The following is a 41959-nucleotide window of genomic DNA, read 5'->3' on the forward strand; positions in this document are numbered from 1 at the left end:
GTAGAAATTATTCTACTAGTTTTCTTCAAATTCAATTGTGATTTTATGGGCTTCAATTTCTTCTAAAGCAATACCAACTGGATTGTCACAAATCGCTCTTAAGGTTGAATCGTCTTTTTCTTTTATTATTTTCGCGCGAATTGCGGCTGTATAAGCTAACTTGTATTTAGAATCAATACTTGTTAACAACTTATCAATTGATGGATAACGTAATCCTTCTTTGTTTTTACTCATTATTATGGACCTCCAATAGTTCATTATATTTATGAATAGATCGTTCTGTTTTTGCATGCTCAGCACGAATGATGGCTAAAACTCTATCGGCTGCATTGGTAACTTCGTCATTAACTACAATGTAGTCATATTTATGGGCAAGTGGAAATTCTCTTTCTGCTTTGTCCATTCTTTTTTGAATCACTTCGTTAGATTCTGTCCCACGTCTTAGTAATCGTTTGTAAAGGGCTTCTTTATTTGGTGGGGCAATGAAAATAAACACCGCATCACTCATTTTTTCTCGAACTTGTAAGGCCCCTTGAACTTCAATTTCTAGTACAACTTCTTTTCCTTTTTTAAGTTGTTCTTCGATTTTGTCTTTAGGTGTTCCATAGTAATGCCCAACAAACTGTGCCCATTCTAAAAACGCATCATTTTTTATGCGCGTCTCGAATTCTTCTTTACTGACAAAGTAATAGTCTTCACCCTCGATTTCACCATTGCGTGGTGGTCGAGTGGTCATTGAAATGGAGTAGACAAGGTCATGACTTTCCAGTTCAAAAAGCGCCTTTCTTACTGTACCTTTTCCGACCCCAGAGGGACCGCTTAAAACAATAAGTAAGCCACGTTCATTAAGCTTCATACTTATGTCCCTCCCCGTTAATCTATTATTAAATATAATAACACTTTTAGCTTGTTTATGTAAGGAAAAAGTATATTTTTTTCATTTTTTCATAAATTCTATGTGTTATAATGAATTTGGTGATAATTATGAGCTTTGATGGAATCATGTTGCGACATGTCGTAACCGACTTAAATAACCACCTATTGAATACACGTATTACTAAGATTTATCAACTATCTTCTTACGATTTACTTTTTCAAGCACGTGGGCATAAGAACCACACTTTTTTAATGAGCACTTCTCCAAAATATACCCGTATCCATCGTACTGAAAATAAGTACGAAAAACCTGATCATCCACCTATGTTTTGCATGTTTTTACGTAAACATCTAGAAGGTAATATCATTACTAATATTGCCCAACATGGTAATGATCGTGTGGTGACTTTTACATTAAAAGGCACTAACGAGATGGGGGATATGAGTGAAAAACATTTAATCTTTGAAGCATTAGGTAAAGATGCAAATATTATTGTAACTGATAATGCATTTAAAATATTAGAAACTTTAAAACACAGTGGCCCATTCGATGAGACTGAACGAACAATATACCCTTCTGCTTTATATGAATATCCTAAAGATGAACGGGTAAATCCCTATGATTTAGAAGCGCTTGAATCGTTATTTAGTCGTTATAAATTCGAAGCTCAAAAAGATTATTTAGACCGTATTTCTGGCATTTCTCCACTTTTTATAAAAGAGTTGTTATTTAGAGTGAAAACAAATCAAACGCCTCCTTTTTCCCTTATGCAATCTATGTTAAGTGAACAAGACTATCATATTTTAGAAGGGAAAAAGACCCTTTATTATTGTTTAACAATTATACATACTGAAGGGGTAAAACATCGCTATGAAAGTATTCCAGAATTATTCGATCATTACTTTTTTGAAAGAGACCAAGCGGATAAACGCAAACAAAAAGCAAAAGATTTAGAAGGTTTTATTAATCGTCAAATTGAGAAATTAAAAAATAAAATTGAAAAATTAAACAAAGATTTACTTAATAAAGATGCCCTTGAAGACTTTAAGAAAAAAGGCGAACTCATATTAAGTTTTCAGCACCTAATTAAAAAGGGCGATCGTACACTTGAATGTATTGACTATTATACGGATAAACCCATTACGATTGCGCTTGATGTAAAGAAAACACCTATTCAAAATAGTGAGCACTATTTCAAAAAATATAAAAAAACAAAAAACAGTATTCCGCATATCCATGAGCAAATTAGAAAAACAGATGATGATTTAGATTACTTCTTACTTTTAAAAGAACAACTTAATCACGCAAGTTTAGCTGATATTGATGAAATGCGCGAAGAACTAACTTTAGAGGGTTATTTAAAATCTAAATCTAAGCCTCAAAAAAAGAAAGTTCAAAAAGCTCAGTTTAGCTTGTATTTAGATCCTTTAGGCAATGAAATCCTTGTGGGAAAAAACAACCTTCAAAACAGTTATATTACCCATAAAGAAGCCGTTCATTTTCATGTATGGTTTCATGTTCAAAATTCACCTGGATCTCATGTGGTTGTTAAAAATGGATTTCCTTTAGATGAAGTCACCATTAGAACGTGTGCTCAGCTTGCTAGTTATTTTTCTCCTAATAAAGAAGGGTCTTCTGTAGCGGTTGATTATACTGAGATTAAACACATTAAAAAGATTCCTGGTAAACGAACCTGTTTTGTTAGATACACGAATCAAAAAACCATCTACATCGATCCAGATGAAGCATTCATCAAATCTTTAAAGAAAATAAAGTAAAAGCATCCATGGATGCTTTTTCTCTTTTTAAGGGGGCAAATATTCATGTTTTTTTTATTATCTTGCACTAAAAATAAGGGGAGTTACATCAAATATTTATTTTTTAAATTTAGGGGTAGAAAAGTTTTTTTGTTGTGATATAATGTTCTGCGGTGACAACAAGGAGGAGCAAAATGAAAAAAATAATTTTTGTATTAATGTTCACAGTATTAGGTGTTTTAAGTGCTTGTACGACCACACCTGAAGAAGAAATTTCAAATGAGTATGTTTCACTACAAGCAGGGTATCATCATGCAGTTGCTTTAGACCAAGAAGGGAATGTTTTTACATGGGGTTCTTCTTTTTACGGTGTCTTAGGTAACGGTGTATCTGATATCGATGAAATGGAAATAACCCCCATCAATATTACAGAAAATTTTGATTTAGAAGATGGCGAAATGATTGTAAAAATCGTTGTTGGTGATTATACGAATTTCGCAATCACAAACACATCAAGAGTTTTTGTTTGGGGATGGAATGTATTAGGACAATTAGGAGTAAATAATCAAGAAATTATTAGCGAACCACTAGAAATTACTGAACGCTTAAATTTAAGCGATAATGAAACTGTCACTCAAATTTCTACTAAATCGCATACATTAATTTTAACCAGTACTTCTAGAGTTATCGCTTTTGGTAATAATGCAGATGGTCAACTAGGATTAGGGGATTCAACCGATCAAACTAGAACTATGTATGCTTCTACACCAGTTGATATTACTAAGAATTTCCCACTTTTACCAAATGAAACAATTGATTATGTTCATGTTGGTAATGAAGGATTTAGTTTAACAATTACATCGCTAAACCGTGTGTTATATTTTGGTAGAGTTACACAATATGACCGTATAGAAACACCAAGTGAAGTTGGCGTAAACTTAAACTTAAATTCTGAAGAAACAATTACTTCTTCATATGAAGGAAATTATCCAGCGTTACTATCAAGTGAAGGCCGTATATTCTATTTATTCAGAAGCATTAGTTTCCCAAGTCCATTTGTGGAAATTAATGGGATTGAATTAAGTAATGCATTAAACTTAGATGACAATGATTCGGTATTAAACATGGTATTAGGTTATCGTTCAAATGGTGTTGTGATTACTGAGAGTGGACAAATTTTTCCATTCGGTGATAACAGAAACGAGCGTTTAGGGTTTGAATCAAGTACTTCTATGATTGTGCCACCATTTGTTAAATCATCACAAGCTTATACTTCAGTACACGAAGCATTATCCCTTGAAGATGGTGAAACCGTATTAAGTGTTAGCCTTGGAAATCATTTCATTACACTTGTCACATCTGAAAACCGTATTTTTACATGGGGTATTAACAATTTAGGCGTTCTTGGAAATGGAACAACTGATAATCAAACACGCCCTACTGAAATTCAACTGCCTTAATTATTCATCGTAATAAAGCAAAATAACTAAGCATTTTTATGCTTGGTTATTTTTTTATACATTAAATAACTAATATATTATTTTAATTATTTTTAATTATGATACAATAGAATTATACAAGGGAGGTAACCATATGAAAAGATTAAGTTTATTACTAAGTGTTTTATTACTTTTTGGTTTGGCTGCTTGTTCAGAATCATCGCCTGAGGATGAGTCGGTTTTAAATTACAAGCAAGTTCAAACCGGACTAAATCACACAGTTTTATTAACTGAAAACGGTGAAGTATATACTTGGGGCACTAGTCTTTATGGCGTACTTGGTAATGGTGTGTCATCGATTGATCTTAATTATAATGAACCCATCAACATCACAGAAAATTTTAATTTAAACGAAAACGAATCCATTACACGTATTTATGCAGGAATCGATTTTAATTTTGCATTAACTAGTGAACAGCGTGTATTTACATGGGGAAATAATCAATTTAACAGTTTAGGCATTAATCCGAAAGGGATTATTACAACTCCGCGCGATATAACAAATCTAATCGGCTTACGTGAGGGTGAAACCATTGAGCATATTTCAATTAATTGGCATTCATTTATTTTAACTAGTGACCATAGAGTTATTGCTTTTGGTAGTAACTTATATGGACAAATTGGAAATATGAAGCAAAGTAGCCTAGAAACTACTGGTGAGTTGTTTACCGATATTACGGATAACTTCTTTTAAATGACGAAGAAAAAATACTGTTTGTTCATGCTGATAACCGTCATAGTTGGGCGATTACATCTGAGTTTAGAGTATTTATCTGGGGAACAATAAGTACAACACTTATCGCTACATTTCCAATTGATAAACCTGTTACAATAGCTTTAAATGACAAAGAGGAAATTATTGATGTTGCCTCCCCTAACATACCAGGGTTTAAAACAAATGAAGGCACCCTCTTCGTTATCGGTACACGCTTAACCTTACCAGAAAATACTTTAGAGTTAGTAGCCTACCCAATCAATGAAAACCTGAACCTAGATGAAGACGACCAGATTAAGGACATTTATCAAAATCAAGGTATTCAAAGACTAAACGGCATCGTCGTTACTGAAAAAGGGCTCATTATCCCTTGGGGTAGTAATCCTTATGGGGAACTTGGGTATGACCCAGGAAGAAACGTGACGATTAACCCACCTTATTTAGATGAAGATGAAACCTATACTTCGATTCATGATAACTTTTCATTAGAGGATGAAGAAACCATTGTTCAAATAAGTATTGGACGTAATCATGTAATCTTAGTAACCTCACTTAATCGGGTATTCACATGGGGAAGAAACACTTATGGGACATTAGGTGATGGCACATTTGAAGATCGTATGACGCCATTTCTAGTTTCAATTAATCCTAATCAATCTTAATAAAAATACTAAGTAGCTTTTAAAGCAGACTTAGTATTTTTTAATTATTTTTTATCTTTAATGACTTGATTGATATAACTTACAAACGCTTCTAGTGGTAACGTAACTTGTTCTTTTTCACCATACTGGCGGTAAGTTACTGTTTTATTTTCTACTTCTTGGTCTCCTATAACAATTTGGTAAGGGATTTTTTGTGTTTGAGCCTCACGAATTTTATAGCCAAGTTTTTCTTCTTTTAAGTCTAACTCACTTCTAAAATCTTCATCAATAAATAAATCATTCACAGCTTTTGCGTATTCACCATGAGCTTCTAAATTTACTGGGATTACTTTGATTTGTGTCGGTGCAAGCCAGGTTGGGAATGCCCCTTTATATTGTTCGAGTAAAATACTCATTAAACGTTCCCAGGTTGAAATAAGACCGCGATGAATAACCACAGGGCGATGTTTTTCACCATCTTGTCCAATATAAGTTAAATCAAATCGTTCTGGTAGTAAGAAATCTAGTTGAACGGTGCTCATTGTAATAACATGGTCCATTGCAGTACGGACTTGTATATCAATTTTAGGGCCATAAAATGCTGCTTCACCTGTTACTTCAGTATACTCAATACCTTCTTCATCAAGTAATTCTTTCAACATTTTTTCGGCTAAATCCCATAACTTATCATTATCGTGGAATTTTCCTTTTTGTGAATCTCTTAAGGCAAGCTCTACATAGTCAATGCTTAACCCTAAATCACTAATCGCTTGCAAAATTAAGTTATAAGCTGCAAGTGCTTCAGCTTTAATTTGGTCTTCTCTAACGAAAATATGGGCATCAGTTAATGTCATCGCGCGTACACGTTCTAGCCCTGAGAGTGACCCACTTGCCTCGTAACGATGCATGGTGACGATTTCAGCATAACGAATAGGTAAATCACGATAGCTTCTTAAATCGGATTTATAGACAATCATATGATGAGGACAGCTCATAGGACGTAAAACAAAATCTTCCCCATCCTTACTCATCAGTGGGAACATGTTATCTCTATAGTGTTCCCAGTGACCACTGAGTTCATATAGTTTTTTAGTCCCTAAGACTGGGGTAGAAATATGGAGGTAACCCGCTTTACGTTCTAATTTATAAACATAATCTTCTAACACTTTTCTAACTGTATATCCATTTGGTAACCATAAAGCAAGTCCTTGTCCAGCGTCACGATTAAGTTCAAAAATACGTAATTCTTTACCTAGTTTTCTATGATCTCGCTGTTTACGTTCTTCTAATACTTGTAAGTGGTTTTCTAAATCTTCTTTATTAAACCAACTTGTTCCGTAGATACGTTGTAACATATCATTATCAGAATCCCCTCGCCAGTAAGCGCCAGCAACACTTAGAAGTTTGAAATGTTTAATATGTCTTGTGTTACCAACATGGCCTCCGCGACATAAATCCACAAACTCACCTTGAGTGTAAATACTAATAATTTCACCCTCAGGTAAATCGTTAATTAATTCTGTTTTATATTTGTCCCCACTAAAACGCTTTAAAGCCGCTTCTTTTGAAAGTTCTTCTCTTACCATATCGGTTTGTTCTTTGATGATACGGCGCATTTCGTTTTCTATTTTAGGTAAATCTTCTGCTTTAATGGTTTCACTTGTAGCAATATCATAGTAAAACCCGTCTTTAATGGCTGGTCCGACTCCAAATTTAGCATCAGGATATAATCGTTTTACAGCTTGCGCCATTAAATGCGCAGTTGAATGGTTTAAAACTTCAAATGCTTCTTTATCGTCTTTGGTTACAATCTCTACTTTAGCATCTTCTAAAATAGGACGGTTTAAATCATAGAGCTCATTATTAACAAACCCTGCAATACTTACTTTTTTCAAGCTTGATGAGATGCTTGATGCAATCTCTTCAATACTTACACCTTGTTCAAATGCTTTAGAATTTCCATCTTTAAATGTAATATTAATCATTATTTTAATACCTCTCGATCATTATATCGTTTTGCGTTAATTTGGTCTTTTTCAATTATCGCTTCTTCTAAATCAATATCATAAATATTTGCTAAAACCGTGACGTAATGCAAGACATCATATAGTTCGTATTTAATGTTCTTTTTAACTTCATCTGTTAATCCTAGTTGATGAGCTTTGCGCATTTCAACGCTTAGTTCTCCAACTTCTTCGAAGAGTTTTAAGACAACTTCATATTTTTTTTCAGGATTAAAATCAACCATCTTAATATGGTTTTGTAAGTCTTTAATCGTTAAATGTTTTTGCATATAATCACTCCTTATAAATAAAAAATCGTCCTTAAAATTTAAGGACGAAAATAAATTCCGCGGTACCACCTTTGTTCTAGTTTCCTAGCACTTAACCCTTTTAACGCAAGGAAACGGGACACTTTTTCAAGGCCAACTCAGAGGGAGTAACTATTTGAATTAGTAGCTTTCACCATCCTACTTCGCTAAAGGGTTAAATAGTATTATCCTCTTCAATGTTATTACCAATATGATATATAAAATATGGTGAATTGTCAAATGAAATTGACTTAGTAAATTAAATCAAATCTTCTTTAAGCGGTTCTCCGCAATGCGTGCATAAAATATTGGTTGAATGATTTTCAACTTTACATGAAGGACACGTAATGAACTTATAATTTAACTCATCGCGTGTAGATTTATCTCTACTAAAAAACGCTTTAGAAAGTTTTTCTAATTTTAATCGGTTATTAATGTAGATAAAAATAATTAAGCCAATGACTAAAGCCCCAATAACAAACGCTAAAATAAGAAAAGAGATTTCTGCATTAAATAATAATATATCCGCTAGAAATTCGAATGCAATGAAAGCGATGAAAACAAGTCCAAATAACGGGAATTTCTTTTTGTTTTGTTTTTCCATTTTTTTTTACTCCATCTTTGAGGCACATTTTTTACAATACCCATAAAAATCTAGTTTGTGTTCTGCCATTTTAAACCCATATTTATTAGCTAAATCTTTTTGATAATCGTGAATAGGACACCCTTTAACATGAATGACCTTCTTACAGTTTAGACAGATTAGATGATGGGTATGTTCATCATGTTTTAACTCATACAATACTTGTTTTGAATAATCAACTGTAATTGGGGTAATGAGTTCTGATTTAGTAAATTGTTCTAAAATACGATAAACGGTTGATAAAGAAATTGAATCATCAACCTCTTTAGCTTTTAAATAAATATCATCTGCAGATAAGAATTCATCGTTATTATCTAATATGTCTAATATAAGTATACGATGTTTTGTCTTTTTTAAACCAGAAATCGACAACCAATTTTTAAATTTTGTCATATGAACCACCTAAAATCGTAATCTTCGGATACGATTAACTAAGTAGATACCGAAGAATACCAATCCATTTAATAAAACAATTGATGACCCAGATGGATAATCTAACACAAATGACCCAAAAAGGCCAAAAGTCACGATTAAAACACTAGAAATAACTGCAATCAAAATAGTGCCTTTGAACCCGCGATTAAACTGCATCGCGATGATGGTTGGAAATATGATTAAACTAGAGATTAATATCGTTCCAATCGCACGCATTCCAATAACGATGGTCATCCCCACTAAAATCGCTAAAATAGTATTTAAACGTTTTGTTTTAATCCCAACAACACGCGCATACTCTTCTTCAAAAGTCATACTGAATAAGTCATGGTATAAAGCCACAACGACAATCACAACAATAATACTTAAGAAGATTGATAAGATAACATCCACACGTTGAATCGTGAGTATGCTTCCGAATAAATAACTGAATAAATCAACATTAAACCCACCAGCAACACTCGCTAGTACCGTCCCAAATGCCATCGCAACTGCAGCGGTTAACCCAATTGCAGCATCTCCATGAATTTTAGTATGTTCATTAAGTTTCAATATGAATACAGATACCACAACCACTACAACCATAGTGACAATAAGTGGTTCGGTGTTGGTTAAAAGGCCAATCGCTACTGCCGCAAATGCGACATGACTTAATCCATGACCAATCATAGAGAATTTTTTTAAGACTAAAAACGGTCCAATAAAAGAACTAGTTATTGCAATCGCAATGCCAACGACTAAAGCACGCCACATAAATCCATAAGAAAATGAAGCCATTAATAACTCAAACCATGTCATGAGGCATCCTCCTCATCTTTGGTATAACGTAAGTCGTGTGTATGGATGAATGGTGATAATTCATGATGTTCACAGAACTCATGGAATGATCCATCAAATACGAGATGTTGATTTAGGTAAACGACACGGTTTACATATTTTCCTGCAAACGCAATATCGTGAGTAACTAAAATAATCGTGGTATTTTTAGTACGATTTAAATCTTGTAATATGTCAAAAAACTGAGTACGCATATTTTGATCTAGCGCACTAGTTGGTTCATCTAAAATTAAAATATCAGGACCTGATATTAAGGCTCTTGCAAGTAGAACACGTTGTTGTTGCCCTCCTGAGAGCATCCCTATACGTTTTTTAATTAGATGGGTAATATCTAAAATTCTTAAAATATCTTCGATTTTTTCTTTGTCTTTTAGAGTTAATCTTTTAGGAAATGATTTCTTAGATAATAACCCCATTGCAACAATTTCTTCAACCGTTGCAGGAAAATGTCGATCGGGTGGGGTAGTATTTTGAGGTAAGTATCCCATCTCGATTTTTTTACCGAAATTTACACTCCCTGAATAAATGGGTAAAAGCCCTAAAAGGGCTTTGATAAGTGTCGTTTTACCTGATCCATTTGCGCCAATGACAGCCACAAAGTCATTTTTTTTAATGTCAATGTTTATGTCTTTGATCGCAGTGAATGCCTGATATTTAACCGTTAAATCGTGAATATTTAATAAATAATTACTCTCATCCATTATACTTCATCCCTATTTTAAATTGCTCTAAGTTATGCTGCATCATTTCAATAAATGTAATCCCTCGGTCAAACGCATCTTTTGGTGCGTTTTCACCTGCATATAAATATAGAATGGTTGCTCCAGTTGCTTCTTTAATAGCATTGGCTACATTTGGTGAAATAAGATGTTCACTAAATAGGTGTTCAATGCCTGTTTCATTCATTAAATCAATCATCTCGGCTAATGCTTGAGGGGTCGGTTCTGCATTAGATGAAAATCCTCTATAAGGCGTTACATATTGAATGTTATAACGGTGAGTGAAATACGTAAACGCATTATGTCCACCATGCATTATTTTTAAAACCTCAACATTGGCAACTAAATCTAAATACGATTGGTGTAAGGCTTCAAGTTCAGCTAAATAGGCTTGTCCGTTTGCACGAATGGTTGCTTCGTGTTCAGGGAGTAATTCAACTAATGCTTCAATAATATCACGAACCATATTTTTTGCATTAAGTGGATCTAACCAAATATGCGGATCAAAGTCACCGTGGTCATTGTCATCATGTGGGTGATCTTCTTCTTGCATAAATGCATGGACTAAGTCTTCGATTTCTTCCATTGCAGCTTCTGCAGTTATGTCGCCATCTTCCCATTCATGGACGATGTGATCAAGGGCTGCAATAAATGTTTCTATCGCAGGGATAATTGTAGAATCACTCATAAATGCATGGACTAAGCCTTCAATTTCTTCCATCGCTGCTTCTGCAGTTATGTCGCCATCTTCCCATTCATGAATGATATGATCAAGTTCATATAAGAACGCTTCAAATGCTTCGTTATGATCATCTTCTAAACGGAAAGCATTAACACTTAAATCAAGAATCGTTAAGCGTTCACTTGCTGATGAGGCAATAAGCGTTTTAACCCAAGGTTCCATGCCGTCACCTGTGTAAACGAGTAAATCTGCATTTAAAATACGAATGACTGTTGCAGGGGATGGTTCATACGCATGTGCACTTGTTCCTGGTTGTAATAAAAACTCTAAATCTACTAAGTCACCAGCAATTTGGCGAACAAAGTCATATTGTGGAAATAGTGTTGTAATAACTACAGGCTTGTCGCTTGGTGTACTTCTTCTACAACCAACCGCTGTAAATCCTACAATCACTAATAATAATAAAATAACAATTCTTTTCATGTTGACCTCCTGAAACTTAATCTATTTTAATTATACATAACAACAACGCAAATGCAAATCATTCGCATTTGAAATGCATAATAAAAATGACAAGCTGCAAAACTTGTCATTTAAAACAGACCTAAACGCTTTATATCAATAATTAAAAAGATAAAAATAATAAATAATCCTATATATAAACTATAAGCTATTCGTGCATTTTGATTGTTCACAGCATTCATTTTTTTCGTTTCATTTAATAAAATCACGAACCCAATCAATAAGGTTATTAAGGGTTCTTTAAAGTAAAAGAAAACGCGTTCAATAAAAGAATCATCACTAAAATATACTGTCGTAATACTAAGAACTAAACTGATGAATAAGACAGTACTTAAAAACACAATAAACAGTATTGATGCATCCAGTAAGTCTTTATGTAGTGGTTTTTTTACTGTGTGATTAATGCCTTTAAATAGTTTAAAAATACGTGTTTTCATCGCGTGTTTTCTTCTGTTAACTGTGTAAATCCAAATGGTTGTAAAATGGTGTAAGCTCTTCTAACATTTGCTTCATTTTTAATGGCCTCTGCTCGGACATAACTGCCTTCAAATGCCCCGTAATAAAAGCGGCTTCCTGTATGAACGACTCTTGAGGTTAAAACGCCATCATTAATCCCACTGTACCAACGAATTTCTTCAGCATCAGGAGAAATAATTTCAATATAGCGTTCTTCTGTATTAATAATAATACGTTCAATAATAGGCGCTTGTTCAGTTTCTGTTTGTGTATAATGCGTGAAAAATTGTCCTGAAGTTAGTGAATCTCTTAAATCTGCTTCATTTAAATTATCCATTAAATGCACCGTTGCAGACCAACCTGCTTTTAAACGGTGATAATCATCTGAACCAAGCCCAAAAATTGGACGGTGAGGCATCATCATAGTTAAAAGCATATCCCATAAAACTTTATCATGCGGGTGACGGTTTTGCTGACTATAAACTTCCATACCCACTAAACATTCTGCACTATATCTGGTAAATATATCACGGTACCAAGCAGGTGAAAACTCATCTTCATCTTGGTATTCTGTATATACTTTCCAGTATCTACCTGGATGCGCTAAATAAGTCACAACGCCTGTTTCATTACAAAGATTTGTCATTGTCGTATCAAGTGCTTCATCATCTTCAGTCATATAGGTGGTAAATAACCCAACAAAATGATGATTTATACTATATTCATTCCCAGGAACAGCTAACATGCCTAACGCTTCAGGATCTCTATTTTCCCATTCGTATGGATTATTATCCATAAGTTCTGAAAATGCTGTCCATGGCCAAGTGGTGGTAAGGATCTGATCATCATGATCAGTTATAGCTAAAATAGAATACTCTATACTGTGATATAAATCTACAAGTTCTGCTGGAGCTAATCCACCATCAGAGTGTGTGGTATGCCCATGTAAATTAGCAATAAAATGATTAATTGTATCCCAATCAATGCCTTCATAGGGATTATAAATTAAAATAGTGTTTTCTTCTTTTTTAGAACACGCACTAAGTGTGATGATTGTGATAAATATCATTAAAACTAATAAAATCTTTTTCATTGCTTACTACCTCCATGAATTATGGTATTTAGATGTTAACACTATATTATACTAAAGATGGTGAAAAAGTGAAGGATTAATTAATTAAATAAATCATCAACAAACAAGGATTCGATGCATCCCAAAGTGTATCGAATGTTTCCAATTTTTCAAAGCCTACTCGTTCATAAAATAAACGTGTCTTTAAATAATTAACATCTGTGTTTTTTTCATCAAGGGTTTTAACTGTATAGTATTTATATCCTTGTTTACGTGCTTTAACTAAAGCTTCTTGAAATAACTTCTTGCCAATGCCTTGGTGGTGATATGCTTTTGAAACCGCCATTAAATGAATAGAAACAGCCTTAGAACTTGTCTTTTTAGGGGCTAAAAATCCTACCACTTCTTTATTTTCTATCCATGCAACCATCTCTAAGTTTTCGCTATCATTCACATAATCAATAATAGCGGACTCTATTCCAAACCAACTTGGTAAACTTCTTAATAATTTTTCGGTAATCGTTCTTTTTTCTGTTTTTGAGTCAATCCATTTGATCATTAAAGTCACCTCTTTATATTCTATTTTAACTTATATACACAAAATTATTAACCTAAATAAAAAGCTGAATCATTCAGCTTAATTTATTTTGCTTTCAATAATGCATCTTCAATAGCTTTTAAGTAAGCAAGTGATGTGACTGTTGCTCCAGCAACCACATCAACTTCTAACGATTGATTAATAATTACTTCATCAATAATCGACGAGGTAATGTCTTCACGCTCGAAAGTTACGGTTTTAACAACTTCTATAGATATAATAACCCCATTTTGAATCGTAACTAACACACTTGTTTGCCAGCGCCCATAATCATAATCCACTTCATAAACTCCATCATTTAATTCAGAAATATTAACTGATTCAACCACTTGATTTTCACCTTGTTCTAATCCCTTTGTCATCCATGTAAGGATTCCAAAGATTACACAAAAAACGATCGCAATAACACCAATTATAATTACAAACCGTTTCATTTAACGAAGCACACCTTTCATTAATACTCTTAAATAATTAAACGCTATGCTACTTAATAAAATAAATATACCTACGTAAACAGTAAACTCTTGGATGGATATAGTCACACCGAAATAATATTGTGTGGCAGTTTGTGCAATCACGATTAACCCTATTGCTGCTAAAAGCGACAGCATCATAAAGCCAATTACATAACCAATTGCTTTGTCACGCCTTACATTATATGCCGCAATAAAACATAACGGACCAATAAGCGCTAAATCAAGAATAAATGTTGGCTCTGTGGTTTTCATACCAATAATCTCACTTGGTCTTCTACTATGGAATAACTCAAATATCTCAAAGAACCAAACACTCACACTTAATCCCGCAATGATTAAAAATCCAACCAAAAACTTAGGCATTTTACCCATCGATATTTGCATCGTTAATTGCTCAAAATTAATGATTCTTACTGTTTGAATCAATAAGAAAAAGCTTGTAGAAAAAGCGATGATGTAAACTAAAAACAAACGGTTCATCATTAATCCAAACGCTAAGTTAATCGAATAATAAATAAAAACAGTTAGAAACCCAAGTTTAATCAAAACATGACTTTGTTTAGTTAAATCTGCTTTTATCAAAAATATAATGAACAAAGGAATTACAACATGTAAAATAACAAAATCTGTTCCAACAAATATTGGCCCTTGAAACAAGCTTTCATAAGCATAAATACCACGTCCAAAGAGCTGAACAATATCCCCATATACATTTGTAACAGGTTCTAACTCGAATATGCGTGTATTATAAACGCCTAATCCTGAGGCTACTATAAACGCGATAATCAATAATATTTCTAGTCCGTATTTTTTCATTTTAACCCTCTAATAACTTTCTAATTTCTTGCTCGATTTGAGTGGTGATACGTATTTTATCTGCCAGCTGTCTTTGATAGACATAAAACAGAATTTTCCCGTGAATAGAAGAAGCAATTAATCCGTGATAATACATGATTGATGCCGGTTCAATAACGCCTAAATCCGCACAAGTGATTAACTGTTTCATTAATAACTCCCCAACAGATAGTTTTTCATTATCTCCGACGATGGTTGTTGGATGATTCCCTAAGTCTTCAATAAATATTAATCTAAACCAGTCAGGATTATTTGCAAAAAAATCAAAGTATTGCTTACTTGATTCGACAATCGCTTCTACTGGATCATTATATTCTTTTGTCATTTCTAGCGCTAAAGCCTTCAACTTATCTAAACAAACTAATGCAATAAGTGCTTTAAAATCAGAAAAATAATTGTAGATTGTCGCGTAAGAATATCCTGAACGTTCACCAACTTTTCTTGCAGTTAGCCCTTCAATCCCTTCTTCATCAACAATCTTATTAACTGCTTCTTTAAAGTATCCTATCATTCGTTTTTTTTGCAATTCTTTATTGCTCATTTCTACACCTCTTTAACTATGTTAATTTTATTAACGTTGTTAACCTCATTTAATTATACCTTTTTTTATAATTACGTCAATACTAAAAATAAAAAAAATTACACATTTTTTTTGTGTAATTTTTATTTGTTATATCTCTTCAGTTAAAGCAATTTTATCATAATGTCTTGCGATTTTATCGTAACGATAATATAGCGTTTTAAATATCGGTGTAAACACTAATATATGAATGACCGTAACTGGAATAATGTGATTTAAGTAAGGAATATCAAGCATTCTCACCGCATAAGCTATTAGTAAAAACACAGTCCCAAAAATAATAGCTTGCATAGACTTATTATCTGAATAGTCAAGTTTTTCACCCGCTTTGATAATAAGTAAAAAGGCGCTACCTAAGAAAAATAAATAGACCGTAGTTAGGTACACTGGATGGTTGATCTCACCAACGATTATATAGATAAAGATTACTGCTAGAAATCTAACATGATATTTGAATGTGGATAAATATCTACTAAGTGTTTCTTCATCTAATACTTCATTTGTAGCAAGTAGATGTTCTTTCATTGTCCCTTCATCAGCTTTATAGGCGTTAATTAGCATCATAATATCAAAAATTAATGTCAAAATAACAAAAATCGTTGATACAATAAAAACTGTAGACTCACTTTGAATACTCACTTCAGTCACAAAAATATAAAAGACTGATTTGATTATAAAAGAAGCTACACCAAATGGAAAGGTAATGTAACTTGCTGCACGACTTCTAGATAATGAAATGGATGAGAACACATAACTTAAAAACATCGTTCCAACTACAACTAAAATTAGAAAGGGTGATAAATTTAAGTAATAATCAAATAAGTAACCTAGTGCCATGATGCCATAACTTACTAAATAAAATATTATTGTAAAAATTAAGGTGGTTTTTGATAAGTTAATTAATTGTCTTTTTAGTGGTGGGTGTTTCATAAAAATCACTCCTATTATTCAGTAAGATTATCATACCATAAAATAGGCGTAAAAGAAAACCCCATGAAGGGCGTCATGGGGTTCTCCCCTCGGGGAAGGGGTGAGGGCGAGATATATTACTATCAACCTTTAGAAGGATGATGATATAAATAGCCTTGATGCAATGTGCATCCAAGGGATTTCAGGGCGTCGCTTTGTTCTGGTGTTTCAACACCTTCTGCAATCATTTCTTTATTAGAAATAAGTGAAATGTTGCGAATCATTCTAACGATTTCCCTACTTTGTAAGTTGTGAATATTTGCTGTAAATACTGCATCAATTTTGATGACATCATATGGCACATTTTCTAGTACCGATAAGGCTGAATATTCTCTGCCAAAATCATCTAATGCAATCATAAATCCGTTTTCTTTATAAAGTTTTATACGATCAATACATAACTCTAAGTTATTTATAAACGTTGTTTCTGATACTTCAATACTTATCCTACTAGAATCAATTTTAAATCGCTTTGCCATATCATTTAAATAGTATAAGAAGTTTAAGTCAAGTAATGATTCTGGCGCTAGGTTTAAGGATAAAATAACATCTTTGTAACGGTCTTTTAGTATTAAATTATTAAACGATTCGAAGGTTTTTTCAACTAAGTAACGGTCAAGTAGGTCTATTATGTTCGCTTCTCTAGCTAAATCAAAGAAAACCTCAGGCGCAACAAATCCTAGTGACGCATCTTTCCAACGTGCTAATTCTTCAACATATTTTACTTTTTGAGAATTTGTTTCGATAACTTCTTGGAAATAGATTTCGATGACTTCGTTTTCAATTGCCTTACGTAATTTATTTGTTAAGGTGTACTTCTTTTTAAGTGTTTCTTTTATATGACTGTTGTAACGTTTAATATCACTACCATTAGTTTTGTTATTGTTCGTTGCTAAACTGGCTAAACTAATAAGTTTTTCTAAATCAGTTGTGTCGTCAGGATATAGTGCATACCCCATTGATTTTTCAATTTGAACTGGAAGTTCTTCATTTTCTAGGAATGATGAAAGTGGTGTTTTGAAGGACTTTAAATAGTGATTAATTTGATCATCGGATGCTGAAGCGTTTGTACAAAACACCACGAATTCATCTCCAGAAAATCGTGAGATTAAGGCTTCTGAGCCAACAATCTCTTCTAATGCACGCGCAATCGAAATGAGGACTTCATCTCCTACATGATGTCCGAATAAGTCATTGATCTTTGAAAAGGACTTAATGTCTATGAAAAATGCGACTGCACGGTCTACATTTTGTAGATTACGAATAGCTTCATAAAGACCTTGTTGGTTATATAACCCAGTTAAATAATCTCTATGTAAATGATAATTTTCATCATAAGATTGCTTAAAATATTGTGTTATTTCATGGCCTTGGGCAATAATTAATGCGATATCATTATGATTATTGATAATAGCCTCATAAGTCCAAAATATACGTTTTTTAGAATCTTCAACACTAACTTCAACTGCACTATGTGCTCGGTATGATTCTTGTAAGTTTTTTAAATTTGCTAAATTAATGCCGAAATATGAACTGAATTCTAAAACATTCTTTCCAATTACATCTTTTAAGGTTAAATCAAATAAATCTAACGTACTATCAGACACGAACTTAATATTTCCGTTTTTGTCAAAATTAATTAACAGTTCCATTTGATTGGATTTTTCGTTTTCATAACTAATCGTTTCATAACCGTGTGAAAAGTTTTTATGCGTATTAGGGTTTAAAGAAAATTGCATGTATTTGTACCCCATCACTAATGGTTGATTATTATACACATTACCGACGATTAACTCTTTTAAATTAACTTGTAGCTTTTCTTGGCCTTTAACCACATAATGCAGTTCTTGTTGAAGGGGACTCAGTTTGATTTCATTGATATAGTTTATTGCAAATAAGCCAACGACACTTAGGAAACCACCAAAAACAACAACGTAATATACATTGCTGACACTTTCATAACCTTGGCTCACCCATAACAGGATGATAAGTCCTAACATCATCACCACTATAACTGGTCTTATTAGCTGTAATCCTTTATCCATGATCTCACCTTTTACTTTCTTGTTGTTGGATTCATTATATAACTATGTATTATGTACTTAATATTAATTTCCTCTATATATATTTTCTTCTATATACTTATTATAGGCTTGATTTTTTATTCTGAACAGCGCGTATATGTCGTGTTTGCAAAAAAAAACGCAAAATTTCATCAATTTTACGCTTTTATTTATATTTTTTATAAACTACTTAACCTTTTTTTGTAAGTATTTCATTATGAACATATCAAAGTTAACATTAAACTCATTTTGAATCCAATTAGTAAATTTTTCAATTTTTTTTGAGTTGCCTTCCATATGTAAAACACTATAACACTTGAATAAATTTTCTTCAAACTTATTAAAATATTCTAACTTAAAATAAGCTCCAGCTTTGTAATAATAGAAAAAGTCCCAAAGATAATACTGCTTAAATTTCATTCCTCTTTCGATTGCAATGTCAGAAAAATTTATTACTTGTGAATAATTTCTTTGTAATCCATAGGATTTAATTAATCTTCTGACGATAAGTGTAAAAACAATTGCACTATCTGAGCTTACCATGATGCCTGAATCACTTTCGATTAACTGACTCAACCTATCTAAAATTAGTTTTGACTTCTCTATTGGAGTAAGATCTAATAATGCGCTTAGTATCAAGGCTTCAATGTCTGTAATATATTCATGTTTTAAAATATCGGGATAATTAATTAACTTTGCATTTTCTTTAAATGCATCTTCAACAGATACTTTTCTTTTCTTTAAATCTTCTAATATCAATGCATGATTAAAGAAAATTTTCTTCTCTTCTTCGATTATTATATCTTCGGTTATTTTTTCTTTTATTGATTTAGCATTTGTAAAATCATTATTTACAACTGCATTGTAAAACTCATTAACTAACTTTAATTGCAAGTTTTTTTCATACTCAAACTCATTTAATATTTTTTTAGATGGTATACCTAATCGCTCGGCAAATAGTTCTAGTTTTTCATATGGCAAATCACCATCACCATTTCTATATCGCTGATATTGACGAATAGACACAATGCCATGCAACATAGCTTCTTGTGTCATTTTTCTACCAATTCTAACTTTTTCAAGATAATTACACAGTTCCATCGAGTTCATAAAAATACCTCTAAATGCGACATATATGCGCTGTTGTTAATATAAAATACCTATTATTATGGAGTTAGAAAAACACTTAAGGAGATTATAAAATGAAAAAAATTACACTTTTAGCGATTATATTAAGTTTTGGATTATTACTAACTGGTTTTTTGAATAAATACACAAATGTTGATTTATTGTTCGACGAGGAAGATGATTGGCCAGAGTTTGTTTCACTTTTGTTTGATGAAGAGGATGATTGGCCGGAGTTTGTTTCACTTTTATTTGATGAAGAGGATGATTGGCCAGAGTTCGTTTCACTTTTATTTGATGAAGAGGATGATTGGCCAGAGTTCGTTTCATTAAACAGAGGAACTCAATATCCACAACCAAAACCACAAGTTGTTTCAAATAGTAAAGTATTTATTTAATTAATACTGGTTTTTAAACAAAAAATTATAAAGGAGAATTTATCATGGAAAGAAAAGAATTTATGGTTGAATTAAATGGAATAATTGAAACCATTCATACATATACAAGAAATCCATTTATGATGGGTTATACAAAAGAGTTAAGAAAATCGATTCGTCAAAATGACATTGAGATGCTTCAAATCGTTTTAGACAAAGTTATTAGTTGGTACAATGAAGAAATTGAAGCGATTAAAAGTGACGAATATATATTCAATAAAAATATGCACGAAAAAGCATATGATATTTTAAAAGAATATCGTGAAGGTTTACACGCTTAATTATTTTGTAATTATTGCTTAATAATTATAGCACAAAATATTCAATATTAAAATATGCGTAAAATGACCTATATATGGCTTTTATCCATAATTTACGCGATTAGAGAAATTTAAAAGACCTTGTAAAGGGTCTTTTAGTCGTTTATATTTATAATAATATTTTTAATTGTATTTAGCGTGTTTTTATACGCTGTTTTAGTGTTCATAATATCGTTTTCTTGATTCATATTGTTTATATTATATAAGGATACATTTTTATACTTTTTAAGCTCATTTCCTTCTTTGGTAATTTGTCCGGCTAGTACAATGACAGGTTTATTGTATTTATCTGCAATCTTTATTACACCTAGTGGGGCTTTACCCATAAGTGTTTGTATATCGATTTTACCCTCACCTGTAATAATTAGATCCGCTTTACTAATTTGTTCTTCTAGGTTAATCGCATCAAAAACGAGTTCAATCCCTGGTTTTAAGGTTGCTTTTAAATAAGGAATGAGGCTTGCAGGTAATCCACCGGCAGCACCTGATCCTTTTATTTTTTGTAAATCAATGCTTTCTATATTATATATATAAGAAGCATAATGTTTTAAACCCTTATCTAGGATCTTTACAATTTCTTTGTTTGCGCCTTTTTGTGGGGCGTAGATATGAGCAGCACCATTTGGACCATATAAAGGATTAATTACATCAGTCGCAACTAGTATATTTACATCTTTTGGTAGTTTAACTGCATGGGATGCATCTACTTCATTAATATGAATTAAGTTTTCACCAATTGGTTGTAATGGCGCTTTATAACGATCGTAAAATTTATACCCGAGTGATGCTAACATACCAATGCCAGCATCATTAGTTGCACTACCACCCACACCAATGATAATGGTATTAACGTGATGCTTTAAGGCATCCTTAATCATATCGCCTAAACCATAAGTCGTTGTATATAAAGGATTTAATTCATCTGCTTTTAGCAATGTGATGCCTGAGGCTTGCGCCATTTCAATGACTGCAACTTTATTTGGTAATAATCCATAATACGCACGAATTTTTCGCATAAGAGGATCGTGGACTTCAAGATAGATACGTTTTCCATTTAGTGCTTGTGTGAAAGCATCAACCGTACCTTCTCCACCATCAGCGATGGGGGTTTTGATAATACTATGGGTGTTTGTGACTTGAAGAATCCCTTCTTCTACCGCATTGGCAGTTTCTAATGATGTTAAACTTCCTTTAAATGAATCCATTGCTATTAAGATTTTCATGTTATCACCTAAACTTATTATACTAGATTTTACAGATAATTATATTTCCTATCTAAATTATAAAACTGATTATGTCAAAGTGTCATTTCTAGGTTGAAATAGAATGAAAAATGATATACTATAAATAATTGAGAGGAGTGATTTTATGCCAAAAAAATCATTAATAGAAAAATATGCACGTTTAGCCGTTAAGGTTGGTGTCAATGTTCAAAAAGATCAACCTGTAGTTATTCGCGCAACAACCGAAGTTAAAGAACTTGTCCGCGCTATGGTTAAGGAAGCTTATTTAGCCGGTGCTAAAAAAGTTCATGTGGATTGGAGCGATGATTATGTGAGTCGTTTAGGCCTTGAACATATGCAAGTAGAAACACTTGAAGAAGTCCCTGAATGGACGATTGCTAAAGCACAGTACGCTATTGATTCTAATGCTTGTTTTATAAGTATTACTTCACCAATTCCAGGTTTAAACGCTGGGATTGATCCAAGTAAAATGCAACGTGCGGGGATTGCAATGATGAAAAAGCTTCAGTTCTTCCAAACACACATGATGGGGAACAAAGCACAGTGGAGTGTTGTTGCTGCACCTAATGAAGTATGGGCAGAGAAAGTATTTCCTAATTTAAAAGGCGAGGAAGCTGTTGAAGCTTTATGGCAAGCGATTTTTGAAGCGTGTCGTGTTAAAGAAGATAACGACCCTGTTAAAGAATGGGATGCGCATAACGAAATCTTAGCAAAACATAATAAAATTTTAAATGATTATCAGTTTGATAGTTTGCATTTCAAAAACAGCTTAGGCACTGATTTAACTGTTAAACTAGTTGAAAATCATGTTTGGGCTGGTGGGTCTGAACATTCAACTAAAGCAGTAATTTTTAATCCAAATATTCCTACTGAAGAAACATTTACCATGCCGCATAAATACGGGGTAAATGGAAAAGTTGTTGCAACGAAACCTTTAAACTACCAAGGAAACTTAATTGAAGACTTTTGGTTAGAATTTAAAGAAGGCAAAGTCGTTGATTATGATGCTCAAAAAGAAAAAAATACACTTAAAAACTTAGTTGAATTTGATGAAGGTAGTTGCTATTTAGGTGAGGTTGCATTAATCTCTCATGATTCACCAATTCAAAATTCAAACATCTTGTTCTTAAATACATTATTTGATGAAAATGCATCATGTCATTTAGCACTTGGTAGAGCGTACCCAATGAATGTTGAGGGCGGGACTAGTATGAGTCAAGAAGACTTAGAAAAGATTGGCTATAATCATTCTATGGCACATTCTGACTTCATGTTTGGTAGTGAAGATATGTCAATTGTTGGAACTACTAAAGAGGGTAAAAAAGTTCAAATATTTAAAGACGGTAATTTTATAATTTAATTGAAAAATAGGTGTCCAAAATTGGACACCTATTTTATTACTTTTTCTATAAACACTTTTACAAGTTCTGGATCAAACTGGATGCCTGAATATTTTATAAGTTCTTTAATAGCATTATTTTTCCCAATTGATTTACGATATGGTCGGTTTGAAGTCATCGCTTCATAAGCATCAGCAATACTAATAATTCTAGAAAAATAAGGAATATCTTCTCCTGCTAGTCCGTTCGGATAACCTAAACCATCATAGCGTTCGTGATGAGAAAGCGCATATTCGGCTAAATCAGAAAATTCATCTGCAGCACGTAAAATTTGATACCCATTATCCGTGTGTTGTTTAATGATATGATATTCTTCTTCTGTTAAAGAAGCTGGTTTATCTAAAATGGCATCTGGGATTGAAATTTTACCAATATCATGAAGCATACCAGCGAGTTCTAGTTCTTTTATTTCATCTGTACGTAAATCCAACACTTCACCCATTCGCTTACAATATTGACTGACACGTTCTGAGTGAATTTTTTCAACTGAGTACTTATCGGTTAAGGTGTTTAAAATACTTTTAATCGCCTGATTACGCATGCTTTTACCTTCTGTAAGTTTTCGTTTATACATATCGTCTTCAGCTCTTTTAAGTATATCTTTAATGGAAATATGAGAATTGTCTTTTACCGCATACCCTATCGCTAATGAATAGTGAACATTTTCGATTTTTAGGTGCATGATGTTATTTTGAATATTACATTTTATTGAAGCTATTTCTTCTTCATCTGTGTTTGGTAAAATAATCGCAAACTCATCGCCACCAATTCTAGCGATGATATCTTTTGTACGACATGATTTGAGTAACGTTGAGGCGATTTGTTTTAAGGCAATATCACCTGTTTCATGGCCAAAAGCATCATTAAGTAATTTTAAACCGTTTAAGTCGATATTCATAATACCCAAAGGATAATAACTTTCGTGATCGTATTTAGCGAGTTCTTCTGAATAATAACGACGGTTAAATAGCCCTGTTAAATAATCATGAATGCTTAAATATTCAATTTCTCTTTGTTTTAAGGCTTGTTCAGTAACGTCTCTAAACACAAGGACAGTCCCAATGAGATTTTTGTTTTCATCAAAAATAGGCGCACAAGAATCTTCAATTAAGTAACGTTCATTGTCTTTTGAAATTAATATAGCATGTCTTGATATACTCACTTTTTCTTTACGTTTTAAGACTAAGTCTACGGGATTTGGTAAGGGTTTATGAGTGTGTTCATCAACTATATTAAAGATTACATTAAATGGCTGATTAACCGCTTCTTCTTTGGTATAACCTGTTAATGATTGGGCAATATCGTTAAACACTAAAATCTTACCTTCTTCATCGGTAGAAATTACAGCATCACCAATAGAAAGCAGTGTGGTTTCAGCTTTAATTTTTTCTTGATTTAAAGCATTTTCAGTTTCCTTAATACTTGTTATATCAATATTAGTCCCTGCCATCGTTAATGGATTACCTTCTTCATCCCAAGCCATTACTTTACCGTTATCTAATATCCATATATAGGTGCCATCACTACGTTTTAAACGATACTCTAAACTAATGGATTCAATTGTTTTATCAATTACGCTTAAAATAACTTGTTTTACTCTTTTATAATCTTCTTCATGAATAAATTTTTCATAATCATCTGCAGGTAGCGGAGATATGTCTTCTAATGTTCTACCTAATAAATCCGCAAAGCGTTGGTTAAAATATAAAACATCTTCTTTGATGTCCCACTCCCAAGTTCCTGCGCCAGTTCCAGCGATGATATTTTGAAGGCTTTTATACGAGTTTTGAAGTTTAAATTGTAAGTTTTTAGGTTCGGTGATATCTCTAGATACCCCAACAGCACCAATCACATTTTGAGACTGATCAAATATAGGAGAAATTGATGATTCAAAATAAAATATTGATCCGTCAATCTCAATTTGCCAGTCGTAAATGTTAGCTTCACCTTCTAATGCACGTTGATACATTTTGTCACGGTGGACCCCATCGGAACCAAAGACATCTAGGATTTTTTTACCTATAAAATCTTCTGCTTTTAAGTGTAGTTTTTCTAATCCTTTACCATGAATCGATTTAAAGTGTTTTTCTAGGTCAATTTCAAATATGATATCTGCAGTAGAACCTACTAGTCTAGAAACTCTTTGATGTTCTAAATCTAGAGCTTCTTGGAGTTTAACACGGTCAGTTATATCGTGAAGGATCATAGCAAACTGGTTTTTCTTTGGTGAATAAGCAACCGTATCAAACCATTTATCTAGTGCGGTAGAATAGTTCATCGCACTGCTTGGGACACCAGTATTTGCGACTTCTGCAAATCCATCAATGTATTCTTGTTTTGTATTTGGAATAATATCTTTAATCGTTTTACCGATAAAATCTTTAATGACCAAGTTAAATAAGTTAGCAAAACTTTGATTAACATAAATAAAACGATAGTTAGTTGGCTTATTATGTTCATCATACATAATTTCACAATGAGCTAATCCTAGTTTCATAGAACCTATTAGGGATTGATGTGCTTTCGTTGATTCATCTCTTTGTTTGAGTATGAAAAAGAGTAAAATAGCGATTACTACTTGTGATAAAGAAGATCTTAACGAGTGCATAGGAAACGCATTGTGTGCAATTAAATCCGTAATGATATGAATACTAATCAATAGGTATACGGTATGAAATAACCATTTACGATACCATAAAGCTATCAATGCAATAAATAAGTAATAACTGTGAATAATTAGGTCATGCGAAGAAGACCCTATTGGTAGGGTTATTGTAAAGAAAATTAAAGTGACAAGTACGATAATCGTAAATAATAAATACCCTAATTTTTTCATATTTAACCTCTTCTTAACAAAAAGGGACACATTAGTCCCTTATCCTTACTTAATCTATATTTTATCACAAATCGCACTATTATAGTATAAGTTTATATTTCGTTAAACTCTTACTTTTTTTTAATAAAACGTTTTTAGAGAAAATTCTAAGTGCCCTGACCCAAAATCACCTAGGCTATTTTGATACCAAAATCTTTTATTTACTCAATATTAGTTTAAAATTATCCACATCTTCAAATAGTGTGCTTCAGTAATTTCTAGACCGATACTGTTAAACTTAATCTGCTATTTATGCATCAGTTTATATAAATAAGAGATGAAGTCAGTATCTTGAGTGTCTTCCATAACGAAATACCTCCAAGTTTAATACTATATCTAAGTACTTGTAATCTTATTAATTACTTTCTTTATTTATAGTGTCTACTTAGAGGCATCATATCAGCAAACAATGTTTTTAAATTACTCACTTGGCTCGTTTTCCCAAATAACCTGCTGATTATCTGGGTTCCAAGCTAAATCCCATGTGGAAGGCTTACTTGCATAATCAGTAGTTATAATTAAGTTTGGTGTATTTGAAAAGGCAAAAAACTCTATGTATTTGACCGATAAAGGAATATGGATTGACTTAAGTGATAAATTATCTGAAAAGGCGAATGCGCCAATAGTATGTAAGTCTTTATGTGTACTAAAATCAACTGTTTGTAGTAATGGATTATTTGAAAAAGCAAAAGGATAAATGATTTCTAATTGACTTGATGCCATAAAATGAATAGACTCAAGACTTTCCATTTTAGTAAAAGCAAATTCTTTTATCGTCGTAATGGATGCGGGAAGTGTAATTTCTGTCATGGCTTCATTAAACGCAAAGCCATAATAAGGAATAATAGTTAAAATACTGTCTTCAGGAAAAGTGATTGCACTTAAGTTCGGATGGCTAAATACATAATCACCTAGATACGTAATGGTGTTCGGTAATTCAAGCGTTTCTATATGTTCTAGATTATATAGTATTAGTGCGCCTAAAGCACGGACTGTGAATTCATCAATTTCATTAGGTATAGTAATTTCTACATTATCTGTAATGATACAATAGATAAATAGTTCTGAATCATTCAAATAAATATATTTATAGGCTTCATTTCTGCCATAACTTATAACATTTTCAAAAATGTTTTTAGATTCAATACCAAAGTCCCATTGTTTAGAAAATGATTCATTTAGTGTCTCTTCTTCTAAGAATATATGGACTAAATTAGACCCTTGAAAAATTCTTGTTTCTAATTGTGTTTGATTTGGAATATAGATCATAGTGAGTCTACTGTTATAAGCAAATGCAAAATCATGTACTTTAGTATCGTGATTTGGCAGGATTACTTCTCTAAGTGCATCCATTACCGAAAAGGCATACTCATGAATCTCTAAATTCGTCTCACCTGATTCAAATAAAATACTTTCAAGTGCTAAGTTGTAAGCAAAGGCATGATGCTCAATCACCTCAACTGATGAAGGAATAATTAAATGGCCTTTTAACCCACTAAATTTAAAAGCATTTTCTTCAACGCTTTTAATATGACTAGAAATCTCAAAGGTTTCAAGGGCTGAGGTGTTTGTTAAAAAGCCTTTAGGAATAACGGTTTGTGATTTTGGAAAGTTTATTTCGGTTAAGAATACGTTATCTTTAAAAAGATTAGATCCTAAATACGTTATATTTGAATGTTCTGGAAAATTAAAACGCTCAAGACTTGCCCCTTCAAAGGCTGCCTCTTGAATTTCTTCTATTGAAGGCGGTAAGTTAATATGTTTAAGTGTTGATTGGGCAAATGCGTACGATTTTATTATTTTTAAATTACTTGTTTCTGTAAAATGGATTTGTTCTATTGAAGGATGATGATAAAAGGTGTAACTATCAATCATTTCAACTTGGTCAGGTATATAAAGTGTTTTAATATTTTTAAGATCTGTAAACGCATGAGGTAATATAACGTGTATGTCTTCACTTAGCGTTACAACCGTGTAATGATCATGTTTGAAACCAAAGAGTAATCCTTCTAATATGAGTTGATGCTCTTGATTTCTCATCCATTTAGTATCTTGAAATGCTTGATAACCGATATATTTAATGTTTGAATTTTCATTAAAAGTTATTAGTTCTAAATTTGATGCATTGTAAAAGGCAAACGCTTCAACAATTTCGACACTACTAGGAATGATAACTTCATTAATGTGATGATTATCTTTAAATGCATTTTGTGCGATTTTAGTTACTGGATATCCGTTTATCGATTCAGGAACTTCATACGTCTTTGCACTACCATGATAATAATCAATTGTTGCTTGATTATTAAAAATAGTGTAACTTAAATCTTTACCTTCTTGTTCTACCCATTTAGCATATAGGGTTATGTTTTGACTTGGCATTAATGGTCTTATATATAAATCAACTGCAGCTTCTGAAAATTGTGGGTCATAATACCATCCAATAAAATGATAGCCTTCTTTTGTGGATTCTATGTCCATTATAGGAATAGGTTGGTTATAAAGTGCGTTGATGGGTTCAACAAATGTTCCACCATAGGTTACAAATGAAATAGAAAATTCACGTGGATGAAATTGCGGTTCAATCACACGTGAAGATTGTATATTGGCATATTCATGACTCCAGCCAATAAATATGTACCCTTCTTTAAAAGGTGTAGCTGGAGGGGTGGCGGAGTCACCTTTTTCTATTGATTGTCTACTAATTATCGTTCCGTCATGATTAAGAAAAACGACTTCATATTCGTCTAGTTTAGGGGTGTTTTGGGATAAATCACATGCGATTAAAGTAAAGATAATCATAGATAAAACAAGACCTAATATGACTTTTTTCATTATTAGCCTCCTGTTATGCATTGTGATAAAGAGTTTTTCTTAACATGAATCTCATGTATAGAATAACCCTTTTTGAAGATTTGTTCAAGTTATTATAAAACTCTAGGATTTTAAATCCATGCTTTTTCCTATAATATAAAAAAGCAGATCTTACGACCTGCTTAAAAAAGTAATAACATAAATATGATAAAAATAGTAGCTGAAATGAAAACAGTGAGTAAATTTGCGATAACATATTGTGCACCTGATACTTCTCGGATGCCTTCTTGTTCGGTTACAAATTCCCAACCATGTGTATGTTGGTTCTTAAGACCTTTTTCTTCGAAACGCTGTTTTTTGGGATAACCTGGTCGGTTAAAACTAGCATTACCTCTTAGGTCGCTCACTTTAATTACCTCCTTCTACTGGAACTGCTACTTGAACTGCCTTTCTTTTGATTATGTAACATACTGTCAATCATAATAACAAAGGCAATCATTAAGTCAGTTTCTGCTAATTTTTCATCAATTGCGACTTCGTAAGTATCGCCCCATGAAAATAGTTTCTTTTGTACAGTAACAACAATACCTTTGTCGCTTGTAATCGTGAACTGATGTGCAAAAACATTACCCTCTACATGAAAATACCCATATTGTGTGGTTTCAATTGAGATTGATTGTTTCAGCATGGCGAAATTCTTTTTAATGAACGCTACACGGTTACCATTTGGATCATCTAAAAAATAAGTTGGCATGAAGCTGAATACTTTTTTGCTTAATGTAAAGATGTGACGTTTGTTATGTGTTTCATAGATGTCAACTCTGTTTGTCCATGAAAACATCTTTCCTTCGCAGTGATAAATGACATTTTGATTGGCATCATAGACTTTGTAGCGATCTCTTATAGAAAATGCTTTTTGCTTTACGTAGAAATTTTTCAAGTAATTATCCCCCTATTATTTAATAAAGTATATTATCTAATACTTTTTTGGCTTGTTCTTTACCTAAGATGTATTTAATGATTTCATATGCAAACTCATAGACTGCACCGGCCCCACGGGCTGTGATAATGCCTTCATGGGTTAAGGCTTTTAGCTCAGGGTGATAAATGCCTTTTGGCATATCACCTTCACAGCCTTTAAAGCAAGTAAATGGAACTTTATCTAGTAGTCCTGCCCGTCCTAAAAACCTTGGACCAGCACATATAGCCGCAATCATTTTATGTTGGTTTGAAAAAGCTGTTGCTAGGTCTTGAATGTTTTTGTTTTTATCAATGGTTTCAGCAACATATTTACCGCCTGGAATGATTAAAAATTGATAATCTCCGTATTCAATATCACTTGCAAAACAATCTGCTTTAACCGTTAAACCAAAAGCTGTATTAATATTAAGTGTGTCTTCAAATGTACAAGTGGTAATATGAATACCACTTCTCACAAGTAATGCTCTAGTTGCTAGAGCTTCTACATCCTCAACGTTATGGCTTAACACGAGTAATCCTTTCATAACGAATCACGCTCCATTAATACAATATTATATCTTCATTATACACCATATAGAATTATTACAACAATGTTGAGCGTTTTTATTTTTTCATTTCAACCCTCACATTACGTTAAACTATGTCAATAAGTATATCCCGCTTATAAAGGCTATTATTTGCCTATTTAGTGCACTTTTGGTATAATGTTAATGAGGTGACTTATATGAAAAAAATTGTAACTAAATTCCCCGTACCAAATATTCTGTTAGGATTTATCCTAATTGCCTTCGCGGTCTATGCAACATTTGCATCTACTTTAATGCTTGACGGTATTCGTTTTGTATTTGCAGCATTAATTATTGTGTATTCTTCATTAAGGCTTTATAAAGACTTAAATTACTATAAAAGAAAATCATCAAAATCTATTGCAACAGGCGAGTTTGTAATTAGTATTATCCTTGCAATCTTACTCGCATTTGATGTATTTGCTTTAGCAATAGTTGTAGGGCTTATCCTTTATATTAAAGGGGCTACCTTCTTACTTATTTTACAAGTTCGCAAGACCTATACTACTCCTTATAGATATTTAATTAACTTAGTTTTAATTACACTTGGTACATTTATTTTCTTTTCTAACAGAGCTTATGAAGATATTTTAGTCTATGTATTATTCGCAGGATTAACGTTATATGGTATTATCCTACTTTATTATGGATTCTCAAAACTTGTTGAAGACAGTAAGAAAAAGAAATCTTCCTCACGAAGTGAAAACCCTAAACCAGTTGACACTGTAAGTGAACCCGTTAAAGTAAATACTCAAGAGGTTAAACCTCATACTTATACTAAAAAGGCTTTAATGGAAAAAAATGTTGATGAATTAAAACAAATGTGTAAAACAAGAAACTTAAAGGGTTACTCAACCCTGAATAAAGAACAATTAGTTGAAAAACTTTGGTTATATGATCATCAATAATACTAAACGTGGATGAACTCCACGTTTTTTTTATTGAACCATAATTTACACGAAGCATTAACCTAATAAATCTTAATCAATTTTGACGTAACCCCTTTTAAGGCTGTAAATATATCATTAATTCTCATTGTATATAGTAACAACTGTGATAAAATAACTATAAGATAAGAATTAATCGGGGATTAAAGGGCTAAGGGCGCTTCTAAAACGGGGGGTTCTTAATTATGGAAATGATACTTGGCATTTTAATCAATATAATTTTGCTTTTTGGTTTAACATTATTAGTAAGTATTTCGGACAAAACAACCGAGATGAACAAGGGCCTCATCCGTGTTGTTTATGGCTTCATGATTGGATTTTTCGCTATTTTTATTATGATGAATGCATGGAGTTTTGAAGAAGGTGTTTTTTATGACACTCGTTCGATTTTAATTAGTAATACGGCATTGTTTTTTCACCCTGTAACAAGTATAATTGCTTTATTATTTGCGGTTTCATACCGTATTTACATTGGTGGTATTGGCGTTTATGCAGGAGTCTTGACGCTTTTTTTTAGTATGGGAATTGGTTTACTTTTTAAACGTTATGTGTTTGGTAAAACTAAATTTTCTAAATATTTAGAACTTTATGTGTTTGGTTTTGTCGTACACATATTTATGATTTTAAGTCAATTAGCTTTCCCATATCCTAGAAATATTGAAATTATTAAAGACATTAGTTTGTTTGTATTGATTTCTTATCCGATTGCCTCTTTATTATTGGGGGTTGCTTTACTAAACAATAACCAGCGTATAAGGAATACTAAAAAATTACATGAAAATATTGATCAATTAAATATTCAAAAAGAACGTTACGAACAGTTATCTAATTATAGTGAAACAATCGTTTGGGAACTAGATACTACAGGTTTATATACCTATGTAGATGATATGATTGAACCCATTTTAAAAGTTAAACCTGATGATGTAATCAATAAAATGTATTTTTATGAGTTTATAGCCCCAGAACATAAATCAGAAATTATTAGTGTTGCTTTAAAAACGATGGAAAATCAAGAAACTTTTAATAACTTAATTTATAAAAATATTGCTAAAGATGGTTCTGTTGTTTGGCTTTCTACAAGTGGCTTTCCCGTTTATGATAACAATGGCCAATACACAGGTTACCGTGGTAGTGATAAAAATATAACCGAACAAATCGAACAAGCAAGTTTACTTGAAGAAACCGAGAAACGTTATCAAGTTATTTTCGAACAAAATCCACTTGGTATGATCCAGTATAATGAAAAAGGCCATATTACCTTAGCAAATGACGCTTTTTCAGAAATGTTAGGGTCGACATCAGAAAAACTTAAAGGTTTAAAAATGTTACACCTACCTGATAAAAAACTTGTTGCTGCCTTAAAACGTTCATTAGAAGGACAAATGGGTATTTACCAAGATTATTATCACGCTGTCACAAGCGATAAAGTAGTCGCTGTTCGTGTGCAATTTTGCCCCATTAAAAATAAAGACCATCTTGTCATTGGTGGCATTGGAATTGTTGAAGATCTTACGAATTATTTAAAAAATCGTGAAGAAATAAGAAAACTATCCACGACCGATTCATTAACGGGTTTATTAAACCGTCGTATGTTTGATGAACATTTAGAACAGTTTAGAGATACTGATCAGTTTCCGTTTGCCGTAATTATGTGTGATATTAATACATTGCGTGTAATTAATGAATCTTTTGGCTATGATAAAGGAGACTTTGTTATTTTAGAGTTAACACGGGCTATTAATGAAGCTAAAGATGATGCGCATCTAGTTTTTAGAATCGGAGGCGATGAATTTGCGATTTTAATGCCCAATGCAAATGCTTCTACGGTTGAGGGGTTTATCGAGCAAGTTAAAACATCGCTTGATTTAAGTACCGAAGAATTTCCAATTAGTGTTTCATTTGGTTATGCCTTAAAAGAAGATAAGTCTACAGAACTTACAGAAGTTCTTAAAAACGCTGAAGGTATGATGCATTCAAATAAAATTTATGATGGTGCAAGTATTTCCAAAAAAACTATTGATATCATCATGCAAACGTTATTTGAAAAATCCAGTAGAGAAATGTATCATTCTCAACGAGTAAGTGCATTAAGTGAAGAAATTGCTATGCATTATAAACTTGGGACTTCTTTTAAAAACCGTGTTAAAATTGCGGCGTTACTCCATGATATAGGCAAAATTAACGTTGATGGGTATATCTTAAACAAAGCTACGAAGCTTTCTGAAGAAGAATGGTTAACGATAAAAAAACATCCTGAATATGGATTCAGAATTCTAAATTCTGTTGATGAATATATGGACGTTGCTGGAATCGTTTTAAATCATCATGAACGCTGGGACGGACTTGGCTATCCTGGAAAAATAAGAGCCAACAACATTCCACTTGAAGCACGTATTATTGCGGTTGCTGATGCCTATGATGCCATGACTAAAGATAGATTATACCGAGATGCTTTGAGTAAAGATGATGCTATTATTGAACTTAAAAACAATGCGGGTACTCAGTTTGACCCTAAAGTTGTTGAAATATTTGTACAAAAAGTTTTACACTATGCTGTTAAGGAGTAATGTTATGGATTCGCTTAATTTCAAACACCTATTTGATCATGTTAGTGATGCCGTTTATATTGTTGATGAGGATCGAAAAATTATTTATTTTAATGAAATAGCTGAAAGAATTTCTGGTTTTACTCGTGAAGAAATTGTCGGTAGTTATTGCTATGATAACTTATTAAACCATATCGATGAAACGGGAAAACAACTTTGCTTTCAGGGTTGTCCTTTAAAACATTCAATTGATAACAACGTCGTTAATACTGGTGCAGTTTATTTACACCATAAAGATGGTCATAGAGTAAAAGTTAATGTTAAGACAATTCCTTATAATGATCAGTTAAAGTATGGGGTTGAAATATTTAATGATGCGAGTGATTTAAAAACAGTTAAAACCTTACAAGATGCATTAAGCGAACAAGAAATGCTTAATAAAATAGATGCCTTAACCCAACTTCCCAACCGTAGATATTTAGATGCTTTACTTAATGGTACTATATTACTTGGTGTTAATAAAAAATACGCCATATTATTCATGGATATTGATAACTTTAAACAATTTAATGATCAACACGGCCATGAAATCGGAGATCAAGTCCTTAAAATGGTTAGTCAAACCATTCAAAGTAATATCCGTAATTCTGATATTGTCGTTAGATATGGTGGCGAAGAAATCATAGTTATTTTAGATTATGTAACGAAAAAGGATGCGTTAAGAATCGCTGAAAAATTACGGATGCTGGTGCAATCTAGTACGTTCAGAAAAACTAAAGGCAATTTGTTTGTTACAATATCAATAGGCGTAAAATTGTTTCAATCTCAAAATGATTTAAGTCAATCGATTAAAGCAGCTGATAAGGCAATGCTTGAAGCTAAAAAAAGAGGAAAAAATCAAACAGTCATGTTTGATTAATACCCTCTCTATAAACATTATTAAAAATGTCGCTTAAAACATAAAGCGACATTTTATTTATATTAATCTCTAAAAAAATGAAAATTATTCACAAAATAGGTGTACGCGGTTAATCCTGAACTTAGTAACAAAAGGATTAAAATATATAGCGTAATGAGTGGATAACTTTGTGGTAGATCTTGTTGGGTATAATGTCTTAAGAAAATTCCGAAATACGCCCAAATGAAGACAATTCCATAAACAACATCACCGGTTTGATAAAGGACAACGCTTAATATTATTATTCCGATCAACAATATAGCAACTAACCAAATCGGTTCGCTAATTCCAAACCCGGTAAAATTCCTACTTACTAGTAAAATAGTAACATTCGCAATGGTCGCGATACTAATCCAACCAAAATAAACGCTAAATGCTGTTTTGGTAAAAGCATCACTAGAGGGGATAATTTTAAATGCAGCCCCTAAGGTAATAAGCAGTAAAATCATCACAATAGTAGATAAGAATATTTTGTCATAATGCCAACAAAGTAACCATAGTGTGTTAAAGATAGAACTAAAAATAAATAAAATAATGACTGTTTCTTTATACGTACCATCAATTTGCATTGTAGGGATTAAAAGTACGGTTCCAACATAAATCATTAGCAATAAGTAAATTATTCCCCAAATTGAAAACGTGATGCCTGCTGGGGTAAAAAGTGATGGATATTTTGCAGATATTTCACCCGTTGTTTGGTTATTTAATGGCAGTGAGTTCGCTAAAACATTCATTGTAATCATAACGATAAAAACAATTAACATTAAACTCTTTAATAAGATAATTTTCATATTAGTCCTTTTCTTGAGCACATTCAAATTTTCTAATAATTTCTGATAATGCGGTAATGGTGATCATGAAGAATAGACTTAATAATAAGGCGCTTACCCCAAATATGTATTGTTCAAAGGCAATAAGAACAAGTCCAAATATGATGCCAAATATACCAAATAAGATCCCGCTTCTTCTAATAAACTTTACCGTGAGTGTATCGCCTTCAAGCATTGTTTCTTTTTTTAGTTCTTTAATTTGTTCATCTAGTTTCGCTACTTTGTCTATTTGTGCGTCTGATAGTTCTAATGGGATGACTTTATAACGCTGTCCGTCTGTACCCGTGTAAGAATCCCTATAGTCAAACAAATGTTCTTCAAACAATGGGACGACTTCATATAACCCAAGATCAAGTAATTGATTATACTTATCAATTTTTTGTTGTTCTTCTTTTTCTTTTGTTAATTTTTCTAGTTCCTTTTCTTTTTTCTTTAAAACGTCTTCATAGATGGTTTGGTGCTTTTCCATAAAACCACTCTCCTAACGTTATAGATACTTCTATTATAAACGATTTTTATAATATTAGCACATTGTCACTTTTTAGATTTAACGCTATACTAAATGTATATCGCAAGGAAAGTCAAGAAATTAACTTAAAGTATGGGTAAAATAGGTTGCGAGGTGAAGTTATGCAAGTTAATCATGTTGAAGCAGTGTCTAAAATGCAACACTATATTCATGAACATATAGAAATGAAAATTACGTTAAATGATTTGGCAAGTGTCGCTAATTATTCTCCTTTTCATGCCGCTAAAATTTTTAAAGAAGTCACAGGTATAAATCCTTTTGACTATATTAGAAGATTGCGTTTAACGCATGCTGCAAAAATTTTACGTGATCAAGATGTTCATATATTAGATGTTGCACTTGATTTTGTATTTGATTCTCATGAAGGCTTTACACGCGCTTTTACGAAACGTTTTGGCATTTCGCCAAAACGTTATCAACAAAATCCTAAACCTGTAAAATGGTTTACACCTTACCATGCCTCTTTATCTCAAACCAAATCTGAAAGGAAAGATGATTTAATGAATGAAGAAAAAGTATTTACTATTTTTACCCAAGTAATCGAAAGACCAGAACGTAAAGCTATTATATTAAGAGGGAAAAAAGCCCGTGATTATTTTGCTTATTGCGATGAAGTCGGTTGTGATATTTATGGGTTATTACTCAGTGTTAAAGAAGCATTATATGAGCCTGTTGGAATGTGGTTACCTAAGAAGTTAATCAAACCCAATACAAGTGAGTATGTCCACGGAGTTGAAGTCCCTATTGATTATAACGGGGAGATTCCAGAAGGGTGTGCACTTATAACACTAGAAGCGCAAAGTTATTTAGTTTTTCAAAGTGAACCTTATGATGATGAAAATTTTGAAGATTACATTTCTAAATCATGGCAAGCAATAAAAAAATATGATCCAATTATTTATGGTTATGAGTTTGATTATGATAACGCACCTAAAGCACAGTTAGAACCTCAAGGTTACCGAGGGTATATCGAAATGCATCCTATTAAGTCTATAAAGTAAAAAAGACCTTAAAAAGGTCTTTTTTTTAGGTGTATTTACCTAATATAGCAATGATTTCATTTACTTTTTCTTCGTGAGAATTATTTTCAAACGATTCTTTCACACATGTTTCAATATGATTTTTTAAAATGTTTAAATTTGCTTTTTTAAGTATGGCTTGTACCGCACTAATTTGGGTTGCAATATCCACACAATAACGTTGTGCTTCTGTCATTCTAATAACAGCATCTAATTGGCCACGCGCGGTTTTTAATAAATTTAATGCATCCTTATTTTCATGTTTCATAAGTTACCTCCAATGGTTTTTTAAGATTTATTTTGCGTAATCTTAATGAGTTATAAATAACATTTAATGAACTCACACTCATTGCGGCTGCCCCAATCATTGGGTGCAATAATCCAAACATTGCAAATGGAATTGCAATGGCGTTATAAAACCAAGCCCAAAAGTAATTTTCTTTTATTTTTCTAAAGATGGCTTTAGATAAAATGATTGATGCGAGGATTGTTTCTAAGTCGCCACGAACTAGCGTTACATCTGCAGCTTCTATGGCAATATCTGTTCCTGTTCCTATTGCCATACCAACGTTGGCTTGTTTTAGCGCTGGTGCATCGTTAATACCATCACCAACCATTGCGACGTTACCGTATTCTTCTTGAAGTTTTTTAATTTGATCGACTTTACCTTCAGGCAATACATTAGCAATCACCACTGAAATACCAGCTTTTTTAGCAATCGCTGCGGCAGTACGTTCATTATCGCCTGTAATCATGGCGGTTTTAATGCCTAAGTGTTCAATGGCTTTTATAACAGCAGCTGCATTTTCTTTTAGATCATCAGCAACTGCAATTAAACCTAGAACTGTTTTACCTTCGGCTACAATCATGACTGTTTTCGCTTCATTTTCTAAACGTGTCATTTCTTCTTCTACTTGGTTAACCTCAAGCACATTTTCATATAATTTACGGTTACCAATCATGACAACTTCATCATTTAATTTCGCTGTAATCCCTTTACCTGTAACTGCATCAAAGTTTTTGACTTCGCCGAGTTTAATGGATGATTCTTTTGCTTTTTCTAGTATGGCTGAGGCAAGTGGGTGTTCTGACCCTTTTTCAAGTGATGCGGCAACATAAAGTAAATCTTCTTCTTTTTTATTAAATACAACAATATCAGTAACAAGGGGTTTACCGTAAGTAAGTGTTCCTGTTTTATCAAAAGCGATGGCTTTAATATCTTTTAATGTTTGAACTGCTTCACCGTTACGAATCAATATTCCGTTATCTGCCCCTTTTCCACTACCAACCATTAAGGCAGTTGGTGTTCCTAAACCCAAAGCACAAGGACATGCAATAACTAATACTGCGGTGGCTGTAATAAAGGCTAGTGTAAGCGGTGTTTGATTTGGATTGACCCAAGGTAAGAGACTATCCATTCGTTCTAATATGCTTACATGAAAATCAGTAAATATTAGAAATGATGCAAAAGTTAAAGCGGTTAATAGCATTACCATTGGAACAAAATACCCTGTAACCTTATCGGCAAACTCTTGAATAGGAACTTTCGAACCTTGACAAGCTTCTACAAGTTTTATGACTTGTGATAAGAAGGTATCCTCACCAATTTTAGTTACTTTAACTTTTAATAAACCTTGTTTATTAATGGTCGCACCGATGACTTCATCACCTGCTTTGCGTTTCACTGGCATGGATTCACCCGTTGCAATCGATTCATCAATTAAGGATTCTCCCTCAGTAATAACCCCGTCAGTTGGGATTTTTTCACCAGGACGAATCACCATGATGTCCCCTTCGCTTAATTCTTTAGTAGAAACTTCGATTTCTTCACCATCTACTAAAATACGCGCGGTTTTTGCGCCAAGTTCAATAAGCTTTTTAATTGCTTGAGAGGCTTTTCCTTTGGCGCGGGTTTCTAAATACTTCCCGATTAAGTGGAATGTCATAATGGTAGCTGCCATCTCGACAAACGTCGTAATTGGCATAAATAAGCCCATTAATCCAATTAAATAAGGTGGTAATGATCCCATAGAAACTAAGACATCCATGTTTGGTTTTAAATTTTTAAGTGATTTATAGGCTGCAACATGCACATGTCTTCCTAAAATGAAGACAATCGGTATTGCAAGCACTGCAACAATTGGGGTATAAAATGGCACTTCTATAATAAACATATGTACAATCATTAACGTCATAATAATACTTACGATGATGGCACTTTTTTGCATACGTTTTTTTGCTATATCCATTTTTATAGTGTCTGGGTCTATATCGGTTTTAACCTCTTCTTCTAAAAAGAGTTCATAACCTGCCCCTTTAACAGCATGTTTAATTTGAGATATTTTGACTTGATCTTCATCATATTTTACACTGAGTTTGTCACTAGCGACATTAACGTTATGTTCAATAATACCGGGTAGTTTTTTAATCGCTGATGATATGGCATTTGCACATGATGAACACGTCATTCCTTCTACTCTAAAAGCAATGGTTTTTATATTAGGATGAATGACGGTTGCAGTATAGCCTGTATCCTTAATCATCTTGATAATTTTTTCTTCATCTAAAATGGTTTCATCATACGTTACAACACCGGTGTCATTCATTAAATTAATGACTGTTTTTTCAATGGCCTCTTGCTTATTTAATGTCGATTCAATATTGTTTACACACGACGCACAAGACATATCGCTAATTTTAAGTTTTATCGTTTTCATAGTATCTCTCCTTTATATTGATGGTGATTAATTACATCTAATATGTTATCTATATTAATAGGTGACATCGTTAGGGATATTGTTTTATCACTAAAATCTGGTTCTACTTTGACAACATGCTCTAATTGCTCTAAAGCCCTTATAAGCGTGGCTGCGCAAGAACCACAGTCGCATCCTGGACAAGTTAAATTTGCTATATAAATGGTGATTTTCTCCATAATACCTCCTGCCCCCTATATGGGGGGTCTTGTTATATATTATCACTAAACGTACTTGCTGTCAACCGAATTGACTTCATCAGAATATGAGTCATATATTAAAGAAAACCATCTCAATGGTCCATTAAGATGGTTTCTAATTAAAGTTCTAACGTTCCTATGTAATGTGGTTCATAGCCAATGTTTTTAATGGCTTCGATGATTAAATCCTTAGAAGCAGTGTCATTTACTTGAATTTTAGCCATTTTACTAGCAATATCAATATCAAGATGGACTGGGTTTAACCGTTGAATAACTGCATCAATTCTATTTAAACAACTCCCACAGTGCATCCCTTCAATTCGTATGATGATTTCGTACTGTTTATCTTCTGGCATAAATTACAAGACCTTCTTCAATAATAACGTCTCGTAATGCATCTTTAATCTCAGTAAGGGCAACAAGTTGTTCTTCTTCGGTTAGCTCATAAAAATCAATCTCTACTAACGCTTGCACAAACAAAGTATCGACATAGGTTTGATCTTCACTTGATAGGTGCGCATAATACCATTCATAACTTCTTTCCTGGTTATTTTGATGACATGGACGTGAACTAAATCCGTAATCACTTTGCGACCCATCAAAATAAGGATGTGCGAGTAAAATAGTTGGAATACTTAATGCAAACAAGGCTAATAGACCAATAAGCAAAATTACTTTTTTCATTTTTATTCCTCCATTTCTAACTAAAATATACTTCTAAATTGTGAATGAATTATGTAGATAATTAACATAAATTCATAATTTCTATACTTTTTGATTATAAAATCATATAATAAATTGTTATAAAGATGTAAGGATGTGACTTCATGAGAATATTTTTTGGTTATATCGTTGACTACGATAACAGTGTTACCTTCTTTAGTATCCATCACGCATTATATGTGTTGTTTGCGATATTTTGTTTTTGGTTTCCGTTAAAACATTCATCTAAAATTAATAAATCTTATGACCGATTCTTAAAAGGATTTCTATTTTATGGATTAATCTTATTTGAGATTTATTATCATATTCATAATTATATAGGTGGAGTGATTAGTTTTCCGCTACATCTTTCTAGTTTTGGCATTATATTAAGTATTACTTTAATGCGTTTTCCAAAACAAGAAAAATTATTTCAGTTTGCATTCAACATCGGGGTTGCAGCTGGTTTTGTAGCATTATTTTTCCCTTTCAGTTATGGTTTTCCTTATTATAACTTTAGATATTGGCATTTTTTATTTGCACATGGCATGATGATCTTTATTCCAACATATCACATGATGCGTTACAATTATTCTTTAAAACGTAAAGATTTTTATCAAGTATTTGCCACCGTTGTTTTAGCGATTCCAATCTTTTACTTTATTAACTATTTATTATCAACGTTAAGCGCTAATTTTTTCTATAATTATTGGTTTGTTTATGTGATTCCTGATTTTGTTGCTGGGTTCTTTAAAATACCACTACTTTATATCTTCACATTAATCTTCCTTTACTTTTTGACACTTTCTATTATTCATACTATCGTCAACATGGATAAAGAAAAACCTATAGAATCTAATTAAATATATGGTATAAGACTAATCTTCGGATTAGTTTTTTTATAGGGTTTTAGATAACTAAAAAGTGTCTTCAGACAATTTTTTATTTAAGTAAAACGTTTTCCTAACTATTTAGAGAAAATGAGAGAAAATCTATATTTTTT

The 41959-nt window shown here is 32.6% G+C and carries 43 protein-coding genes; 12 read left to right on the top strand and 31 right to left on the bottom strand.

Annotation, left to right across the window (positions count from 1 at the left end):
- Positions 1–15 precede the first annotated feature (15 nt).
- Both rpoZ and gmk read right to left on the bottom strand, forming a co-directional pair.
- The gene (gene rpoZ / locus ACHAJD_RS04905) at positions 16–234 is read right to left on the bottom strand and encodes a DNA-directed RNA polymerase subunit omega (protein WP_435584751.1); all 219 of its coding nucleotides are present in this window, start codon (positions 232–234) and stop codon (positions 16–18) included.
- Positions 227–856, bottom strand: a complete 630-nt coding sequence (gmk, locus tag ACHAJD_RS04910; protein ID WP_435584752.1) for a guanylate kinase — start codon at positions 854–856, stop codon at positions 227–229. The genes rpoZ and gmk overlap by 8 nt, the downstream gene beginning before the upstream one ends.
- 128 nt (positions 857–984) lie before the next feature.
- On the opposite strand from gmk, the gene ACHAJD_RS04915 reads away from it, so the two are divergent.
- The 4 genes from ACHAJD_RS04915 to ACHAJD_RS04930 all read left to right on the top strand — a co-directional run bounded on the left by ACHAJD_RS04915 (position 985) and on the right by ACHAJD_RS04930 (position 5510).
- A complete protein-coding gene (locus ACHAJD_RS04915; RefSeq protein WP_435584753.1) occupies positions 985–2655 on the top strand; it encodes an Rqc2 family fibronectin-binding protein in 1671 nt (556 codons plus the stop codon).
- A gap of 173 nt (positions 2656–2828) precedes the next feature.
- Positions 2829–4094: an RCC1 domain-containing protein gene (locus tag ACHAJD_RS04920; protein ID WP_435584754.1), complete on the top strand. Its 1266-nt coding sequence runs from the start codon at positions 2829–2831 to the stop codon at positions 4092–4094.
- A 133-nt stretch (positions 4095–4227) separates the two neighbouring features.
- A complete protein-coding gene (locus ACHAJD_RS04925; RefSeq protein ID WP_435584755.1) occupies positions 4228–4827 on the top strand; it encodes an RCC1 domain-containing protein in 600 nt (199 codons plus the stop codon).
- A 440-nt stretch (positions 4828–5267) separates the two neighbouring features.
- The gene (locus tag ACHAJD_RS04930; protein ID WP_435584756.1) at positions 5268–5510 is read left to right on the top strand and encodes a hypothetical protein; all 243 of its coding nucleotides are present in this window, start codon (positions 5268–5270) and stop codon (positions 5508–5510) included.
- A 44-nt stretch (positions 5511–5554) separates the two neighbouring features.
- Here ACHAJD_RS04930 and thrS read toward each other — a convergent pair whose 3' ends face one another.
- The 16 genes from thrS to ACHAJD_RS05010 all read right to left on the bottom strand — a co-directional run bounded on the left by thrS (position 5555) and on the right by ACHAJD_RS05010 (position 19817).
- Positions 5555–7474, bottom strand: coding sequence for a threonine--tRNA ligase (gene thrS, locus ACHAJD_RS04935; protein WP_435584757.1), 1920 nt, complete (start codon positions 7472–7474; stop codon positions 5555–5557).
- Positions 7474–7782, bottom strand: a complete 309-nt coding sequence (locus ACHAJD_RS04940; protein ID WP_435584758.1) for a MazG nucleotide pyrophosphohydrolase domain-containing protein — start codon at positions 7780–7782, stop codon at positions 7474–7476. The genes thrS and ACHAJD_RS04940 overlap by 1 nt, the downstream gene beginning before the upstream one ends.
- A 277-nt stretch (positions 7783–8059) precedes the next feature.
- Positions 8060–8404 (bottom strand): hypothetical protein, encoded by a 345-nt coding sequence (locus ACHAJD_RS04945; RefSeq protein ID WP_435584759.1) that lies wholly within the window; start codon positions 8402–8404, stop codon positions 8060–8062.
- Between the two features lie 6 nt (positions 8405–8410).
- On the bottom strand, positions 8411–8836 hold the full coding sequence (locus ACHAJD_RS04950; RefSeq protein ID WP_435584760.1) for a Fur family transcriptional regulator: 426 nt from the start codon (positions 8834–8836) through the stop codon (positions 8411–8413).
- 9 nt (positions 8837–8845) lie between these two features.
- Positions 8846–9676: a metal ABC transporter permease gene (locus ACHAJD_RS04955; RefSeq protein WP_435584761.1), complete on the bottom strand. Its 831-nt coding sequence runs from the start codon at positions 9674–9676 to the stop codon at positions 8846–8848.
- Positions 9673–10416: a metal ABC transporter ATP-binding protein gene (locus ACHAJD_RS04960; RefSeq protein WP_435584762.1), complete on the bottom strand. Its 744-nt coding sequence runs from the start codon at positions 10414–10416 to the stop codon at positions 9673–9675. Before ACHAJD_RS04960 ends, ACHAJD_RS04955 begins: the two co-directional genes overlap by 4 nt.
- Positions 10409–11599, bottom strand: coding sequence for a metal ABC transporter solute-binding protein, Zn/Mn family (locus tag ACHAJD_RS04965; RefSeq protein ID WP_435584763.1), 1191 nt, complete (start codon positions 11597–11599; stop codon positions 10409–10411). The genes ACHAJD_RS04960 and ACHAJD_RS04965 overlap by 8 nt, the downstream gene beginning before the upstream one ends.
- Positions 11600–11709: 110 nt before the next feature.
- Positions 11710–12075, bottom strand: a complete 366-nt coding sequence (locus ACHAJD_RS04970; RefSeq protein ID WP_435584764.1) for a hypothetical protein — start codon at positions 12073–12075, stop codon at positions 11710–11712.
- Complete coding sequence (locus tag ACHAJD_RS04975) at positions 12072–13187, bottom strand: PHP domain-containing protein (RefSeq protein ID WP_435584765.1); 1116 nt, start codon at positions 13185–13187, stop codon at positions 12072–12074. The genes ACHAJD_RS04970 and ACHAJD_RS04975 overlap by 4 nt, the downstream gene beginning before the upstream one ends.
- A 76-nt stretch (positions 13188–13263) precedes the next feature.
- The gene (locus ACHAJD_RS04980) at positions 13264–13725 is read right to left on the bottom strand and encodes a GNAT family N-acetyltransferase (protein ID WP_435584766.1); all 462 of its coding nucleotides are present in this window, start codon (positions 13723–13725) and stop codon (positions 13264–13266) included.
- A gap of 83 nt (positions 13726–13808) precedes the next feature.
- Complete coding sequence (locus ACHAJD_RS04985; RefSeq protein ID WP_435584767.1) at positions 13809–14198, bottom strand: FMN-binding protein; 390 nt, start codon at positions 14196–14198, stop codon at positions 13809–13811.
- Positions 14199–15056 carry a hypothetical protein gene (locus ACHAJD_RS04990; protein ID WP_435584768.1) on the bottom strand — a complete coding sequence of 286 codons (858 nt, stop codon included), beginning with the start codon at positions 15054–15056 and terminating at the stop codon, positions 14199–14201.
- A 1-nt stretch (position 15057) separates the two neighbouring features.
- Positions 15058–15636 carry a TetR/AcrR family transcriptional regulator gene (locus ACHAJD_RS04995; RefSeq protein WP_435584769.1) on the bottom strand — a complete coding sequence of 193 codons (579 nt, stop codon included), beginning with the start codon at positions 15634–15636 and terminating at the stop codon, positions 15058–15060.
- A gap of 129 nt (positions 15637–15765) precedes the next feature.
- Entirely contained in the window at positions 15766–16605 is an 840-nt protein-coding gene (locus tag ACHAJD_RS05000) for a hypothetical protein (protein WP_435584770.1), read from the bottom strand.
- Positions 16606–16727: 122 nt separating this feature from the next.
- Positions 16728–18689 (bottom strand): EAL domain-containing protein, encoded by a 1962-nt coding sequence (locus ACHAJD_RS05005; RefSeq protein ID WP_435584771.1) that lies wholly within the window; start codon positions 18687–18689, stop codon positions 16728–16730.
- A 204-nt stretch (positions 18690–18893) separates the two neighbouring features.
- Positions 18894–19817 (bottom strand): hypothetical protein, encoded by a 924-nt coding sequence (locus ACHAJD_RS05010; protein ID WP_435584772.1) that lies wholly within the window; start codon positions 19815–19817, stop codon positions 18894–18896.
- 92 nt (positions 19818–19909) lie between these two features.
- Here ACHAJD_RS05010 and ACHAJD_RS05015 point away from each other — a divergent pair, with 92 nt between their 5' ends.
- Both ACHAJD_RS05015 and ACHAJD_RS05020 read left to right on the top strand, forming a co-directional pair.
- A complete protein-coding gene (locus ACHAJD_RS05015; RefSeq protein ID WP_435584773.1) occupies positions 19910–20230 on the top strand; it encodes a hypothetical protein in 321 nt (106 codons plus the stop codon).
- 44 nt (positions 20231–20274) lie between these two features.
- Entirely contained in the window at positions 20275–20550 is a 276-nt protein-coding gene (locus tag ACHAJD_RS05020) for a hypothetical protein (protein WP_435584774.1), read from the top strand.
- A gap of 134 nt (positions 20551–20684) precedes the next feature.
- Here the strand turns inward: ACHAJD_RS05020 and ACHAJD_RS05025 are convergent, their stop codons facing one another.
- Positions 20685–21812, bottom strand: coding sequence for a glycerate kinase (locus ACHAJD_RS05025; protein WP_435584775.1), 1128 nt, complete (start codon positions 21810–21812; stop codon positions 20685–20687).
- A gap of 145 nt (positions 21813–21957) precedes the next feature.
- On the opposite strand from ACHAJD_RS05025, the gene ACHAJD_RS05030 reads away from it, so the two are divergent.
- Positions 21958–23193, top strand: a complete 1236-nt coding sequence (locus tag ACHAJD_RS05030; protein ID WP_435584776.1) for an aminopeptidase — start codon at positions 21958–21960, stop codon at positions 23191–23193.
- A 29-nt stretch (positions 23194–23222) separates the two neighbouring features.
- On the opposite strand, the gene ACHAJD_RS05035 is transcribed toward ACHAJD_RS05030, so the two are convergent.
- From ACHAJD_RS05035 to ACHAJD_RS05055, 5 genes are all read right to left on the bottom strand, one after another.
- Entirely contained in the window at positions 23223–26069 is a 2847-nt protein-coding gene (locus ACHAJD_RS05035; RefSeq protein ID WP_435584777.1) for a PAS domain S-box protein, read from the bottom strand.
- Positions 26070–26528: 459 nt separating this feature from the next.
- Positions 26529–28940, bottom strand: a complete 2412-nt coding sequence (locus tag ACHAJD_RS05040; RefSeq protein WP_435584778.1) for a leucine-rich repeat protein — start codon at positions 28938–28940, stop codon at positions 26529–26531.
- A 161-nt stretch (positions 28941–29101) separates the two neighbouring features.
- Positions 29102–29326, bottom strand: coding sequence for a hypothetical protein (locus tag ACHAJD_RS05045; RefSeq protein ID WP_435584779.1), 225 nt, complete (start codon positions 29324–29326; stop codon positions 29102–29104).
- 5 nt (positions 29327–29331) lie between these two features.
- Positions 29332–29859: an LURP-one-related/scramblase family protein gene (locus ACHAJD_RS05050; RefSeq protein ID WP_435584780.1), complete on the bottom strand. Its 528-nt coding sequence runs from the start codon at positions 29857–29859 to the stop codon at positions 29332–29334.
- A gap of 19 nt (positions 29860–29878) precedes the next feature.
- Positions 29879–30424 (bottom strand): DJ-1/PfpI family protein, encoded by a 546-nt coding sequence (locus ACHAJD_RS05055; protein WP_435584781.1) that lies wholly within the window; start codon positions 30422–30424, stop codon positions 29879–29881.
- Positions 30425–30624: 200 nt separating this feature from the next.
- Between ACHAJD_RS05055 and ACHAJD_RS05060 the strand changes: the two genes are divergently transcribed.
- From ACHAJD_RS05060 to ACHAJD_RS05070, 3 genes are all read left to right on the top strand, one after another.
- Complete coding sequence (locus ACHAJD_RS05060) at positions 30625–31374, top strand: hypothetical protein (protein ID WP_435584782.1); 750 nt, start codon at positions 30625–30627, stop codon at positions 31372–31374.
- A gap of 224 nt (positions 31375–31598) precedes the next feature.
- The gene (locus ACHAJD_RS05065) at positions 31599–33983 is read left to right on the top strand and encodes an HD domain-containing phosphohydrolase (protein WP_435584783.1); all 2385 of its coding nucleotides are present in this window, start codon (positions 31599–31601) and stop codon (positions 33981–33983) included.
- Positions 33984–33987: 4 nt separating this feature from the next.
- The gene (locus tag ACHAJD_RS05070) at positions 33988–34881 is read left to right on the top strand and encodes a GGDEF domain-containing protein (RefSeq protein WP_435584784.1); all 894 of its coding nucleotides are present in this window, start codon (positions 33988–33990) and stop codon (positions 34879–34881) included.
- Positions 34882–34943: 62 nt separating this feature from the next.
- On the opposite strand, the gene ACHAJD_RS05075 is transcribed toward ACHAJD_RS05070, so the two are convergent.
- Together ACHAJD_RS05075 and ACHAJD_RS05080 are read right to left on the bottom strand one after the other, a co-directional pair.
- Positions 34944–35711, bottom strand: coding sequence for a TspO/MBR family protein (locus tag ACHAJD_RS05075; RefSeq protein ID WP_435584785.1), 768 nt, complete (start codon positions 35709–35711; stop codon positions 34944–34946).
- A 1-nt stretch (position 35712) separates the two neighbouring features.
- A complete protein-coding gene (locus ACHAJD_RS05080; protein WP_435584786.1) occupies positions 35713–36219 on the bottom strand; it encodes a hypothetical protein in 507 nt (168 codons plus the stop codon).
- A gap of 161 nt (positions 36220–36380) precedes the next feature.
- Here ACHAJD_RS05080 and ACHAJD_RS05085 point away from each other — a divergent pair, with 161 nt between their 5' ends.
- Positions 36381–37280, top strand: coding sequence for a helix-turn-helix transcriptional regulator (locus tag ACHAJD_RS05085; protein WP_435584787.1), 900 nt, complete (start codon positions 36381–36383; stop codon positions 37278–37280).
- A gap of 25 nt (positions 37281–37305) precedes the next feature.
- Here the strand turns inward: ACHAJD_RS05085 and ACHAJD_RS05090 are convergent, their stop codons facing one another.
- From ACHAJD_RS05090 to ACHAJD_RS05110, 5 genes are all read right to left on the bottom strand, one after another.
- Positions 37306–37566: a metal-sensing transcriptional repressor gene (locus ACHAJD_RS05090; RefSeq protein ID WP_435584788.1), complete on the bottom strand. Its 261-nt coding sequence runs from the start codon at positions 37564–37566 to the stop codon at positions 37306–37308.
- Positions 37556–40015 carry a heavy metal translocating P-type ATPase gene (locus ACHAJD_RS05095; RefSeq protein ID WP_435584789.1) on the bottom strand — a complete coding sequence of 820 codons (2460 nt, stop codon included), beginning with the start codon at positions 40013–40015 and terminating at the stop codon, positions 37556–37558. The genes ACHAJD_RS05090 and ACHAJD_RS05095 overlap by 11 nt, the downstream gene beginning before the upstream one ends.
- Positions 40012–40233: a heavy-metal-associated domain-containing protein gene (locus ACHAJD_RS05100; protein WP_435584790.1), complete on the bottom strand. Its 222-nt coding sequence runs from the start codon at positions 40231–40233 to the stop codon at positions 40012–40014. Before ACHAJD_RS05100 ends, ACHAJD_RS05095 begins: the two co-directional genes overlap by 4 nt.
- Before the next feature lie 140 nt (positions 40234–40373).
- Positions 40374–40610, bottom strand: coding sequence for a heavy-metal-associated domain-containing protein (locus ACHAJD_RS05105; protein ID WP_435584791.1), 237 nt, complete (start codon positions 40608–40610; stop codon positions 40374–40376).
- The gene (locus ACHAJD_RS05110; protein ID WP_435584792.1) at positions 40597–40938 is read right to left on the bottom strand and encodes a hypothetical protein; all 342 of its coding nucleotides are present in this window, start codon (positions 40936–40938) and stop codon (positions 40597–40599) included. Before ACHAJD_RS05110 ends, ACHAJD_RS05105 begins: the two co-directional genes overlap by 14 nt.
- A 143-nt stretch (positions 40939–41081) precedes the next feature.
- Between ACHAJD_RS05110 and ACHAJD_RS05115 the strand changes: the two genes are divergently transcribed.
- The gene (locus ACHAJD_RS05115) at positions 41082–41819 is read left to right on the top strand and encodes a TMEM164 family acyltransferase (protein ID WP_435584793.1); all 738 of its coding nucleotides are present in this window, start codon (positions 41082–41084) and stop codon (positions 41817–41819) included.
- Positions 41820–41959: the final 140 nt, after the last annotated feature.

The organism is Liberiplasma polymorphum (genome assembly GCF_043951795.1).
Taxonomy (GTDB): Bacteria; Bacillota_I; Bacilli_A; order Izemoplasmatales; family Izemoplasmataceae; genus Liberiplasma; species Liberiplasma polymorphum.

Bases quoted from the DNA above. Each gene is read 5' to 3' on its own strand.
- rpoZ (WP_435584751.1), bottom strand. From the start codon at position 234: ATGAGTAAAAACAAAGAAGGATTACGTTATCCATCAATTGATAAGTTG.
- gmk (WP_435584752.1), bottom strand. From the start codon at position 856: ATGAAGCTTAATGAACGTGGCTTACTTATTGTTTTAAGCGGTCCCTCT.
- ACHAJD_RS04915 (WP_435584753.1), top strand. From the start codon at position 985: ATGAGCTTTGATGGAATCATGTTGCGACATGTCGTAACCGACTTAAAT.
- ACHAJD_RS04920 (WP_435584754.1), top strand. From the start codon at position 2,829: ATGAAAAAAATAATTTTTGTATTAATGTTCACAGTATTAGGTGTTTTA.
- ACHAJD_RS04925 (WP_435584755.1), top strand. From the start codon at position 4,228: ATGAAAAGATTAAGTTTATTACTAAGTGTTTTATTACTTTTTGGTTTG.
- thrS (WP_435584757.1), bottom strand. From the start codon at position 7,474: ATGATTAATATTACATTTAAAGATGGAAATTCTAAAGCATTTGAACAA.
- ACHAJD_RS04940 (WP_435584758.1), bottom strand. From the start codon at position 7,782: ATGCAAAAACATTTAACGATTAAAGACTTACAAAACCATATTAAGATG.
- ACHAJD_RS04945 (WP_435584759.1), bottom strand. From the start codon at position 8,404: ATGGAAAAACAAAACAAAAAGAAATTCCCGTTATTTGGACTTGTTTTC.
- ACHAJD_RS04950 (WP_435584760.1), bottom strand. From the start codon at position 8,836: ATGACAAAATTTAAAAATTGGTTGTCGATTTCTGGTTTAAAAAAGACA.
- ACHAJD_RS04955 (WP_435584761.1), bottom strand. From the start codon at position 9,676: ATGACATGGTTTGAGTTATTAATGGCTTCATTTTCTTATGGATTTATG.
- ACHAJD_RS04960 (WP_435584762.1), bottom strand. From the start codon at position 10,416: ATGGATGAGAGTAATTATTTATTAAATATTCACGATTTAACGGTTAAA.
- ACHAJD_RS04965 (WP_435584763.1), bottom strand. From the start codon at position 11,599: ATGAAAAGAATTGTTATTTTATTATTATTAGTGATTGTAGGATTTACA.
- ACHAJD_RS04970 (WP_435584764.1), bottom strand. From the start codon at position 12,075: ATGAAAACACGTATTTTTAAACTATTTAAAGGCATTAATCACACAGTA.
- ACHAJD_RS04975 (WP_435584765.1), bottom strand. From the start codon at position 13,187: ATGAAAAAGATTTTATTAGTTTTAATGATATTTATCACAATCATCACA.
- ACHAJD_RS04980 (WP_435584766.1), bottom strand. From the start codon at position 13,725: ATGATCAAATGGATTGACTCAAAAACAGAAAAAAGAACGATTACCGAA.
- ACHAJD_RS04985 (WP_435584767.1), bottom strand. From the start codon at position 14,198: ATGAAACGGTTTGTAATTATAATTGGTGTTATTGCGATCGTTTTTTGT.
- ACHAJD_RS04990 (WP_435584768.1), bottom strand. From the start codon at position 15,056: ATGAAAAAATACGGACTAGAAATATTATTGATTATCGCGTTTATAGTA.
- ACHAJD_RS04995 (WP_435584769.1), bottom strand. From the start codon at position 15,636: ATGAGCAATAAAGAATTGCAAAAAAAACGAATGATAGGATACTTTAAA.
- ACHAJD_RS05000 (WP_435584770.1), bottom strand. From the start codon at position 16,605: ATGAAACACCCACCACTAAAAAGACAATTAATTAACTTATCAAAAACC.
- ACHAJD_RS05005 (WP_435584771.1), bottom strand. From the start codon at position 18,689: ATGGATAAAGGATTACAGCTAATAAGACCAGTTATAGTGGTGATGATG.
- ACHAJD_RS05010 (WP_435584772.1), bottom strand. From the start codon at position 19,817: ATGAACTCGATGGAACTGTGTAATTATCTTGAAAAAGTTAGAATTGGT.
- ACHAJD_RS05015 (WP_435584773.1), top strand. From the start codon at position 19,910: ATGAAAAAAATTACACTTTTAGCGATTATATTAAGTTTTGGATTATTA.
- ACHAJD_RS05020 (WP_435584774.1), top strand. From the start codon at position 20,275: ATGGAAAGAAAAGAATTTATGGTTGAATTAAATGGAATAATTGAAACC.
- ACHAJD_RS05025 (WP_435584775.1), bottom strand. From the start codon at position 21,812: ATGAAAATCTTAATAGCAATGGATTCATTTAAAGGAAGTTTAACATCA.
- ACHAJD_RS05030 (WP_435584776.1), top strand. From the start codon at position 21,958: ATGCCAAAAAAATCATTAATAGAAAAATATGCACGTTTAGCCGTTAAG.
- ACHAJD_RS05035 (WP_435584777.1), bottom strand. From the start codon at position 26,069: ATGAAAAAATTAGGGTATTTATTATTTACGATTATCGTACTTGTCACT.
- ACHAJD_RS05040 (WP_435584778.1), bottom strand. From the start codon at position 28,940: ATGAAAAAAGTCATATTAGGTCTTGTTTTATCTATGATTATCTTTACT.
- ACHAJD_RS05055 (WP_435584781.1), bottom strand. From the start codon at position 30,424: ATGAAAGGATTACTCGTGTTAAGCCATAACGTTGAGGATGTAGAAGCT.
- ACHAJD_RS05060 (WP_435584782.1), top strand. From the start codon at position 30,625: ATGAAAAAAATTGTAACTAAATTCCCCGTACCAAATATTCTGTTAGGA.
- ACHAJD_RS05065 (WP_435584783.1), top strand. From the start codon at position 31,599: ATGGAAATGATACTTGGCATTTTAATCAATATAATTTTGCTTTTTGGT.
- ACHAJD_RS05070 (WP_435584784.1), top strand. From the start codon at position 33,988: ATGGATTCGCTTAATTTCAAACACCTATTTGATCATGTTAGTGATGCC.
- ACHAJD_RS05075 (WP_435584785.1), bottom strand. From the start codon at position 35,711: ATGAAAATTATCTTATTAAAGAGTTTAATGTTAATTGTTTTTATCGTT.
- ACHAJD_RS05080 (WP_435584786.1), bottom strand. From the start codon at position 36,219: ATGGAAAAGCACCAAACCATCTATGAAGACGTTTTAAAGAAAAAAGAA.
- ACHAJD_RS05085 (WP_435584787.1), top strand. From the start codon at position 36,381: ATGCAAGTTAATCATGTTGAAGCAGTGTCTAAAATGCAACACTATATT.
- ACHAJD_RS05090 (WP_435584788.1), bottom strand. From the start codon at position 37,566: ATGAAACATGAAAATAAGGATGCATTAAATTTATTAAAAACCGCGCGT.
- ACHAJD_RS05095 (WP_435584789.1), bottom strand. From the start codon at position 40,015: ATGAAAACGATAAAACTTAAAATTAGCGATATGTCTTGTGCGTCGTGT.
- ACHAJD_RS05100 (WP_435584790.1), bottom strand. From the start codon at position 40,233: ATGGAGAAAATCACCATTTATATAGCAAATTTAACTTGTCCAGGATGC.
- ACHAJD_RS05105 (WP_435584791.1), bottom strand. From the start codon at position 40,610: ATGCCAGAAGATAAACAGTACGAAATCATCATACGAATTGAAGGGATG.
- ACHAJD_RS05110 (WP_435584792.1), bottom strand. From the start codon at position 40,938: ATGAAAAAAGTAATTTTGCTTATTGGTCTATTAGCCTTGTTTGCATTA.
- ACHAJD_RS05115 (WP_435584793.1), top strand. From the start codon at position 41,082: ATGAGAATATTTTTTGGTTATATCGTTGACTACGATAACAGTGTTACC.